The 56,457-nt window shown below is 63.2% G+C and carries 56 protein-coding genes and 1 tRNA gene; 37 read left to right on the top strand and 20 right to left on the bottom strand.

The genetic code is table 11. The annotated features are described in order from the left end of the window. Positions 1-262: GatB/YqeY domain-containing protein (locus tag AC1Q61_RS29685; RefSeq protein ID WP_492654914.1), on the top strand; the 262-nt coding region annotated here is incomplete at its 5' end. Positions 263-357: 95 nt separating this feature from the next. Here the strand turns inward: AC1Q61_RS29685 and AC1Q61_RS29680 are convergent. Further along, positions 358-2,718, bottom strand: a complete 2,361-nt coding sequence (locus AC1Q61_RS29680) for a penicillin-binding protein (protein ID WP_492651244.1) — start codon at positions 2,716-2,718, stop codon at positions 358-360. Between the two features lie 291 nt (positions 2,719-3,009). Between AC1Q61_RS29680 and AC1Q61_RS29675 the strand changes: the two genes are divergently transcribed. Next, positions 3,010-3,333, top strand: coding sequence for a WhiB family transcriptional regulator (locus AC1Q61_RS29675; protein WP_007732375.1), 324 nt, complete (start codon positions 3,010-3,012; stop codon positions 3,331-3,333). Between the two features lie 18 nt (positions 3,334-3,351). On the opposite strand, the gene bagB is transcribed toward AC1Q61_RS29675, so the two are convergent. Continuing rightward, a complete protein-coding gene (gene bagB, locus AC1Q61_RS29670) occupies positions 3,352-4,530 on the bottom strand; it encodes an ATPase BagB (protein ID WP_007732380.1) in 1,179 nt (392 codons plus the stop codon). Continuing rightward, complete coding sequence (bagA, locus tag AC1Q61_RS29665; protein WP_037130910.1) at positions 4,530-5,543, bottom strand: ATPase BagA; 1,014 nt, start codon at positions 5,541-5,543, stop codon at positions 4,530-4,532. Before bagA ends, bagB begins: the two co-directional genes overlap by 1 nt. Positions 5,544-5,596: 53 nt before the next feature. Between bagA and sp36 the strand changes: the two genes are divergently transcribed. From sp36 to AC1Q61_RS29620, 9 genes are all read left to right on the top strand, one after another. Then, the gene (sp36, locus tag AC1Q61_RS29660; protein WP_003943454.1) at positions 5,597-5,761 is read left to right on the top strand and encodes a Sp36 family protein; all 165 of its coding nucleotides are present in this window, start codon (positions 5,597-5,599) and stop codon (positions 5,759-5,761) included. Between the two features lie 5 nt (positions 5,762-5,766). Continuing rightward, positions 5,767-6,237, top strand: coding sequence for a RidA family protein (locus AC1Q61_RS29655; RefSeq protein WP_003943508.1), 471 nt, complete (start codon positions 5,767-5,769; stop codon positions 6,235-6,237). Beyond that, entirely contained in the window at positions 6,237-7,022 is a 786-nt protein-coding gene (locus AC1Q61_RS29650) for an MBL fold metallo-hydrolase (protein WP_042922841.1), read from the top strand. The genes AC1Q61_RS29655 and AC1Q61_RS29650 overlap by 1 nt, the downstream gene beginning before the upstream one ends. A 126-nt stretch (positions 7,023-7,148) precedes the next feature. Continuing rightward, on the top strand, positions 7,149-8,624 hold the full coding sequence (locus AC1Q61_RS29645) for a 2-hydroxymuconic semialdehyde dehydrogenase (RefSeq protein ID WP_492651242.1): 1,476 nt from the start codon (positions 7,149-7,151) through the stop codon (positions 8,622-8,624). Between the two features lie 42 nt (positions 8,625-8,666). Beyond that, complete coding sequence (locus tag AC1Q61_RS29640; protein ID WP_042446669.1) at positions 8,667-9,440, top strand: 2-keto-4-pentenoate hydratase; 774 nt, start codon at positions 8,667-8,669, stop codon at positions 9,438-9,440. After that, positions 9,437-9,889, top strand: coding sequence for a RidA family protein (locus AC1Q61_RS29635; protein ID WP_003943520.1), 453 nt, complete (start codon positions 9,437-9,439; stop codon positions 9,887-9,889). Before AC1Q61_RS29640 ends, AC1Q61_RS29635 begins: the two co-directional genes overlap by 4 nt. Continuing rightward, the gene (locus AC1Q61_RS29630) at positions 9,886-10,407 is read left to right on the top strand and encodes a 3-hydroxyanthranilate 3,4-dioxygenase (RefSeq protein WP_003943511.1); all 522 of its coding nucleotides are present in this window, start codon (positions 9,886-9,888) and stop codon (positions 10,405-10,407) included. The genes AC1Q61_RS29635 and AC1Q61_RS29630 overlap by 4 nt, the downstream gene beginning before the upstream one ends. A gap of 3 nt (positions 10,408-10,410) precedes the next feature. Continuing rightward, positions 10,411-11,406, top strand: coding sequence for an amidohydrolase family protein (locus AC1Q61_RS29625; protein ID WP_042922846.1), 996 nt, complete (start codon positions 10,411-10,413; stop codon positions 11,404-11,406). A 184-nt stretch (positions 11,407-11,590) separates the two neighbouring features. Further along, positions 11,591-12,949: an MFS transporter gene (locus tag AC1Q61_RS29620; RefSeq protein WP_042446679.1), complete on the top strand. Its 1,359-nt coding sequence runs from the start codon at positions 11,591-11,593 to the stop codon at positions 12,947-12,949. A gap of 58 nt (positions 12,950-13,007) precedes the next feature. Here AC1Q61_RS29620 and AC1Q61_RS29615 read toward each other — a convergent pair whose 3' ends face one another. The 6 genes from AC1Q61_RS29615 to AC1Q61_RS29590 form a co-directional block, all read right to left on the bottom strand. Continuing rightward, on the bottom strand, positions 13,008-13,934 hold the full coding sequence (locus AC1Q61_RS29615) for a LysR substrate-binding domain-containing protein (RefSeq protein WP_003943516.1): 927 nt from the start codon (positions 13,932-13,934) through the stop codon (positions 13,008-13,010). A gap of 50 nt (positions 13,935-13,984) precedes the next feature. After that, positions 13,985-15,277, bottom strand: a complete 1,293-nt coding sequence (locus AC1Q61_RS29610) for a carboxylesterase family protein (RefSeq protein WP_042922849.1) — start codon at positions 15,275-15,277, stop codon at positions 13,985-13,987. Positions 15,278-15,362: 85 nt separating this feature from the next. Then, positions 15,363-15,923, bottom strand: coding sequence for a TetR/AcrR family transcriptional regulator (locus AC1Q61_RS29605; protein ID WP_042922850.1), 561 nt, complete (start codon positions 15,921-15,923; stop codon positions 15,363-15,365). 15 nt (positions 15,924-15,938) lie between these two features. Continuing rightward, positions 15,939-16,409 carry a nuclear transport factor 2 family protein gene (locus AC1Q61_RS29600; protein WP_007732407.1) on the bottom strand — a complete coding sequence of 157 codons (471 nt, stop codon included), beginning with the start codon at positions 16,407-16,409 and terminating at the stop codon, positions 15,939-15,941. Between the two features lie 130 nt (positions 16,410-16,539). Further along, positions 16,540-17,214, bottom strand: coding sequence for a Crp/Fnr family transcriptional regulator (locus tag AC1Q61_RS29595; RefSeq protein ID WP_003943506.1), 675 nt, complete (start codon positions 17,212-17,214; stop codon positions 16,540-16,542). Positions 17,215-17,469: 255 nt separating this feature from the next. Then, positions 17,470-17,742: a hypothetical protein gene (locus AC1Q61_RS29590; RefSeq protein ID WP_019746620.1), complete on the bottom strand. Its 273-nt coding sequence runs from the start codon at positions 17,740-17,742 to the stop codon at positions 17,470-17,472. 80 nt (positions 17,743-17,822) lie between these two features. Here AC1Q61_RS29590 and nth point away from each other — a divergent pair, with 80 nt between their 5' ends. The 4 genes from nth to AC1Q61_RS29570 are packed head-to-tail and all read left to right on the top strand — an operon-like array spanning position 17,823 to position 21,171. Further along, positions 17,823-18,608, top strand: coding sequence for an endonuclease III (gene nth, locus AC1Q61_RS29585; protein WP_492651241.1), 786 nt, complete (start codon positions 17,823-17,825; stop codon positions 18,606-18,608). A gap of 6 nt (positions 18,609-18,614) precedes the next feature. Further along, positions 18,615-19,268 carry a TlpA family protein disulfide reductase gene (locus AC1Q61_RS29580; protein ID WP_492651240.1) on the top strand — a complete coding sequence of 218 codons (654 nt, stop codon included), beginning with the start codon at positions 18,615-18,617 and terminating at the stop codon, positions 19,266-19,268. Further along, a complete protein-coding gene (locus tag AC1Q61_RS29575) occupies positions 19,265-19,984 on the top strand; it encodes an NUDIX hydrolase (protein WP_019746622.1) in 720 nt (239 codons plus the stop codon). The genes AC1Q61_RS29580 and AC1Q61_RS29575 overlap by 4 nt, the downstream gene beginning before the upstream one ends. Further along, positions 19,981-21,171 carry a MarP family serine protease gene (locus tag AC1Q61_RS29570; RefSeq protein WP_487759333.1) on the top strand — a complete coding sequence of 397 codons (1,191 nt, stop codon included), beginning with the start codon at positions 19,981-19,983 and terminating at the stop codon, positions 21,169-21,171. Before AC1Q61_RS29575 ends, AC1Q61_RS29570 begins: the two co-directional genes overlap by 4 nt. A 3-nt stretch (positions 21,172-21,174) precedes the next feature. On the opposite strand, the gene AC1Q61_RS29565 is transcribed toward AC1Q61_RS29570, so the two are convergent. Genes AC1Q61_RS29565 through nhaA form a run of 3 tightly spaced genes read right to left on the bottom strand, consistent with a single transcriptional unit; the run spans position 21,175 to position 23,966 of the window. Next, complete coding sequence (locus tag AC1Q61_RS29565; protein ID WP_019746624.1) at positions 21,175-22,110, bottom strand: alpha/beta fold hydrolase; 936 nt, start codon at positions 22,108-22,110, stop codon at positions 21,175-21,177. Positions 22,111-22,125: 15 nt separating this feature from the next. After that, positions 22,126-22,635, bottom strand: a complete 510-nt coding sequence (locus AC1Q61_RS29560) for a phage holin family protein (protein WP_019746625.1) — start codon at positions 22,633-22,635, stop codon at positions 22,126-22,128. Continuing rightward, a complete protein-coding gene (nhaA, locus tag AC1Q61_RS29555; RefSeq protein ID WP_007732414.1) occupies positions 22,632-23,966 on the bottom strand; it encodes a Na+/H+ antiporter NhaA in 1,335 nt (444 codons plus the stop codon). Before nhaA ends, AC1Q61_RS29560 begins: the two co-directional genes overlap by 4 nt. Positions 23,967-24,139: 173 nt before the next feature. Here nhaA and AC1Q61_RS29550 point away from each other — a divergent pair, with 173 nt between their 5' ends. Continuing rightward, a complete protein-coding gene (locus AC1Q61_RS29550; protein WP_020968263.1) occupies positions 24,140-25,531 on the top strand; it encodes an MFS transporter in 1,392 nt (463 codons plus the stop codon). A gap of 55 nt (positions 25,532-25,586) precedes the next feature. Here the strand turns inward: AC1Q61_RS29550 and AC1Q61_RS29545 are convergent, their stop codons facing one another. The 5 genes from AC1Q61_RS29545 to AC1Q61_RS29525 all read right to left on the bottom strand — a co-directional run bounded on the left by AC1Q61_RS29545 (position 25,587) and on the right by AC1Q61_RS29525 (position 31,366). Further along, complete coding sequence (locus AC1Q61_RS29545) at positions 25,587-27,272, bottom strand: purine-cytosine permease family protein (protein ID WP_492651239.1); 1,686 nt, start codon at positions 27,270-27,272, stop codon at positions 25,587-25,589. A gap of 135 nt (positions 27,273-27,407) precedes the next feature. Further along, positions 27,408-28,469, bottom strand: coding sequence for an AAA family ATPase (locus tag AC1Q61_RS29540; RefSeq protein WP_050655296.1), 1,062 nt, complete (start codon positions 28,467-28,469; stop codon positions 27,408-27,410). Between the two features lie 10 nt (positions 28,470-28,479). Next, positions 28,480-29,517, bottom strand: coding sequence for an aliphatic amidase (locus AC1Q61_RS29535; protein WP_003946093.1), 1,038 nt, complete (start codon positions 29,515-29,517; stop codon positions 28,480-28,482). Between the two features lie 26 nt (positions 29,518-29,543). Continuing rightward, positions 29,544-30,164, bottom strand: coding sequence for an AmiS/UreI family transporter (locus tag AC1Q61_RS29530; RefSeq protein ID WP_003946099.1), 621 nt, complete (start codon positions 30,162-30,164; stop codon positions 29,544-29,546). Between the two features lie 122 nt (positions 30,165-30,286). Next, entirely contained in the window at positions 30,287-31,366 is a 1,080-nt protein-coding gene (locus AC1Q61_RS29525) for a substrate-binding domain-containing protein (RefSeq protein ID WP_492651238.1), read from the bottom strand. Positions 31,367-31,473: 107 nt separating this feature from the next. Here AC1Q61_RS29525 and AC1Q61_RS29520 point away from each other — a divergent pair, with 107 nt between their 5' ends. Then, on the top strand, positions 31,474-31,899 hold the full coding sequence (locus tag AC1Q61_RS29520) for a MarR family transcriptional regulator (protein ID WP_050655294.1): 426 nt from the start codon (positions 31,474-31,476) through the stop codon (positions 31,897-31,899). Positions 31,900-31,936: 37 nt separating this feature from the next. On the opposite strand, the gene acs is transcribed toward AC1Q61_RS29520, so the two are convergent. Beyond that, the gene (gene acs, locus AC1Q61_RS29515) at positions 31,937-33,868 is read right to left on the bottom strand and encodes an acetate--CoA ligase (RefSeq protein ID WP_050655293.1); all 1,932 of its coding nucleotides are present in this window, start codon (positions 33,866-33,868) and stop codon (positions 31,937-31,939) included. A gap of 364 nt (positions 33,869-34,232) precedes the next feature. On the opposite strand from acs, the gene AC1Q61_RS29510 reads away from it, so the two are divergent. From AC1Q61_RS29510 to AC1Q61_RS29490, 5 genes are all read left to right on the top strand, one after another. Beyond that, the gene (locus AC1Q61_RS29510) at positions 34,233-35,849 is read left to right on the top strand and encodes a peptide ABC transporter substrate-binding protein (protein ID WP_037132624.1); all 1,617 of its coding nucleotides are present in this window, start codon (positions 34,233-34,235) and stop codon (positions 35,847-35,849) included. Positions 35,850-35,974: 125 nt separating this feature from the next. Beyond that, on the top strand, positions 35,975-36,901 hold the full coding sequence (locus AC1Q61_RS29505; RefSeq protein WP_003946101.1) for an ABC transporter permease: 927 nt from the start codon (positions 35,975-35,977) through the stop codon (positions 36,899-36,901). Next, positions 36,894-37,850 carry an ABC transporter permease gene (locus tag AC1Q61_RS29500; RefSeq protein ID WP_019746638.1) on the top strand — a complete coding sequence of 319 codons (957 nt, stop codon included), beginning with the start codon at positions 36,894-36,896 and terminating at the stop codon, positions 37,848-37,850. The genes AC1Q61_RS29505 and AC1Q61_RS29500 overlap by 8 nt, the downstream gene beginning before the upstream one ends. Before the next feature lie 5 nt (positions 37,851-37,855). Next, complete coding sequence (locus AC1Q61_RS29495; RefSeq protein ID WP_087503825.1) at positions 37,856-39,580, top strand: dipeptide ABC transporter ATP-binding protein; 1,725 nt, start codon at positions 37,856-37,858, stop codon at positions 39,578-39,580. Positions 39,581-39,636: 56 nt separating this feature from the next. After that, positions 39,637-40,386, top strand: a complete 750-nt coding sequence (locus AC1Q61_RS29490; RefSeq protein ID WP_003946100.1) for a Fic family protein — start codon at positions 39,637-39,639, stop codon at positions 40,384-40,386. A gap of 391 nt (positions 40,387-40,777) precedes the next feature. Here AC1Q61_RS29490 and AC1Q61_RS29485 read toward each other — a convergent pair whose 3' ends face one another. Next, a complete protein-coding gene (locus AC1Q61_RS29485) occupies positions 40,778-41,596 on the bottom strand; it encodes an HAD-IB family hydrolase (RefSeq protein WP_003946123.1) in 819 nt (272 codons plus the stop codon). Between the two features lie 312 nt (positions 41,597-41,908). Here AC1Q61_RS29485 and ssd point away from each other — a divergent pair, with 312 nt between their 5' ends. The 7 genes from ssd (at position 41,909) to AC1Q61_RS29450 (ending at position 46,522) form a co-directional block, all read left to right on the top strand. Beyond that, positions 41,909-43,003, top strand: coding sequence for a septum site-determining protein Ssd (gene ssd / locus AC1Q61_RS29480; protein WP_204855016.1), 1,095 nt, complete (start codon positions 41,909-41,911; stop codon positions 43,001-43,003). After that, positions 43,000-44,181: a TadA family conjugal transfer-associated ATPase gene (locus AC1Q61_RS29475; protein ID WP_003946116.1), complete on the top strand. Its 1,182-nt coding sequence runs from the start codon at positions 43,000-43,002 to the stop codon at positions 44,179-44,181. Before ssd ends, AC1Q61_RS29475 begins: the two co-directional genes overlap by 4 nt. Further along, positions 44,178-44,966, top strand: a complete 789-nt coding sequence (locus AC1Q61_RS29470) for a type II secretion system F family protein (RefSeq protein WP_042446714.1) — start codon at positions 44,178-44,180, stop codon at positions 44,964-44,966. The genes AC1Q61_RS29475 and AC1Q61_RS29470 overlap by 4 nt, the downstream gene beginning before the upstream one ends. Next, positions 44,963-45,547, top strand: coding sequence for a type II secretion system F family protein (locus AC1Q61_RS29465; RefSeq protein ID WP_042922859.1), 585 nt, complete (start codon positions 44,963-44,965; stop codon positions 45,545-45,547). Before AC1Q61_RS29470 ends, AC1Q61_RS29465 begins: the two co-directional genes overlap by 4 nt. A 65-nt stretch (positions 45,548-45,612) precedes the next feature. Continuing rightward, entirely contained in the window at positions 45,613-45,816 is a 204-nt protein-coding gene (locus AC1Q61_RS29460; protein ID WP_042446719.1) for a DUF4244 domain-containing protein, read from the top strand. Continuing rightward, positions 45,816-46,175, top strand: a complete 360-nt coding sequence (locus AC1Q61_RS29455; RefSeq protein WP_042922861.1) for a TadE family type IV pilus minor pilin — start codon at positions 45,816-45,818, stop codon at positions 46,173-46,175. Before AC1Q61_RS29460 ends, AC1Q61_RS29455 begins: the two co-directional genes overlap by 1 nt. Then, a complete protein-coding gene (locus AC1Q61_RS29450) occupies positions 46,172-46,522 on the top strand; it encodes an Rv3654c family TadE-like protein (RefSeq protein WP_042922863.1) in 351 nt (116 codons plus the stop codon). Before AC1Q61_RS29455 ends, AC1Q61_RS29450 begins: the two co-directional genes overlap by 4 nt. On the opposite strand, the gene AC1Q61_RS29445 is transcribed toward AC1Q61_RS29450, so the two are convergent. Next, a complete protein-coding gene (locus tag AC1Q61_RS29445; RefSeq protein WP_215515617.1) occupies positions 46,515-48,803 on the bottom strand; it encodes a DEAD/DEAH box helicase in 2,289 nt (762 codons plus the stop codon). The two genes, AC1Q61_RS29450 and AC1Q61_RS29445, sit on opposite strands and share 8 nt — an antisense overlap. A 456-nt stretch (positions 48,804-49,259) precedes the next feature. On the opposite strand from AC1Q61_RS29445, the gene cspE reads away from it, so the two are divergent. From cspE to AC1Q61_RS29405, 8 genes are all read left to right on the top strand, one after another. Further along, complete coding sequence (gene cspE, locus AC1Q61_RS29440) at positions 49,260-49,463, top strand: transcription antiterminator/RNA stability regulator CspE (protein ID WP_003946117.1); 204 nt, start codon at positions 49,260-49,262, stop codon at positions 49,461-49,463. Between the two features lie 183 nt (positions 49,464-49,646). Then, positions 49,647-50,231 (top strand): hypothetical protein, encoded by a 585-nt coding sequence (locus AC1Q61_RS29435; RefSeq protein WP_003946106.1) that lies wholly within the window; start codon positions 49,647-49,649, stop codon positions 50,229-50,231. A 192-nt stretch (positions 50,232-50,423) separates the two neighbouring features. Continuing rightward, on the top strand, positions 50,424-53,360 hold the full coding sequence (topA, locus tag AC1Q61_RS29430; RefSeq protein ID WP_003946104.1) for a type I DNA topoisomerase: 2,937 nt from the start codon (positions 50,424-50,426) through the stop codon (positions 53,358-53,360). A gap of 33 nt (positions 53,361-53,393) precedes the next feature. Then, a complete protein-coding gene (locus AC1Q61_RS29425) occupies positions 53,394-54,623 on the top strand; it encodes a DNA polymerase III subunit delta' (protein WP_019746652.1) in 1,230 nt (409 codons plus the stop codon). Between the two features lie 30 nt (positions 54,624-54,653). Next, a tRNA-Thr gene (locus AC1Q61_RS29420) sits at positions 54,654-54,726 on the top strand. Positions 54,727-54,847: 121 nt separating this feature from the next. Further along, positions 54,848-55,417, top strand: a complete 570-nt coding sequence (locus AC1Q61_RS29415) for an RDD family protein (RefSeq protein WP_042446733.1) — start codon at positions 54,848-54,850, stop codon at positions 55,415-55,417. 30 nt (positions 55,418-55,447) lie between these two features. Continuing rightward, positions 55,448-55,870 carry a DUF2752 domain-containing protein gene (locus AC1Q61_RS29410; RefSeq protein ID WP_003946115.1) on the top strand — a complete coding sequence of 141 codons (423 nt, stop codon included), beginning with the start codon at positions 55,448-55,450 and terminating at the stop codon, positions 55,868-55,870. A 152-nt stretch (positions 55,871-56,022) separates the two neighbouring features. Further along, positions 56,023-56,220: a hypothetical protein gene (locus AC1Q61_RS29405; RefSeq protein ID WP_003946112.1), complete on the top strand. Its 198-nt coding sequence runs from the start codon at positions 56,023-56,025 to the stop codon at positions 56,218-56,220. Positions 56,221-56,457 lie beyond the last annotated feature (237 nt).

Below are 56,457 nucleotides of genomic sequence, written 5' to 3'. Positions count from 1 at the left end.
GATCTACACCGAGAACGGCCGCGGTGAACTTGCCGCGAAAGAGCGCGCCGAAGCTCAGATCATCGACGAGTACCTGCCGACGCCGTTGACCGACGCCGAACTCGTCGACGTCGTCGACACCGCCCTCGCTCAGGTGTCCGAGGAGCTCGGTGAGCGTCCGGGTATGCGTCAGATGGGCCAGGTCATCAAGGCCGCCAGCGCGCTGGCCAAGGGCAAGGCCGATGGCGCCCGTATCTCTGCAGCAGTGAAGTCCCGCCTGTAGTAGCGCGCCACCGGAAACCGAAAACGGCCGCGAACTCCGAGTCACTCGGAGATCGCGGGCGTTCTTGTTTTCAGAGCCGTCAGTTTTCAGGGCCGTCAGTTCGGTGGGGTCCCCGCAGGCGGTGCGGGTTCGCCTCCGGGCGGAGTCGCATCCGGGGGAGTCGCGCCCGGTGCCGGAGCTGCGGGGGATGCGGGTGCTGCCGGAGCCCTCACGGAGCCGTCACTGATGTAGATCGTGACGGTCGAACCCGGGATCGCGGACCCGGACGGCGAAACTCCGGTGACCGTTCCCGCCCGTGCTCCGGATGCCGTGGTCACGGAATTGACCGTGAAGCCGGACGCCTGCAACCTCGACGTCGCCGCCGACTGGCTCAGGCCGACAACCTCGGGAACCTGGCCGTTCTGCGATCCCCGTGCGTACTTCTCGTCGATCGGAGGCAGTGAGGTGGGCCCGAAGTTGTTGGCGACCGGGTTCATTGCCGCGAACCAGGATCTCGCCGGTTCGGTACCGCCGTACAGGTTGCCGCTGTAGCAGGGGCGTAGCGGGCTCGAGCAGATCTCGCCGGGCGTCGGGGAGTCGCCGAAGATGTAGACGGCCGCAGCGAGGTTGTTGGTGAAGCCGAGGAACGCCGAGGACTTGTGGGTCTCGGTGGTACCCGTCTTGCCCGACATCGGCAGGCTCCATCCGGCGCTGCTCGCGGCACCGGCAGACGTACCGGCGCCGACGTCGTCACGGCTCATGGCGTTGGCGAGTGTGTCTGCCAAGCCGGGCTCGACGACCTGCTCACAGCCCTGCTCGGTGACGGCCACCGGCTTGCCGTAGCGGTCGAAGACCGAATCGATGGGACTCGGCGGGCACCACTTGCCGTGCGAGGCGAGAGTGGCCGCGACGTTGGAGAGTTCGAGCGGGTTGATCCAGGTGGGGCCGAGGGTGAACGAACCGAGGTTTTGTTCCTTCTGGAAGTCGGCCATGCTGCGCTCGTCGAAGCCCGAGGTGTTGGGATCGGCGTACGAGCGCATGCCGAGACGGACAGCCATGTCGACGGTCGGCGTGACGCCGGTCGCCTCGATGAGCTTGACGAAAGCGGTGTTTGGGGACTGTGCCAGGGCGTCGGTCACGGACAGCGTCGGCGGATAGTTGCCGGCGTTCTCCACGCAGTACGTCGAGACCGGGCAGCCTGCCGCACCACCGCTACCCATGCCCTTGGCTTCGAAGCGCTTGGGCACGTCGAGGGTCGCGTTGATGCCGAGGCCCTTCTCCATCGCCGCAGCGGTCGTGAAGATCTTGAAGACGGAACCCGCACCGTCACCGGCAAGGGAGTACGGCTGCGCCTGGACGGTTTCGTCGGCGTCGGCATTGAGTCCGTACGTGCGACTGCTGGCCATCGCGATGACCTTGTGTGAATCCTGGCCCGGCCTGATCACGTTCATCACGTTCGCGGTGCCGTCGAGGTTGGCGCTCGCGTTCGCGTTCAGTCCGGCCTTGGTGGACGCCTGGACCTGCGGATCGAGAGTGGTCTTGATGAGGTAACCACCCTCGTTGATCTGGTCGCGGGTGATTCCGGCATCCGAGAGGTACTTCAGTGCGTAATCACAGAAGAATCCGCGATCGCCTGCAGCGATGCAGCCGCGCGGCAAGTTGTTGGGGGTTTCGAGGACGCCGAGGGGCTCTTCCTTGGCTGCACGGAACTCGTCGGCACGATCCGGAATGTTCGTGATCATGGTGTCGAGCACGGTGTTACGACGCTCGGTCACGCCCTCGACGTTCGTGTACGGGTTCAGCGCGGAGCTGGACTGAACCATGCCGGCCAGCATCGCGGACTGCGGAACGGTCAGATCTGCGGCGTCGACGCCGAAGTAGGTCTGAGCCGCGTCCTGAATGCCGAAGGATCCGTTGCCGAACGGTACGAGGTTGAGGTACCGGGTGAGGATCTCGTCTTTCGTGAGTTCCTTGTCCAGCGTCAGCGCCATCCGGATCTCGCGGATCTTTCGGGCCGGGGTGGTCTCGATGGCAGCGCGGCGCTCGGCATCCGTCTTGGCCACGACCAACAGTTGGTAGTTCTTCACATACTGCTGATCGAGTGTCGACGCGCCCTGCTGCACTTCACCGGTCGTCGTGTTGGTGAGGAAGGCGCGCAGCGTTCCCTGCCAGTCGACGCCCTTGTGGTCGGGGAACCGGCGGTCCTCGATGGAGACGATCGCCAACTTCATGTTGTTGGAGATCTTCTCGCTCGGGACTTCGAAGCGTCGTTGGTCGTACAGCCAGGCAATGGGATTGCCTGCCGCATCGACCATGGTGGACACCGCGGGGACCGTGCCTTCGACCAGTTCGGCCGAGACGTTGTCGACGGTATCGGCAGCGCGATTGGACGCGAATCCGAATCCGCCGGCCACCGGGAACATCACCCCTGCGACCAGGACACCCGCCAATGCGGAGCTTCCGGCGAGCTTCGCCACTGTTTTTGCAATCGACACGATCTACAGAGTACGTGTGCCCACCCATTGGAACCGGTTTCAGTGTTTTGCGGGTGTTCAAAACCTCCTGAACACGCGCTTTGTACTGCCGTACCAAAAAATGCTCCCGACCGTCTTGCGTTAGGGGCGTTCTTTACCTAAATTGTGATCAGTGTGATCGACGTAACACTCGATCACGAATGTGTCTCAGCTTTCACGTGCTACCGCGAGACGGCTGAGATGGTGCGCTGCTCGCCTCATGGCGACGGTCAGACTTTGTAGAGGGGACCCAGAATGTACACAGCCACCCCGAGTAGCCGTTTGGACATCGAGCAGGCCGAGGCACGAATTGCCTGGGTAACTCAGGCGCGATGCCGCGAGGTCGATCCCGACCAACTTTTTGTTCGTGGCGCCGCACAGCGCAAGGCAGCCACCATCTGCCGTCACTGCCCGGTCCTCATGCAGTGCGGAGCAGATGCTCTCGACAACCGTGTCGAGTTCGGTGTGTGGGGCGGAATGACCGAACGTCAGCGCCGTGCACTGCTCAAGCAGCACCCCGACGTCGACTCCTGGTCCGAGTTCTTCGAAGACCAGCGCCAGCATCACTCAGCAGTCTGATCCAGGTCGATCGGGGGATCAGCCCTTACGAGTGAGCTGATCTCCCACCGCGCGCAGCGCCTCGAGGTCCGAGACCTCGAACGGTAGCGACGGAACACCGATCAGCGGCACCCTCGGGTGAGCTGCGGTGAATCGACTCAGCAAGGCGATTTCTCGCTTCGCGATCACTGCCCGATGGGCATGGATGCGGAGAACGGCTGCGGTGAGGGCCTCGGCCTCGGTCGCATTTTCCTTCGCTTCCAGTTTGTCGGCGGCGGTCACCGCATGATCGGCAGGCAGAGCCGTCAACGTCGGGTGAGTGCGGTTGAGAACCAGACCGGCCAACGGCATCGAGTCACCCGCAAGGCGATCGACGAAGAACGCCGCCTCACGGAGAGCGTCGGGTTCGGCCGCTGCGATCACCAGGAAATGAGTCCCCGGCTGACGCAGCAACTCGTAGGTCTTCGTGGCGCGTTCACGGAAACCGCCGAACATCGAGTCGAGCGACTGCACGAATGCCGATGCATCCGAAAGCATTTGGCTTCCCACGATGGTCGAGACACCCTTCAGGGCCAATCCCATCGCGCCGGCCACGAGCCTGGTCAGGCCACGGCCGGGTGCCGAGAGCAGCCGGATCATCCGTCCGTCGAGGAATGTTCCGAGCCTCTGTGGAGCGTCGAGGAAGTCGAGCGCATTGCGCGACGGCGGGGTATCGACGATCACCAGATCCCACGCGTCGTTCGACGCCAGCTGCCCCAACTTCTCCATCGCCATGTACTCCTGCGTTCCGGAGAACGATGTGGCAACGGTTTGGTAAAAGGGATTCGCCAGGATCTGCTCGGCCTTCTCAGGGCTCGAATGCTCGATGACCATCTCGTCGAAAGTCCGACGCATGTTCAGCATCATCGCGTGGAGTTCGCCCGTGGCCTCGGGACCCAGCTTCACCGGCTGCGGAGTGTTGTCGAGTTCGGCCACACCCAAGGCCTGTGCGAGGCGACGGGCCGGATCGATGGTGAGGACGACTACGCGTCGGCCCTCTTCGGCTGCCCGCAACGCCAGCGACGCAGCCGTCGTGGTCTTGCCGACGCCACCTGCGCCGCAACACACCACGATCCGGGCCGTCGGGTCCTTGATGATCGCCGAAATATCGAGGGCAGGAGCTGCGCGTCGGCCGGTCCTGGAACTGCCGACCGTCACGTTCTCGGTGGTCTCGGTCATCACACGCCCTGTTCCGTGAGGTATTCGGCCAGCTCGTAGAGCCCACCGAGATCGACGCCGTCGGCGAGTGCGGGAAGTTGCACCCGCGCGCCGTCGATCTCGCGGAGCTTCTCCGCACTGGATTCTTGAGCTTCGAGCACCGACGCGTGCTCGATCGTCTCGGTGAGCAGGCCGGCGAAGTCGTCGTCGGACAGATCGATGCCGACATCGGAGAGCGTCGACCGGATCGAAGCTGCATCGATGTTGCCGGCTGCAGCACCGGAGAGTTGGTCTTCGGGCAAGAACCTCGGGCTGGCGCGGTTGACGATGATGGCACCGAGGTTGAGGTCGTCACGCGCCAGTTCTGCGGCGGCGTCGGCGGTTTCCTGAACGGGCAGCGCTTCGAGAAGCGCAACAAGATGTACGACGGTCTCCGGCGAGTGCAGCAGCCGAACGACGCCTTCACTCTGCGAATGCACCGGGCCGCCCTTGGCGAGGTCGGCCATCGCCTTGGTGACGTCGAGGAAGCTGCCGATCCGCCCGGTCGGGGGAGCATCGACGACAACGGCGTCGTACACGCGTTTGCCGGTTCGATCGGTGCGGATGACGCACTCCTTGATCTTGCCGGTGAGCAGAACGTCGCGAAGGCCTGGAGCGATTGTGGTGGCGAATTCGATGGCGCCGAACTTACGCATCGCCCGGCCGGCGAAGCCGAGGTTGTAGAACATTTCGAGGTATTCGAGGAACGCGGTCTCGATGTCGACGGCCAGAGCCATCACTTCACCGCCACCTTCGGCGGCCGCGACCTTGGTCTCCTGCGGTGGAAGCGGTGGTACGTCGAAGAGCTGCGCGATTCCCTGGCGGCCCTCGACCTCCACGAGGAGAACGCGCTTGCCGCCTTCGGCCAACGCGAGCGCCAACGCGGCGGCAACCGTGGACTTACCGGTTCCGCCTTTACCTGACACAAAGTGCAGGCGGGCCTTCGTCGCAGACTCGGGCCAGGTCCTGCTCAGCTCATCTTGGGATGCAACCACACCGCGAGCCTATAAGTCTGGGGCCGAAGATGTACGCGGGATAGGCTCACCGCATGAGCGAAATAACTTCCTGGGAATACACCGTGACTCCGTTGCTGGTCCACAATCCGAAGGCAATTCTCGACAACTGGGGTGTCGACGGCTGGGAACTCGTCGCCGTCCTGCCGAGCGCGTCGGGCGAGCAGCACGTCGCGTACATGAAGCGTCCGAAGGGCTGAATCACATGGCAGAGGCAACACAGACCTGGTCGGAGCGTCTCGCCGAACTGGGCATTGCACTTCCCGCCGTCGCGGCACCCGTCGCTGCTTACGTTCCCGCGGTTCGCAGCGGCAACCACGTGTACACGTCGGGTCAGCTCCCGTTCGTCGACGGAAAACTGGCGCTGACCGGCAAGCTCGGCGCGGGCGTGTCGGATGAGGACGCCAAGGCCGCGGCTCGCACCTGCGCGCTCAACGCTCTTGCTGCCATCGACGCCCTGGTCGGCATCGACAACGTCGTTCGCGTCGTCAAGGTTGTCGGCTTCGTGGCATCCGCCGAAGGATTCACCGGCCAGCCCGGCGTGATCAACGGCGCATCCGAGTTCCTCGGCGAGGTGCTCGGCGACGCCGGTATCCACGCCCGTTCGGCAGTCGGCGTGGCAGAACTTCCCCTCGGCTCACCCGTCGAGGTGGAACTGATCGTCGAAGTTCGCTGATGTCGACGGTCCATCCCGCCTACGCGCAGCTACGCCGCGTCACCGACATCGCTTCGGTCTTGCTCGAGAACAACCCGGGCATGATGACGCTGGACGGTACGAACACTTGGATTCTGCATGCTCCGGGCAGCGTCGAGTGTGTTGTCGTCGATCCAGGCGACAACGACGAGGAACACCTGCAACGTGTCGCTGGTATCGGTCCGGTAGCGCTGACCTTGATCACGCACCGGCACTACGACCACACCGGCGGGGTGGACCGTTTCCACGAATTGACTTCGGCTCCAGTGCGTTCCGTCGACCCAACTTTTCTTCGCGGGGGCGCTTCGGCGCTTGTCGACGGTGAAGTGATCGAGGTAGCGGGCCTGAAGTTGCGGATCCTCGCGACGCCGGGCCATACCGCGGATTCGGTGTCGATAGTCATCGAGAACGATGCGAGCGTGCTGACGGGCGACACCATTCTCGGCCGCGGCACGGCAGTTCTCGACGACTCCGACGGCGATCTGGGGGACTACCTCACCTCGCTGCGATCGCTGGCCGCACTCGGCGAAGGACTGACGGTTCTTCCCGGGCACGGTCCGGACCTACCCGATCTGCAGGTGATTTCGCAGCAGTACCTCGCCCACCGCGAGGAGCGTCTGGATCAGGTGCGGGCCGCTCTGTCGACGTTGGGGGAGTCGGCCTCGGTGCGCGACGTAGTCGAGCACGTCTACTCCGACGTGGACCCGAAGCTGTGGCCGGTGGCGGAGAAATCCGTCAACGTGCAGTTGGCGTATCTGCGCCGCTGAGGCGCTCGGCGCCGACACGAAGAGCTGAGTTGTGTAGCCGAACTGCCGCCATCTATGCCGATCGAGGTATAGCTGGCGGCAGTTTTTGCATTTGTTTGATATGGGTCACGGCCCAATAGTTAGTCCATGACCTCACAATGCGACGGATGGATCCGCAATTACGTGGACGGCTCCTATGTCGAACCCGACGAGTCGTCGAGCTTCGATCAGGTCGACCCAGCAACGGGCCGTGTTCTCGCCCGGGTCCACGAGGCCGACAAGGCCCTGGTCGATCGGGCCGTGACCTCTGCCAGACGTGCTCTGGACAACGGTTGGGCCGATACGCCGGTTCGAGAGCGGACGGCTCTGCTGCGACGCGCTGCCGACCGGATCGAGGAGCGATTCGAAGAGTTCGTCGCCGCAGAGATGGCGGACACCGGCAAGCCGATCACGCAGGCACGCGAACTCGACGTCGCGCGCGCCCTGACGAACTTCCGCACCTTCGCCGACATCGTCGCCGCGGCGGGACAGGAATCGTTTGTCACGGATCTCGCGGGCGGCAAGCAGGCGCTGAACTACGCGATCCGCAAGCCGCTCGGCGTCGTCGCCGTGATCGTTCCGTGGAACCTGCCGCTGCTTCTCCTGACCTGGAAGGTTGCGCCCGCGCTCGCGTGCGGAAACTCCGTGGTGGTCAAACCTTCCGAGGAGACCCCGGCGACTGCGTCGTTGCTGGCCGAGGTGCTCGAAGAGGTCGGCCTGCCTGCCGGCGTCTACAACGTCGTCCATGGATTCGGTGCGAACTCGGCCGGCGAGTTCCTCACCACGCACCCCGGTATCGACGGGGTCACCTTCACCGGATCTTCGGCAACGGGTTCGCATGTCATGAAAACCGTTGCGCCGCGAGTCCGTCCGGTCTCGTTCGAGCTCGGCGGCAAGAACGCCGCGATCGTCTTCGACGACGTCGACATCGACGAAGCTCTGACGGGCCTGACCAAATCGGTGTTCACCAATACCGGCCAGGTCTGCCTGTGCACCGAGCGGGTGTACGTGCACCGCAGTATTTTCGACGACATCGCCGGTGGACTCGTCGAGCGGGCAGCAGGATTGCGTCTGGGCGACCCGACGCTCGATGCAACGACGACCGGACCGCTCATTTCGCAGGCGCATCGGAAGAAGGTTCTCGACTACTTCGAGATCGCCGAGCAGGAAGGCGCGAAAGTGCTGACCGGCGGCGGTATTCCGGACCTCGGACAGGAACTGTCGGGCGGATCCTGGATCGAACCCACCCTGTGGACAGGCTTGACCAACAAGGATCGCGTCGTGTGCGAGGAGATCTTCGGACCCGTCGCAGCACTCATTCCGTTCGAGACCGAAGCCGAGGCGATCGCCCTGGCAAACGACACCGAGTACGGCCTCGCTGCCTCTGTGTGGACCAACGACCTGCGCCGCGGACACCGCGTCGCGCAGAAGATGAACGTCGGAATCTCCTGGGTCAACACGTGGTTCACCCGCGAACTGCGATCTCCCTTCGGCGGTATGGGCCTGTCCGGCATCGGACGTGAGGGCGGCGAGTCCTCGCGGCACTTCTACACCGAACCGACGAATGTATGTGTGCAACTGTGAACATCGAAACCGCAAAAGTTTTCCAGAAATGAGCGAGGCGTGATGACAGCCCCCGAAGACACCGTATCCGCGCTCGCGCGTCGCCTCGACGACGCTGCGCAGACGCGCACCGACACCCCGAGCCTCGCCGACGAACACACCATCGACATCGACCAGGCCTACCGGATCCAGAACGAACTCCTCGAACGGCGCACCAGTCGTGGTGAATCGATTGTGGGCATCAAGCTCGGCTTCACGAGCAAAGCGAAGATGGCGCAGATGGGTGTCTCCGAAGTGATCGTCGGTCAGTTGACCGACGCGATGTGCGTGAGCAACGGCGGCGAAGTCGACCTGAGGACGTTCATTCATCCCAAGATCGAACCCGAAGTGGCATACCGCCTGTCGAAGGACGTCGATCTCGACGATCCGAACGTCGACATCGAAACCTGCGTCGACGCGCTGGCTCCCGCTATGGAGATCATCGACTCGCGGTACCGCGACTTCCGCTTCACCTACACCGACGTCGTCGCTGACAACACCAGCGCTGCCGGGTACGTGATCGGGAGGTGGCTGCCGCTACAGAACGTCGAAGACCGTTCCGTACGTATGGAAGTCGGCGGCGAGACGGTAGTCGGTTCCACGTCGGCCATTCTCGGCGATCCGGCGCGCGCTTTGCATGCACTGCTCGACATCGCCCGCCGACGCCGAATTCCGTTGCGCGCCGGTCAGGTAATTCTGGCCGGTGCCGCCACAGCAGCTGTGCGACTCGACGAGGGCGTCGCACAGTGCACGATCGACGGACTCGGAACCGTCACGGTGAAAGGTGTGAAGCGATGAGTGGGGCGCAGGTCATCGAGAAGCTGGCGAAGCCGCGCGGAAAGTTCCCCCACGTCAAGGTGGTCGGCGATTTCGTCTATGTCTCCGGGACCAGTTCGCGTCGACCCGACAACACGTTTGTCGGCGTCGAGGTCGATGAGATGGGGACGACGGCGCTCGACATTCGGGCGCAGACGCGTGCCGTCATCGAGAACATCGCGGCGATTCTCGCCGAAGTGGGTGGAGAACTGAGTGATCTGGTTCAGGTCACCTCCTACCTGGTGTCGATGAACGACTTCGGCGGATACAACGAGGTGTACGCCGAACTGTTCGACGAAAACGGTCCGACGAGAACGACTGTGGCTGTTCACCAGCTGCCCCACCCTCACCTGCTCATCGAAATTTCCGGCGTGGCGTACGTGCCCGCCTCCCGACGCTCGGCGTCCGAAGATACGGAGAATGCATCATGACCACGATTCCTCCCGTCATCGACTTCAAGAAGTGGATCGACGACAACCGCCACCTCCTGCAGCCGCCCGTCAACAATCAGACGATGGCGCTCGGAGACGATTTCATCGTGCAGGTCGTCGGCGGCCCCAACCAGCGGACCGACTACCACCTCGATCCGTACGAGGAGTGGTTCTACCAGCTCGAAGGCGACATCCACGTCAATGTCATGACCGAAGACGGTCCTCAGCGCGTCGACATTCGCGAGGGTGAAACTTGGTTGCTGCCAGGAGACATTCCGCATTCGCCGCAGCGTCCCACCGCGGGCTCGATCGGCCTGGTCATCGAACGCGTCCGCAAGGAAGGCACGCTCGAGAAGTTTCAGTGGTACTGCCTCGAATGTGATCACAAGATTCACGAGGTCGAACTTCAGGTGCGCGACATCGTGGCCGACCTTCCGCCGGTGTTCGTCAAGTTCTACGAGAGCGAAGAAGCCCGCACGTGTGACAAGTGCGGCACGCTCCATCCCGGCAAGGGCTGAGCTATGAGCAACCTGATCGACATCCACACCCACTACGTGCCCAACGGGTGGCCGGATCTGACCGAAGACGCGGGGCCGCAAGCGCCGTGGCTGAAGGTCGAGTCGGAAACCGAAGCAATGATCATGATGGGCACCAAGGAGTTCCGTCGCATCCAATCCGATGCCTGGGACGCCGAGGTGCGGCTTCGGGACATGGATGCCGACGGCGTGCAGACGCAGGTCGTCTCACCTACTCCGGCGTTCTTCAACTACGGCCGGAGCGGTGAGCAGGCAAGTCGCATTGCACGGATCTTCAACGACCTCGCACTCGAGATCGTGGAGCCGGCGAAGGATCGGTTGATTCCGTTCTGCCAGGTGCCTCTGCAAGACACCGACGCAGCGTGCCGTGAGTTGGAGCGGTGCATCGCGAACGGGCACCGCGGTGTCGAGATCGGCAATCATGTCGGCGATCTGGACCTCGACAGCGAGGGCGTGGTGACGTTCCTGCAGCACTGCGCGTCGCTGGACGTGCCGGTATTCGTGCACCCGTGGGACATGGCCAACTCTCCGCGCCTCGATCGCTGGATGGCGCAGTGGCTCACTGCGATGCCGGCCGAAACGCACCTGTCGATACTCGCACTGATTCTCGGTGGGGTGTTCGACAAGATCGACGATCGTCTCAAGATCGGATTTGCGCACGGTGGTGGATCTTTCGCGTTCTGGTTGGGACGGATGGAAAACGCCTGGCACGGCCGCAACGACATCATCGGTACGTCGCAGTTCCCGCCTTCGCACTACCTGGGAAGGTTCTACGTGGATTCCGTCGTCTTCGACGAGCGTGCGCTGCGACTGTTGGTGGACACGGTGGGGGTGGACCGTGTGATGGTGGGTAGTGATTACCCGTACCCCTTGGGGGAGCGTCCGGTCGGTGAGGTGGTTCGCAAGAGTGAGTTCTTGGACGATACTGCGCGCCAACTGATTTCGCGGGGGAATGCCGAACGCTTCCTGGGTCTCGTCTGAGGCCCCGGCTATACCTTTTCCGGTATGGCGGACGGTGAATTCGGCATTTGTGAGTCATGTCTCGAGCGAGCACAATTCCAAACACAACGATCGACGACGCTCGTGATACCGACAATCCCGAAGACGGGGTCGGTGACTACAGACTTCATCGTCCGCCTGCCCCATCCAATCGATAGGTTCCGCGATGTCAGACAAGATATCCAACAGCACTACGAGCGACGGAAAGCCGTTGCCGGAGAAAGCGGCCCGTAGCCGAGTTGCCATGGCAACCCTGGCCGGCACAACTCTCGAATGGTACGACTTCTTCCTCTACGGCACAGCCGCCGCGTTGATCTTCAACAAACAATTCTTCCCGAGCCTGAGCCCCACGGCCGGCACGCTGGCTGCCTTCAGCACCTTCGCCGTCGGGTTCATTGCACGGCCGGTGGGTGGACTCGTGTTCGGGCACTTCGGTGACCGGATCGGGCGCAAGGCCACGCTCGTGGTCTCATTGGTGATGATGGGCATCGGGTCCACACTCATCGGCCTCATCCCGAACTACGACTCCATCGGTTTCTGGGCGCCCGTCCTCCTGGTGGCGATGCGCGTCGTTCAGGGCATCGGTCTGGGCGGTGAAGGCGCCGGCGCGACACTCATGTCGATGGAGCACGCGCCGGCGGGGCAGAAGAATCTCTATGCAGGTTTCCCTCAGATGGGCACACCCGCCGGACTGGTTCTCGCCAACGGCATCTTCCTGACGACCAACGCCGTGATGTCGGACTCGGCATTCGCTTCGTGGGGTTGGCGAATCCCGTTCCTGCTCAGCTTCGTTCTGGTGGCGATCGGTCTGGTGATTCGCCTGCGCGTCACCGAGTCGCCGTCATTCGCCGGGATCATGGAGAAGGGCGAAATAGTCCGCTTCCCGCTGCGTGAGTCGCTCAAGGTCGGCTTCCCCCGTTTGTCTCTCACGCTTGCCGCGTGCTTGGCGAACTCCGCCGTGGCGTACGCCTTCATGGTGTTCACCCTGTCGTACGGAACTCAACATCTGGGCTACGACAAGCAATTCCTGGTGCTCAGCGTGACCGCGGCAGCAGTCCTGTGGTTCCTTTCCATCCCGTTCTGGACAAAGATCGCCGACAAGTACGGGCGTCGGCACATGTTCATCGGCGGATCTGCCGCAATCCTGTTGTGGTGCATCGTGTTCTTCCCGCTCCTCAACACCGAGAACAAAATGGTCGCCGTCATCGCGTTCCTGGGCATGGGCCTGATCGTTCCGGTCACACATTGTGTCCAGGGCAGCATCATCGCCGATACCTTCCCGGCCAAGGTCCGCTATTCCGGCTCGTCTCTGATCCTCCAGAGCGGTGCAATTCTCGGCGGTGGACTGGCACCGATGATCGCCACGGCTCTGCTCGACGCCACCGGATCTTCGGTCGGTGTGACCTGGTATCTCGCCGGGGTGTGCACGATCAGCCTGGTCGGCGCCATCGCACTGTTCAAGATTGTCCCCGATTCGTCGCGGGGCTTGGAGCACGAGGAGATTCGCGTCTCCGAAAACGCCTGAGTCCTGGTCGATCCGACATCGGCCCGTTCCCTCTGGAGGGAACGGGCCGATCGGCGTTTCACGGTCGCATGAGCTCAGTTGCAAAGGACTCCAGCGTCGCGATCAGGGCCTGCGCGGACGGACTCGACGTGCGAGTCGCCGACGAGGTGATGCCGACGCTGTGCCCGATCGGATCGAGTGTGATGGACAGGGTGGTCAAGCGCGCATCGTCGCGGGGGATGAGGCTCGGTAGTACCGCGATCATGTCGGTCTCGACCAGTAGCTGACGCACGGTGAGGAAAGAGGTTGCCTCGACCCGATTTTCGGGCAACGGCAAGCCGTTCCGGGCGAAGAACTCCTCGAGTTCGCGTCGGAGCACTGTCTCGACCCCAGGAAGGATCCAGGGGAAGCCGCGTAGTTCTTCGAGTTGGACGTCCTCGCGGTGAGCGAGCGGGTGATCTACGCGGGTGACGAGTTCGACGGATTCGGCGTAGAGGTTCCGTCTTGTCGCGGTGTCATCGGTAGGTGAGGTGAGCCGGCCGACGATCAGGTCGATTCGGCCCGCTTCCAGATCGGTGAGCAACTGCTCTGGCGTACCTTCGCGCACGACGACGGTGAGCAACGGGTGGTGAACCTTCAGGCGCGCGATAGCGCCGGGAAGCAGCACGTTGGATCCGGCGAGATGTGTTCCCACGATGACGGTTCCGCGATTGGCGTCGGCAAGTTCGACGACGTGTCGCCCGGCTTCGGTCAGCTGCGCGATCACGGCCCGTGCATGAGTTGTGAAGGCCTCGCCGAAAATGGTCGGGGTGATGCCGCGTGGCCCGCGGTCGAAGAGCGAGACGCCGAGAATGGACTCGATGTCGTGCAGACTCCGAGTCGCGACAGGTTGCGTGATGTGAAGTGCGGCAGCGGCGCCGACCACACTGCCCTGACGGCTCAATGCGTCGACGAGCAGGAGATGGCGGAGTTTGAGTCGCCCGTCGAGGAGCTTGGGCATGTCCATGGAGCAATCCTAGACGGGATTTCTCCGGGTGGGTAGGCGCCCGAAGTTGCTCAGGAGAAGGTGATTCCGATCGATTGGGACGAGGCGTACTTCTCCCAGGTTTCGCTGCTGTCCGGACTTCCCGTGTGCGCAAACGACGTCCAGTGCCGGCGTATCCGACGGCCCAGTGCGTCGATGCTCTGCCAGTCGCTGCTGCCCAGCATCGGTGAGCCCTGCCAGGACTGCTCGGTTCCCAACACGAAGGGTAGTTCTATGCAGTGAGTTGCTCCGAAGACGTCGTCCGTCGGTGCCCAGTCGAAGCGGTACGTGTACACCGACGCGCCGGCCGCTGTGAAGGTCTCGGCCAGCTCCATTGCCGGTTCGGCAAACATGTTCTGTGTCAGTGCCTTTTCGGCGACGTGTTCGGGATCGGGTACTCCCGCTACGTCGCGCACGAAAGCAGATCCCTCGTCTCGGGTGTATCCCACGATGACGTCAGGCGCTGTTTCGAAAGTTCGGATCACCGGTTCCAGTTCGGAGATCGGCGCGAAGGGCGGTTGCACGACATTGGGGGACCGCCGGCTGAACTCGACAGCCGTGCCGCGGAATGCGTCGAGAATGTGGGAGAGCGGCGCGGTCCGAGGATCTCCGTCGAGCAGTCGGGCAAACGTCTCCCCGTTCTCGATCGCGGCAGCCTGCGTGAAGTTGAGGTCCGGCCGTGGAGTGCTCTGCAGAATTGCTCGATGGAACAGAGTTCGAGAGTTGTTACTGCTCAACAGATTCACAATCGAATGAGCGCCGGCCGACTGCCCGAACACGGTGACCGAGTCGGGGTCGCCGCCGAATGCCTCGATGTTCTCGCGCACCCACTCGAGCGCTGCGATCTGATCGTGGACCCCGAGATTGCCTTCGCTGACGCCGTCGAGGAGGAGGTATCCGAGCACGCCGACGCGATAGTTGACCGACACCACGACGACGTCGCCCTCGGCTGACAAAGCGCCGCCGTCGTACCAGGGGAGTGAGCCGCCGCCACTGGAGTACCCGCCACCGTGAAGCCACACCATCACCGGGCGATGACCGGTCAGCGACGGGGTTGTGACGGTGACGGTGAAGCTGTCCTCGCTGTGCTCCGGTTCGGGGAGCGGTGGCCCCATGATGCGTTCGAGTCGTGAAGGTGGTTGGGGGAAGACCGTTCCAAGCGCTGTGGCGTCGAAGACGTCGGAGAACGGTTCCACCGGTCGCGGCTTCTCGAAGCGCGGTGCGCTGGCGTAGGGGATCGCACCGAAGTAGTAGGAACCGTCACGCTTTCGGCCGCGGACCTTCCCCGAAGGGGTGGATGCGATCACCGTCTCGAACGAGGGCATGGGTTCCTTTCTTCTTGTGCATGCTTTTTCGAGCATGCCAGGTGGATGCCGCGGCACAAATGCCTTTGTGGTCGTGCGGTATGCGTTACGGCGTGAGTGCCTGTACCAGTCGATCTTCGAGTCGCGTCGTCACTCGGCTGTATACGGCACCGTCGTCCAGGGCCCGGGACATCACGATCGCCCCTTGGATCCCGGCTACGGCTTCTTCGGCGAGTCCGATGGAATCTTCGGCACCGACGAGTGCCGCCTGGAGAGCCGCTGTCCATTCGTCGAAGTATGTTCGCACCCTGGCGCCGAAGCGATTTCGCTCTTCACCGAGTGCAAATGCGCCGAACAGGCAAATGCGTTGCCCTGACCGAAAGTAGTCGCCCGCGGTAGCGAACATGCTCTGGATGCGCTGCCTCGGTGGAACCGATTCTGCTCGAAGAGGTTCGAAGACTTCGGCGCGAAACCATCCGTCGACCTCGTCGAGCACCGCCTCGGCCATCTCTTCCTTCCCGCGCGGAAAGAAGTTGTAGAGACTGCCTTTGCCCAAACCGGTGTGTTCGGTGATCACGGCCAGGCTTGCTCCGTCGAACCCGTAGGTTCGAAACACGTTTGCGAGAGCGGGAATCGTGTCCGAGCGTTCAGCTACCTGTCTGGCCATGGATTCATCCTTTCATCACAGACCCAACTCGCTCAGGCCCGGATGATCGTGCGGGCGTGGTCCGGTCGGATCCCAGAAGAACTTTCGCTCGGACTCCTCGATGGGAACGTCGTTGATGCTGGCATGACGGTGGTGCATGAGTCCGTCGGCGTCGAATTCCCAGTTCTCGTTGCCGTAGGAGCGGAACCACTGCCCGTCGTGATCGTGCCACTCGTACGCGAATCGCACGGCGATGCGGTCGTCGCTGTGTGCCCACAACTCTTTGATCAACCGGTAGTCCAGTTCGCGGGTCCACTTCTCGGTCAGAAGTTCGACGATCTCGGATCGGCCGGTGACGAACGTCGACCGATTACGCCACCAACTGTCCGGCGTGTAGGCCAGCGACACCTTGTGCGGATCGCGTGAGTTCCATCCGTCCTCGGCGAGGCGGACCTTCTGGACGGCAGTTTCGTGAGTGAAGGGCGGAATCGGTGCTCGGACGGTCATTGCGGGGCCTCTCGATCAGATGTGTACCTATCGGTACAGACTTTACCGATAGGTACAACAAGAGTCCAGTGAACGACTTCGGCCGCCCCCACCGAAGCGGGAGCGGCCGAAAGAGTCGAACCGGAAGAAACTAGCGCGCGCGACGAGCGAGACGCTCGGAATCCGAGATCAGGACGCTCTTGCCTTCGAGGCGAAGCCATCCGCGGTGTGCGAAATCAGCGAGCGCCTTGTTGACGGTCTCGCGGGAAGCGCCGACGAGCTGGGCGATCTCTTCCTGCGTGAGGTCGTGAGTGACGCGCAGGGCGCCACCTTCCTGAGTGCCGAAGCGCTGCGCGAGCTGCAGGAGCGCCTTGGCGACACGGCCGGGAACGTCCGTGAAGATCAGGTCGGCCAGGGTGTTGTTGGTACGACGCAGACGGCGGGCGAGAACGCGCAGAAGCTGCTCGGCGATCTCGGGGCGCTGCTGGATCCATGCCTTGAGAGCGTCGCGGTCCATGCTCACGGCGCGAACCTCGGTGACGGTCGTAGCCGTCGAGGTGCGGGGGCCGGGGTCGAAGATGGACAGTTCGCCGAACATGTCGGACGGGCCCATGATCGTCAGCAGGTTCTCGCGACCGTCGGGTGAGCGTCGACCGATCTTCACCTTGCCGGACACGATGATGTACAGGCGGTCACCGGGTTCACCTTCGTTGAAGATGACATGTCCACGGGGGAAGTCGACGGGCTGCAGCTGCTTTGTCAGCGCCGCTACCGCTGAGGGCTCGACTCCTTGGAAGATGCCGGCTCTTGCCAGGACGTCGTCCACGTGCGCTCCTTGTTGGGATTTGTTCGTTTGTGGTGTCATTTTTGCGCTATCTATCTTTGTACCCGCGCTGCGCACAAACCGTCGTACACAGGCTCAGCCCTCATGAGTGAGACACTGTGTCCAATGCAATCTGTGTTCAATGCAACAGGTACGGCATCGAAGTCTACGTCCCGTTAGCTCGCGACGAGTGATTGATGCCACGTAAGAGCCGAAAATTCTTCCGGAATCCGCTGCGGTGACTACTTTGTATGGCCGTCAACTTGCCCGTTGTGTCCGGATTTCGCCCAGGCTGGCGCTCTCGGGAGCCTCCGACTGACGGCCCTTACGCTTCCGGTGGAAGCGGGCGAACGCATGGGGAAACCCATCGCTTGCCAGGCGGGCGACGTCGTCGTGACTTGCCTGGTCGAGGAAGTCTTCTACTTCATGCTCTTGGACCGAGAGCCGACGCAATCGCCCTTCGACTCGTTCCATCGCCAGGGCAAAGAGCATAAGCAGTAGCGGAAAGAGAATTACTGCGAGTCCTTGCATAGGGGGAAGTAAACACGTCGAAGGTCTCAGAATCGACACGACGGAGTCTCCACTCATGTCGTATCCGTACAGTTGTCTGAGTGCAGACCACCCCGACAGGCAGTTCAGAGCAGCGGAAGAAACCGCGTTCGGGGGGTGCGCGGAAGGAAGAATCACACCTCGGATTGGTACGCCGGGCGCGTCGGATGAATCGTGAGCTCGCTGTGGCTTTCCCACACGTGTACTGCGAACTCGACTTCACGACTCCGTTGGAACTGGCAGTGGCGACAATCCTGTCGGCGCAATGCACCGACGTCCGCGTCAACATGGTCACGCCGGCACTCTTCGCCCGTTATCCCGACGCAAAGGCATACGCGGAATCCGATCGGACCGAACTCGAGGAGTACATCCGCTCCACCGGCTTCTACCGGAACAAGACGACGTCGCTGATCGGACTCGGTCAGGCGCTACTCGAACGCCACGACGGGCAGGTCCCGAACAAGCTCGAAGATCTGGTGAAACTCCCAGGCATCGGACGCAAGACCGCGAACGTCGTGCTGGGCAATGCCTTCGACATTCCGGGAATCACCGTCGACACCCACTTCGGTCGGCTCGTGCGTCGGTGGAAGTGGACCGAGGAAGAAGATGCCGTCAAAGTGGAACACGCCGTCGGGGCACTGATCGAACGTAAGGAATGGACTCTGCTCTCGCATCGCGTGATCTTTCACGGCCGACGGGTCTGCCACGCGCGCAAGCCCGCGTGCGGTGTGTGTGTTCTGGCCAAGGACTGCCCGTCGTACGGTCTCGGCCCGACCGACAAAACCGAGGCCGCGGCCCTGGTGAAAGGCCCCGAGACCGATCATCTTCTCGCCCTGGCAGGGTTGTGATCGCCGATGACAAGTGCCGGAAGATGGTCTCTCGCTGCGCTCGTGGTCGTCGCGGCTCTCGTCGTGGCGATCTGGCCGCGCGGGGGAGACGACACGACGCCCACGTCGACGGGCCCGTCCTCGTCCGCGTATCAGCCGCCGACGTTCACTCCGTCGTCGGAATCGCTCGATCAACTCCGTAGCCAGGCGGCTCTGGCTTCCTGCCCGACTCCGACGGGCGAAGCTCCGGCCGGCTCGGCGCTGGCCGGAATCACCCTCGACTGCGTGTCAGACGGTCGGCCCGTCGACCTTGCCGCAGCGGTCGGCGGAAAACCGACTCTGCTCAACTTGTGGGCGTACTGGTGCGCGCCATGCGCCGAAGAGCTTCCGTACCTTCAGGAATTCGCGGAGCGCGCCGAGGGCAGCATCAATGTTCTGACGGTGCATTCGGATCCGAATCAGGAGAACGCTTTGACGCGACTCATCGACTACTCGGTGCGTTTGCCTGGCGTCCAGGACGGTGACGGCAAGGTACGGATCGCAGTGGGCGCACCGCCGGTGCTGCCGGTGTCGGTGCTCGTGCGCGCGGATGGAACAGTCGCCAAGGTCTTGCCTCAACCTTTCCGCAGTGCGGACGAAATCGCCGCCGCTGCGGCGCAATATCTGGGAGTCGTCGTATGAGCACACCGGTTCCCGAGTGGTTGCGAGCTGTCGCCAGCACCGAGCCCACCGATCCACACCGGATCAACCCCGTCCTCGAGCGTCGCGCGCCGCGCGGGACCGTGACGCGTCCGGCCGCGGTGCTCGTGCTCTTCGGCGGACCGCGTGAGGCAGACCCTCTCGCCGTCGGCGGCTTGCCGGAGGGCGCAGACGTGTTGCTGACCCAACGGGCGTCGACGATGCGTCAGCACAGCGGACAGGTCGCATTCCCGGGCGGCGCCGCCGATCCGGGCGACGACGGCCCCATCGGCACCGCGCTGCGTGAAGCGCAGGAGGAGACCGGGCTCGATCCGAGCGGAGTTCAGCCGCTCACCGTGCTGCCGGAGATCTTCATCCCGCCGTCGGGTTTCGACGTGACGCCGGTGCTCGGCTACTGGGAGCAGCCGACGACGGTGGGGATTCAGGACGAGGGCGAGGTCGGACGGGTGGCCAGGGTGCCGCTGCGCACGTTGCTCGACCCCGACAACCGGTTTCAGGTTCGCCATCCCCTCGGATACCAGGGCCCGGCGTTCCGCGCCGACGGCATGCTGGTCTGGGGGTTCACAGCAGGAATCCTCGCGGCGCTGTTCACGGTGTCGGGCTGGGAGATTCCGTGGAACTACGAGGACGTGAGAGACCTGGACACAGCGCTGTCCGAGTTCGGTGAAGGTGTCGAGGATTCGGCGGTGCCGCGATGACAGGTTCTCGTTGGGTGGACATCGCCATCGTTCTGGTCGCCCTCATCGCGGCCACGTCCGGATGGCGTCAGGGTGCGGTGGCGTCGGCGTTGGCGTTTGTCGGCGTGATCCTCGGTGCCGTCGCCGGAATTCTGTTGGCGCCCCACCTGCTCGTGCACGTCACCGAAGGCAAGCTGCGCATCCTCGCGGGCATCTCGCTGATCGTGGTGTTGGTCATCATTGGCGAAGTCGCCGGCATGGTGCTCGGACGCGCGGCGCGCAGCGGAATGCACAGTCCGACGGCGCGATCCGTCGACAGTGTCATCGGTGCGGGTCTACAGGCGGTGGCCGTCGTGGTCGCGGCGTGGTTGCTCGCGATTCCGCTCACTTCTTCGTCGCAGCCGAATATTGCCGCCGCTGTTCGTGGTTCGGATGTTCTCGCCAGCGTGGACGAACTGGCGCCGCAGTGGCTGCGCCGCATCCCGACGGAGTTTTCGGCGTTGCTCGACACCTCCGGCCTGCCGGACGTCATCGGCCCGTTCGGGCGTACGCCCATCACCGAGGTCGAAGCACCCGACGCGAGCGTTCTGGCCAGTCCGTTGGCGGCGGAGTTGCGTCCGAGTGTTCTACGCATCAACGGTGTCGCACCGAGTTGCCAGCGCGCGCTCGAGGGATCCGGATTCATCGTCGCTCCCGAACGCGTCATGACCAACGCACACGTGGTTGCCGGAACCGAGAGCATCACGGTGGACACCATGGAGGGCGCGCTGCCCGCGCAGGTGGTTCTCTTCGACTCCGCCGTCGACATCGCGATTCTGGCGGTTCCCGGACTGGACGCACCGGTGCTGCCGTTTGCTCCGGAGCAGGCTCAGACCGGCGACAATGCGTTGGTGCTCGGTTACCCCGGCGGCGGTCCGTACACGGCCAGCGCAGCCCGCGTTCGTGAGGTCCTGAACCTGAACGGACCGGACATCTACAAGGCCGGAACCACTCAGCGTGAGGTCTACACCGTCCGCGGATCCATCAGGCAGGGCAACTCTGGTGGGCCGATGGTCGACGATCAGGGGCGCGTCCTCGGCGTCGTGTTCGGTGCCGCAGTCGACGACAGCGACACCGGATTCGTCCTCACCGCCCAGGAAGTATCGCGCCAGTTGAACGCGGCTGCCTCGGCGTCGACGCCGGTGCCGACAGGCGCCTGCATTCTGTAGCGGTCACTTCTCCGTAAGGAGGAAGTCCTCGAGTTCGCGGTTGACGCGCTCGGGGGCTTCCTGATGCGCGTAGTGACCAACTCCGGCAATGGTGCGCAGTTTCTCGCCGGGAGCCCAATGCTTGTCGCGCCGCACGGTACGGGTGAGCACGTACGGGTCGAGTTCGCCGTGAATCTGGACGATCGGAATGCGAAGAACCTGATCCATCAAACGCATGAAGCGACGACCCTCGGGCCGGAGCTGGCTGCGGAAGGCCCAGCGCTGGTACTCCAGCGTGGAATGCGCGACGCCCGGGATCCGGATCGCGGCCCGCATCTTGGTCATCACGTCCGCGAACTCGGGTTGCTGCGGCCAGGTGGGGCCGGACCGCGAGCGAACCAGACGCTCCACCTCGGCGCCGTTGTCGGCCGTCAACCGACGTTCCGGGCGTAGCGGTACCTGATAGGCCAGGAACGAGGGCAAAAGCGCGCGGCGCTGATATGGGTCGCGCACGACTGCTTTCTTGAGTGCCATCGGGTGTGGTGACGAGATCAACGCGATCGACCGCACCAGGCGTGGATGCAGGAGCGCGGTCGCCCAGCACACCAACCCGCCGTCGGCATGACCGATCAGCGTGGCCTTGCCGTAACCCATCGCACGAATGAGACCGGCTACGTCACCGGCGAGCGTCCAACCGTCGTAGCCGCGAGGGGGTTTGTCGGAATCGCCGTACCCACGAAGATCCATGGCGACGACGCGGAATCCCTGCTCCGACAGTGCCGTCAACTGATGGCGCCAGGACCACCAGAAATCGGCGAATCCGTGCAACAGGACCACCAACGGAGCATCCGGCTCCGCGTCGCCTACCTCGACGACGTGAAACCGGATGCCGTTGGCGTGAATGTCCCGGTGAATCCAGGGGCCGTCGAACCTGACGGTGGATGGATCTGGGGCTGCCACTTTCGATCAGACTCGCTACCGGCGCGCGTTGAAATCGACAGACGGCTTTGCGTCGTCATGGCTGCCGGGAAGGACGTTCTTGGCCTGCTTGAGCGATTCGATCGTCTTCTCCGGAGCCCTCAGCTTGCGCACACGCAGATAACCGAGCAGCGCCAGAATCGCGGTGGTCACCACCATGATCAGGAAGACGATGAGGAACGCCAGCCAGCGCGGCACCCAGGTATCGAGCATCTCGGCCAGGAAGAAAAAGAAGAAGAACGAGCTGAACAGCAGAACCGTGAAGGCCAGGATGAAGAAGACACTGCCCTGCAGACCCTTCTTGACCTCGCCCGTGACCTCGGCCTTGGCAAGTTCAACCTCGGCGCGCACGAGGGTGGAGACCTGTGCGGTCGCGTCCTTGACGAGGGCCCCGATGGTGGCCTCACCCGGCGTGCGGGCGTCCACATCGGTGAGAGGGATGGACGAGACCGTGTTCGGTACTCCATCTCCGGTGAAGCGCTGGCTCTCTCCGTTGGTCAAGCTCACTTGTCGACCTCTCCAGGTAGTTCTCTCGCGTCCGTGGCAATGGCGGTGGAAGCGTCGTCTCGAGCCGCATGAACTCGTCCACGTCGCCACAGCAGCGCTGATCCGATCAGCGATGCCACCAACGATGTCACGAGAACTGCGGCCTTCGCTATCTCGGCCTCGCTGCCATCGCCGACCCCGTCCAATGCGAGGTCTGCTACAAGCAGGCTAACGGTGAACCCGATGCCACCGAGAACTGAGAGGGCAAACATGTCTCTCAATTCCAGTGTCTTGGGCTTGGTGGCTATGCCCAATTTGATCGCGAGCAGGGAAATTCCGAAGATTCCGACGGTCTTTCCGACCAGAAGGCCGACGACAACCGATTGCCCGACGGGGTCGGTGAAAATGTCGCCGAGTACCGCGGCGTTGATCGGAACACCGGAGGCGAACAGTGCGAAGACGGGGACGCAGAAGCCTGCGGAGTACGGCTGAATGCGGTGCTCGAGGCGGCTGCCCGGCGCGTACTCCTCGTCCGGATCGCGCCTGACACGGGTGAGTAGGCCGAGCGCGACGCCCGCGAGTGTGGCGTGTATCCCCGCTTCGTGCATCGCGTACCAGGTCAGTAGTGCCAGCGGGACGTAGAGGAACGGCGTCGTGATGCGCTTGTGCTGGGCGTAGGCGTAGGCAGCCAGGGCTGCGGCCGCGGTCAGCAGCCACAACATCGCGAGGGAACCGGTGAACAGTACGGCGATGAGGATGATCGCGAGCAAATCGTCGACGACGGCCAGGCTGAGCAGGAAAACTCGGGCGCTCGCCGGGATCTTCGAGCCGGTCAGTGCGAGCACGCCGAGGGCAAAAGCGATGTCTGTCGCGACGGGAATAGCCCAGCCCTTGTCCATGCCGGGCGTGCCGAAACCGATGGACGCCGCGATGATCGCGGGGACCAGGACGCCGCCGCACGCCGCGATGATCGGGAGCATCGCGGCTTTGCGGTCCGCGAGTTCGCCGACCACCAGTTCACGTTTGAGTTCGAGGCCGGCGACGAAGAAGAAGACGGCAAGCAGTCCGTCCTGCGCCCACGTGCCCAAGCTGAGGTCGAGATGGAGTGCGGACGGACCGATCTGGAAGTCACGTAGTGCGATGTAGCTCTCACCGAAAGGAGAGTTCACCCAGATCAGAGCGAGGGCGGCAGCGATCAGGAGGATCGATCCGCCCACCGTTTCGGTGCGGAGGTAGCGGGACAGTTCGGAACGCAGGGTGGAGATCACGCGTGGGGACGACCTTTGTTCGTGCAACCGAATTCGGATGCAACAGACATGAACGTGATCGACGTTGTGACGCATCGAATGCACGTGCCGACCAGACTTCCCGGCTCACCTTTACGGAATTTTATCGCGGATTGCCCGCTGAGCCGAATTCGCGAACCGAATTTGCGTCGGAAAACCCCGCGGGTGTTCAATTCCTACTGATTGGGACACTATCCCACCAATTGGACATCTTTCGTATAACGGCGCAGGAGCATGTTTTGAGCACGTCAGTCAGTGAGAATCCACCCAAGCCGGAGGGCGGCGACGCAGATACCGTCGCCGGAGTGCCGCGCAGCCGAATCGTGGTCGCCAGCATGGTGGGTACGTCCATCGAGTTCTACGACTTCTACATCTATGCAACAGCGGCAGTATCGGTGTTCCCGCACCTGTTCTTCCCGAAGGGCAACGACACCACCGCGCTTCTCGCGTCGTTGGCGACGTTCGGACTCGCGTTCGTCGCCCGTCCCCTCGGCTCGATTCTCTTCGGGCACTTCGGTGACCGCGTCGGACGCAAGGCAACTCTGGTCGGCTCGTTGCTGACGATGGGCATAGCGACCTTCCTCATCGGACTACTGCCGACCTATCACCAGATCGGACTGCTGGCCCCGGCGCTGTTGGCGCTCATGCGTTTCTGCCAGGGCCTCGGGCTCGGCGGCGAATGGTCGGGTGCGGCGCTGCTCGCGACCGAGACAGCCAAGGAAGGCAAGCGGGCCTGGGCGGCGATGTGGCCGCAACTCGGTGCGCCCATCGGCTTCTTCATGGCCAACGGACTGTTCCTGATCATCACGTTGTTCATGAACCACGACAATTCCAGCCCGGACCTCGAGGGTGCCTTCCTGAGTTGGGGATGGCGAATTCCGTTCCTGCTCAGCGCAATCATGGTGATGATCGGCCTGTACGTCCGGCTCAAGCTCGAGGAAACCCCGGTGTTCGCGCGCGCAGTCGAGCGCGGCGAGAAGGTCAAGACTCCGGTGGCCGAGGTATTCAAGACCAGTTGGCGTCAGCTGATCATCGGTACGTTCGTGATGCTCGCGACGTACACGCTGTTCTACATCATGACCACCTGGGTTCTCAGCCACGGAACCGGCAAGACGGCGGCCGACGGTGGAACCGGTGCGGGCTTCAAGTACACCGATTTCCTTGTCCTGCAGTTGATCGCAGTCGTGTTCTTCGCTGCCGCCGTGCCGGTCTCGGGTTGGCTCGCCGACCGTTACGGGCGTCGTATCACCTTGCTGATCATCACCGGTCTGATCATGGTGTTCGGCTTGACCTTCGGTGTCTTCCTCGAACCGGACGGAATGAACGACGGTCGCATGTTGGCGTTCCTCATCGTGGGCATGCTGCTCATGGGCCTGACCTTCGGCCCGATGAGTGCCGTTCTCCCGGAACTCTTCCCGACCAACGTCCGCTACACGGGCTCGGGAATCGCGTACAACACGGCCAGTATTCTGGGCGCAGCGGTGGCGCCGTTCATCGCCGTCTACCTCGCGAAGAACTACGGCGTCGGTTGGGTCGGCATCTATCTTCTCGTAGCGGCGACGCTGACTTTTGTCGCGCTGCTGGTCATGCGTGAGACGAAGGGTGAGTCGCTCGACGATGTAGGGGCATAACCCTGCTGTGCGCCTTTATTAACCCCCGGCGGTTAATAAAGGCGCACAGCAGTTGTCAGGGAAGCTGAGCAGGCAGGACGTGCTCACCGGTCTTGTCGGTGCTCAAGGCCAGGGAGCTGATGTACTGCTTCTCGCCGTTCGGACCGGGCACGTTCGACGCGAGCATGTCGGGACGCTCGAATTCGATTCCGCTGACGCAGCACAGAAGCGTTTCACCGGAGGGGTTCCCGTACTCGTCGAACATCGGCAGATCGATGCCGTCGTCGGTGCGTCGTAGGTAGTACTTTCCCTTGGTGGCGACGGCCAGGACCGGCGGCATCACCAGCGCGATGACGATTGCGACGATCGGGGAGAACGGCTTGATCGCCGAACCGAAAGCACCGAAGAACACCAGGATCGAAATGCCCGCGGCCAGCAGCATCGACACGAAGCCGACGGGGTTGACGTCGTAGAGCATCCCGCGTCGGAACTCGGGGACTTTCGGGGAGAGCTTCAACCAGTACTTGTTGATCGCGATGTCCGAGGCGACGACCACGACCCAGGCGATACCGCAGTTGGCGTAGAACCCGAGGATCGTGTTGAGGAAGTCGAACATGTTGGCTTCCATCAAGATCAGTGCGATCGCCAGGTTGATCAGAACGAAGACCATGCGTCCGGGGTAGGTCTTGGTGACGCGGGTGTACGAGTTGGTCCAGGCCAGTGAGCCGGAGTACGCGTTGGTGACGTTGATCTTGATCTGGCTGATGACAACGAGGATCACGGCCAGCGTCATGGCCAGCCAGTGCGGCATCATGTCCTGGTAGATCTCGAGGAACTGGTGCACGGGTTGGTTGGCGATCGAAGATCCGTCGACGACGTTCGCGATGATGTACACAGCGAGGAACAGTCCGACGATCTGCTTGAACGCGCCGAAGATGACCCAGCCGGGCCCCGCGAGAATTACTGCAGCCCACCAACGACGGGTGTTCTCCGGCGTCTTGGGCGGCATGAAGCGTAGGTAGTCGATCTGCTCGGCGATCTGTGCGATCAGCGACAAGCAGACACCCGCGGCCAGCATCACCGATCCGAAGTTGACGCCCTTGCCGTTTGCGCCGTCCTCACCGCCGAAGGCGAAGAACGCGCTCACCGAATCAGGGTGCTTGAACAGCAGATACAGGAACGGCAGCACCATCATGACGAGCCACAGAGGCGTCGTCCACACTTGGAGCTTTGCCAGAGCCTTCATTCCGTAGATGACCAGTGGAATGACCATCAGGGTCGAGACCGCGTAGCCGATCGAGAGTGGGATCCCGAGCCCCAGTTTCAAACCCTGGGCCATGATGGAACCTTCGAGCGCGAAGAAGATGAAGGTGAACGTCGCGAAGATGACGTTGGTGACCACCGAGCCGTAGTAGCCGAAACCGCTTCCGCGAGTGATCAAATCGAGGTCGATATTGTATCGCGCGGCATAGTAGGCGAGTGGGAAGCCGGTCGCCATGATGACGACGGCAAACACGGCGATGCCCAGCAATGCGTTACCGGTGCCGTACGAGATGCCGATGTTGGCGCCGATCGAGAAGTCTGCGAGATACGCGATTCCGCCGAGCGCGGAGGTCGCGACGACGCCGGTTCCCCATTTGCGGTAGCTGCGTGGCGCAAATCGGAGGGTGTAGTCCTCCAGAGTCTCCTTCAGTGCGGCATTCTCACCGAGATCTGCCCTGTCCGGTGCGCCGGCGGACACCTGCTCGTTCACTGCTGTCATGACGTCACTTCCCCTGGGTGCCTGTGCATGTGCACTTTGTGGTGCAGGCACCCAACCTAGGGAGGTGGCGTTACGCGGACATGTTTGAAATGTGTCGCCCACGTTGCGGATTCGATCCGCAACGTGAGCGAGCACTCATGGGACTTTCTTTACCTGTATCTGATCACCAACTGCCCGCGCCTGCAAGGCGAGTGGCTGCGTCCCGACCGGCCGAAGGTCGAGAACGGCGGCGGCCACCGGGTCGGCCAAGACGTTCCGGATGGTCCGGCGCAGGCCACGTGCTCCGTACACCGGGTCGAACCCGCGCCGTTGCAACAGGGCGACGGCGCTGTCCTCCACCTCGACGTCGATGCCTCTCCTGGCCAACCGAGTCGTGATCAGTTCGATCTCGAGACGGGTCACTTGTTCCGCGGTCTGTTCGTCGAACTCGTCGAGGATCACGGTTTCGTCGATGCGGTTGAAGAATTCGGGGTCGAAGAACTTCTCCAACGCGCGTTGCACCAGATGATGACCATGGCGCGGTCGATCGATTCGGACGCGATCGGCTAGCTGCCGCAGGTGGGATCGCCGATGTTCTGCCACCGCAGCAGAGCCGAGATTCGAGGTCAGGAACACGTAGCTGTTGCGGAACGAGATCTTCTGCTGACCGTTCGCCAACCGGAGTTCGCCGTTGTCGAGGACCTGCAGGAGCGCACGCAGCACGGTGGGGTCGGCCTTCTCCACTTCGTCGAACAGGACGATTCCGGGGGTGTACGGATCGCCCTCGACGGTGTTCTTGTCGAACAGCGTGAAGGACTCCTTGCTACCGGCATATCCAGGTGGAGCCCCGGAGAATGACGCCGCATAATGCTCTTGCGCAAGAGCATTCATGTCGATGCGGCACAGATCATCGGGTCCTGACCGTAGTTCTGCGGCCACGCGCCGCACCAATTCCGTCTTGCCGACGCCGGTCGGGCCAACGAGAAGGATGTTTGCGAGCGGACGCGTCGGATCCGTGGCACCGACATGCGCGATCGAAATCGCACGAACCACTGCGTCGACGGCGGCCTGTTGTCCGACGATCTTGGAACTCAGGGCTTTCGAGAGCTTGCGAGCGTCGAAGGCCCCGACCGGTACGGGTTCGGTTCGTTCCTCGGCCGGCGGTGGTGCTGCTGCTGCACTGTTCCGGTCATGGAGCATGTCGGTGATATAAGGCACAGTGAGATCCTTACGCTTCGATTGTCTTCTCGACCGGCAGGTTTCCGACGCGACAATCCGCTACACCCACTGTGTCTCGGGTGATGGCCTCGACGCGTTCCTGAGCCTTCTGGGCGTCGGTGACCCACAGCTTGTAGAACTCGAACGGGCAGTCCGCGACGCCCTTGTCTCCGTCACCTGCTGCGTGGACACCGGAGTAGCCGCGATGGAGGAGTTTGAAGATGTGGTTCTGGGACTGGTCGTTCTCGCGTGCGTCGCGAATGGCTGAGACGGAAAGCTGCGCGTACTGGATTCCGTATTCTTCTTCGCCGGTTTCACCCAGCGTCCGGCCGTCGAATCCGATGATCGCGGAGTGTCCGAAGTAGGAGTAGACGCCGTCGAATCCGGCCGCATTGGCAACTGCCACATAACAATTGTTGGCCCAGGCCATTGCCTTGGACATCATCACCTGCTGGTCCTTGGCGGGGTACATGTATCCCTGGCAACGGACGATCAGTTCTGCACCCTTCATCGCGCAGTCGCGCCAGATCTCCGGGTAGTTGCCGTCGTCGCAGATGATGAGCGAGATCTTCAGCCCCTTCGGGCCTTCGGTGACATACGTCGTGTCTCCCGGGTACCACCCTTCGATGGGGCACCAGGGCAGGATCTTTCGGTACCTCTGAACGATCTCGCCCTTGTTGTCGATGAGGATCAACGTGTTGTACGGGGGCTTGTTCGGGTGGTCTTCGTGCTGTTCGCCGGTGATGGAGAAGATTCCCCACGTGTCGGCTTCGCGGCACGCTGCGGAGAAGATCGCGGTCTCGTCGCCCGGGATGGTGGCTGCTGTCGCGTACATCTCCTCCTCGTTGTACATGATTCCCTGCGTGGAGTATTCGGGGAAGACCACCAGATCCATTCCGGGGAGGCCGGTCTTCATGCCGATCATCATGTCGGCGATCTTGCGCGCGTTCTCGAGGACGCCGGCGCGATCGTGCAGGCGGGGCATCTTGTAGTTGACCACTGCTACGCCGACCGTGTCGTTGCTCGAGGAGATGTCACCGTGTCGCATTGTCTTTCACTCCTTGGTTGTGTCGATCAGTTGAAGACTGGACGGGATTGGGGTACTGCGGTTTTGGGTGCAGCGAGGATCTTGGCCAGGCCCAGGAGAACCAGAAGCGCTCCGGCCCAACCGGCCGCGACGGCGGGTGTGGTGTGGAAGTTGTCGGTCAGGATCAGAAATGCGGGGACCGTGCACGTGGGCTGGCTCAGAAGGACCGCTGCCCAGCCGGTGAAGCGACTGAGATTCTCGCGGCCGAGCCCGAGTACCAGGAAGAACAGCGTCCACAGCGCTGCCCATGCGAGCCAGATGACCCCGAAGACGGGGTCGTTGCTCACTGTGAAAGAGAGGAAGGAGTACACGAGCGCGGCGCACGCGACGAACAGCGAGAACCACCCGATTCCTTCCGGCTCGAAGCCGGCGAGATTGCTGATGCCCACATAGAGATAGGTGAATCCGAACAGATAGAGCCCTGAGGCCGCCAGGACGGCACTCGAATCTCCCTGAGCCTGAATCAACATGACGGTGGGGACGACGCATTGAAGTGCGCCGACGAAGAGGTTGAGGACCGAGGCGGATCGAACGGGAACTGTGCCGAGCAGCATCAGTCCGTTGACGAAGAGGACGGCTCCCACGTAAAGCAAACCAACACTGCCCATCGGGCACCTCCGGTTACTTCGGGACGGTTACTTCGGGACGGGTTACTTTCAAATGAAATGATTCCAAATGAAACTAAGTGATGCGCGCCACAGAAGTCAAGAGGGAGATCTCAGGGAAAATCTCAGAGCGTTGCGATGATCGAGAAGTCGAGTCCGTCGGCGACGGCGAGCTGAATCTTCTGCCGTGCAACACGATCACGAAACTCGACGGTTCCGCGAGGCCCGTCGTACGCGGCACCCTCGACGACGGCGTCCAGGTCACGCGGATGTGTGCTGTCGGCGCGTCGAACCAGGGCCGAAAGGGTATGTATCCCTTCGTAACACGACTCGGCAGCGTTGTTCAGTGCCGGAGCGTGCGCGCCGTGCAGTGCGATGTAGCGCCCGAGCAGGTCCATGGAGTTACCGTCGACCATCGAGCGGAAGTACGCCGCCGAGGCAAACAGGTTCCGGGTTGCGCGGGGGCCGCTTGCGAGCAGCATGTTTTCTTCCATCAACGGGCTGAACCGGATCATCGACTCGTCGAGGCCTCGGCGGGCGAAGGCTCGGTTGAAGTCGACGGCGTCCTGCCCGACGAGGAGCATGATCACGCCGTCGCAACCGGAGTTCGAGACGGTCTCGACCAACTGCTTCATGTTTCCGCGCCCGAGGTCGACAAACGAACCGCCGACCAGGCTGAGATCGAGTTCGGTGGCGAATTGCCTCACGGCTCCGAGAGAGCTGTGCGGCCAGATGTAGTCGTCCCCGACGACAAACCACTTACGCGCTCCGACGTTGTCGCGCAGCCACTTCAGCGCCGGCGCGATCTGCTGACGTGGTGTCTCACCCGAGCAGTAGATGCCGGGCCTGACCTCGCCGCCCTCGTAGAGCGAGGTGTACGAGTACGGAATACGGCCTGCGACCACCGGTGCGAGTGCGTGGCGGACCGAGGAGATGTGCCAACCGCTGACGGCGTCGATGTCGCCGGCGTCGAGTAGTTGTTGCACGCGGGCTGCGACGGCACTCGGCGTCGCGCCGCCGTCGATCACTTCGATCTGGACTTCGCGTCCCAGCACGCCACCGGAGTTGTTGAGGTCGCGGGCGGCCAACTCGCTGATTGCTTCGCAGGAGGGGCCGAACAGTCCGGCCGGCCCCTGAAGGGGAACCACCATGCCCAGGCGCCACACCGCGCTGCGCGCGCGTTCGAGCGCGCCGGTAGCGCTCATGCGTCGCCGCCGGAATCGGGAGTCAGCGACCTGGCCTGGGTTACTATCATTTCATTTGAAAGTATTGCCCGAGAAGTGTGAACTGCGCAACAGCGGGGGAGCGATCAGTGGGAAAAAGTGACTCCGAAATTCTTGATGCGTCGCTGACGACTGCGCTGGTCCGAGCAGCTCGAATGGCCGCGGCAGCGGCGGAGAAGGCGCTGGCGGCAGAGAATCTCACTCTCGATCACTGGATGACGCTCGAAGCCCTGGCGTCGACCGAGGGGCTGACGATGGCTCAGTTGCGCGATCGAACGGGAACACCGGCTCCGACGCTGACGCGAGTTGCGGACAAGTTGGTCTCGCTCGCGCTCATCTACCGCGAAGTCGGGGAGGACGATCGCCGGAAGGTACGCGTGTTTCTCTCCTCGCGCGGAAAGTCCTTGCACAAGAGGGTTGCCGCAGACATCCGCGTAGCCGAGGAGTCCTGGCTGACGTCGAAAGAGGAAGTGAAGTTGCGAGAGGGGCTTCGCCCCTGTGTGCCTTTCCGGTAGTGGGGACTACCAAAAAGGCGCACAGGGGCCGAAGGCCCTACTTGCCGCGGATGGCGTCGAATACCTTGGGGTCGACCAGGGTCGAGGTGTCTCCGAGGTCGCGGCCTTCGGCGACGTCGCGCAGGAGGCGGCGCATGATCTTGCCGGACCGGGTCTTCGGCAGTTCCGGCACGATCGTGATCTGACGCGGTTTGGCGATGGGGCTGATGTCGGTGGAGACCTGAGCCTTGAGTTCGGCGATGAGGACGTCGCCGGTGTTCTCGACGCCTTCACGCAGGATGACGAACGCGACGATGCCCTGTCCGGTGGTCTCGTCGGCGGCACCGACGACGGCGGCTTCGGCGACTCCGTGATGGTTCACCAGTGCTGATTCCACTTCGGAGGTGGAGATGCGGTGACCGGAGACGTTCATGACGTCGTCGACGCGGCCGAGGACCCAGAGTGCGCCGTCGTCGTCGTACTTGGCGCCGTCACCGGCGAAGTACCAGCCTTCTTCGGCGTAGCGGGACCAGTAGGTGTCGCGGTAGCGGTCCATGTCGCCCCAGATGCCGCGGAGCATCGCCGGCCACGGCTCGTCGAGGACGAGGTAGCCGTTGCCGCCGGGGCCGAGGGGCTTGGCGTCGTCGTCGACGATCTTCGCGGAGATACCGGGCAGTGGGGCCATCGCGGATCCGGGTTTGGTGGCGGTGATACCGGGGAGTGGGGAGATCATGATCGCGCCGGTCTCGGTCTGCCACCAGGTGTCGACGATGGGGGCTTTGTTGCCGCCGATGACCTCTCGGAACCAGCGCCACGCTTCGGGGTTGATGGGCTCGCCCACAGATCCGAGGAGGCGGATCGAGGACAGGTCGTGGGCGTCGGGGATCTCGCGGCCCCACTTCATGAACGTCCGCACGAGGGTGGGGGCGGTGTAGTAGATGGAGACGCCGTACTTCTCGATGATGTCGAAGTGGCGGTGCTCGTTCGGGGAGTTGGGGGTGCCTTCGTAGACGACCTGGGTGACGCCGTTCGAGAGGGGTCCGTAGACGATGTAGGAGTGTCCGGTGACCCAGCCGATGTCGGCGGTGCACCAGTAGACGTCTTGTCCCGCTTTGTGATCGAAGACGTTGTGGTGGGTGTACGAGGCCTGGGTGAGGTAGCCGCCGGAGGTGTGGATGATGCCCTTGGGCTTTCCGGTGGTGCCGGAGGTGTAGAGAATGAACAGGGGATGTTCGGCGTCGAAGGCCTGCGCCTCGTGCTCGGGTGAAGCCTGTGCGACGGTTTCGTGCCACCACAGGTCGCGGCCGTCGGTCCAGTCGACGTCGATGCCGGTCCGGTTGACCACCAACACGTTCTGGACGGATTCGGCGCCGGCGACGGATTCGTCGACCGCTGTTTTGATGGGTGCTGCGGCGCCGCGTCGCCACTGGCCGTCGACGGTGACGACGAGTTTGGCTTGGGCGTCGTCGATGCGCGAGCGTAGGGCGGTGGCGGAGAATCCGGCGAAGACGACGGAGTGGGTCAGGCCGAGGCGGGCGCAGGCGAGCATGGTGACGATCGCTTCGGGGATCATCGGCATGTAGATCGCGACGCGATCACCGGCGACGAGGCCGAGGTCGGTGAAAGTATTTGCGGCGCGGCTGACTTCGGCGAGGAGGTCGTTGTAGGTCAGGTCGCGGGAATCGCCTGGTTCGCCTTCGAAGTGGATGGCGATGCGGTCGCCGTTGCCGGCGAGGACGTGGCGGTCGACGCAGTTGTAGGCGACGTTGAGTTTTCCGCCGACGAACCACTTGGCGACGGGGGCGTCGGTCCAGTCGAGGACGTCGGTCCATTTCTCGTGCCAGTGAAGGCGCTCAGCCTGATTCGCCCAGAAAGCGAGGCGGTCGGTATCTGCGGCAGCCTGCAACTCCGGTCCCGCGTTGGCGGCCGCAGCGAACTCTGCGCTCGGCGGATATGCCTGGGGGACGTCTGTTTCGGCTGCGCTTGTCATGGCTGACGGCCTTCTTTCCACTTTGATCGACACTTTTCTGACTCCGTGTGAGGGTAGTCACAAGCTCGCGTAAACGCACCGTTGCATCACGTTGCAACCCGTTGTCCTGCGACGATCGGTCGAATTGATGCGACGGGTGGTCGCTTCCGCCGACGAGTGAATGGGCGCGGACAGATTTCCCTCGGAATTGCGGACAATGGGTGCGATGCGCGCCCCGCGTCGGATGTGTCTATTGTCAAACCATTATTCGACCACAACTCGAAGTCACGTTCACTTTCAGTTGTAGGCGACACGACGCCGGCAGTTACGGCTGTCGGCAGGCCGCGAGCATGCTCGGGGTCACTTAGATGTGGAAGGAATTCCTTTGCGTATCTCACGCATAGCGACCGGCGCGGTCGCGCTCGGAATGACGGCAGTGCTGATCACGGCATGTTCGTCCGGCGATTCGTCGGGCGGATCGTCCAGCGGTGTCGTCAACGCCTGGGCGGGCGAGCCCCAGAACCCGTTGATTCCCACGAACACGAGTGAGAACCAGGGCGGCCGCGTCCTCGACTCCCTGTTCGCCGGTCTCGTTTCGTACACCGCCGACGGTGGCACGGAGAACGAGGTTGCCGAGTCCATCGAGAGCACCGACGGTCAGAACTTCACCGTCAAGCTCAAGGACGGTTGGACCTTCACGGACGGCACCCCCGTCACCGCGAAGTCGTTCGTCGACGCGTGGAACTTCGGAGCCCTCTCCACCAACGCCCAGATCCAGGCATCGTTCTTCGATCCGATCAAGGGCTACGACGAAGTTGCCGCCGAGGTTCCGACGGCTCAGACGATGTCGGGTCTGAAGGTTGTGGACGACTCCACCTTCACCATCGAACTCAAGCAGCCCGAGTCGGCGTTCCCCGATCGCCTCGGTTTCACGGCGTACTACCCGCTGCCCGAGGTCGCGTTCAAGGACATGACCGCATTCGGCGAGAACCCGGTCGGCAACGGCCCGTACAAGCTCGACGGCGCCGGCGCGTGGCAGCACAACGTCCGCATCGACACGGTCGTGAACCCGGACTACAACGGCAACCGCAAGCCGAAGAACGCCGGCGTCGACTTCATCATGTACAACAGCCTCGACACGGCGTACACGGATCTCCTCGCCAACAACGTCGACGTTCTCGACCAGGTCCCGCCGAGCGCGGTCACGACCTTCGAGTCGGATCTTGCCGGTCGCACGGTCAACCAGCCGTCGGCAACCATCGAGACGTTCACGATCCCGGGGCGCCTGGCGCACTTCAGTGGTGAAGAGGGCATGCTCCGCCGTCAGGCGATCTCGATGGCGATCAACCGCGATCAGATCACGCAGCAGATCTTCAACAAGACCAGGACGCCTGCACTCGACTTCACCAGCCCCGCAATCGAGGGTTGGAACGACTCGCTGACCGGTAACGGCAACCTGAAGTTCGACCCCGAGGCAGCCAAGGCCGCTTGGGCCAAGGCCGACGCCATCGCTCCGTGGTCCGGCAGCTTCGAGATCGGATACAACTCCGACGGCGGACACCAGGAATGGGTCGACGCCACGGCGAACAGCATCCGCAACACGCTCGGCATCGACGCAAAGGGCAAGCAGTACGCCACCTTTGCGCAGATCCGCACCGAAGCCACCGACCGCACCATCCAGAGCGCGTTCCGCTCCGGCTGGCAGGGTGACTACCCGCAGCAGTACGGCTTCCTGGCGCAGAACTACCAGACCGGCGGCAGCTCCAACGACGGTGAGTACTCCAACCCCGAGTTCGACCGCCTCCTGCGCGAATCGGCCGGCCAGACGGACAAGGCGAAGGCTCAGGAACTGCTCGATCAGGCTCAGGAAGTGCTGCTCAAGGACCTGCCTGCAATTCCGACGTGGTACCGCAACGCAGCCAGTGGATGGTCGGAGAACGTTTCCAACGTGACCATCAGCTGGAACGGCATTCCGGTCTACGAAGACATCGAAAAGAACTGACGCGTAGAACGATCCGCATCTGAAACGTGAGTTCGGGGCGGCAGGCGCCCTGCCTGCCGTCCCGAACTCGTGTTCACACCGGACTGTCCGCTGACGTACACGATCATCGACAAGGAGGTGATCCGATGCTCTGGTACATCGGTCGCCGAGTGCTTCAAATGATCCCGGTCTTTCTCGGGGCCACTCTTCTGATCTACGCCATGGTCTTCCTGCTTCCCGGTGATCCGATTGCCGCGTTGGCGGGCGACAAGGCGCTCAGTCCGGCTGTGGCAGCACAGCTTCGGGAGCGCTACCACCTCGATCTCCCCTTCTATCAGCAGTACCTGCTGTACCTGAAGGGCATCTTCACGCTGGACTTCGGCACGTCGTTCTCCGGACGACCTGTCAGTGAAGTTCTGGCACAGGCATTTCCGATCACGATGAAACTTGCCTTCATGGCACTGATCGTCGAGACCGTCTTCGGTGTCGGCTTCGGCCTCATCGCAGGCCTGCGTAAGGGCGGATTCTTCGACAGCACCGTCCTGCTGTTCAGCCTCGTTCTCATCGCCATCCCGATCTTCGTGATCGGCTTCCTGGCTCAGTTCTTCATCGGCGTCAAATGGGGCATCGTCCCGCCGACGGTCGGTGGCAACACCAGCTTCAAGAATCTCCTGCTCCCCGCCCTGGTTCTGGGTTCGGTCTCGTTCGCCTACGTCCTGCGACTGACCCGAACGTCCGTGGCGGAGAACCTGAGTGCCGACTACGTGCGCACTGCCACCGCCAAGGGACTTTCCCGTGGACGAGTGGTTCGCGTGCACGTGTTGCGCAACTCGCTGATCCCCGTGGTCACGTTCCTGGGCGCCGACCTCGCAACGTTGATGGGCGGCGCCATCGTCACCGAGGGCATCTTCAACATCAACGGCGTCGGCGGCACGATCTACCAGGCCGTGACCAGAGGTGAAGCGCCGACGGTGGTTTCGTTCGTCACCATTCTCATCGTGATCTACCTGATCGCAAATCTGCTCGTCGACCTCTTGTACGCCGCGCTCGATCCGAGGATCCGCTATGTCTGAGACCGTGAAGACCGGACGCGCCGTCCGGCAAAGTCATTTCGTGGCACCGCCCGAAGTTGCGGCACCGGGGGAGACGGACGCCGTCAAACTCGATCAGGCGCCGACGAGCATGTGGACCGACGCGTGGCGCGACCTACGCAAGCGCCCCCTGTTCATCATCTCGACGATCATCATCCTCGCGGTCATCGTCATCGCAGCGTTTCCGAGCTTGTTCACGAGCACCGATCCGCGGTTCTGCGACCTGACCTACAGCATGCAGGGGCCGACCTCAGGGCACTGGTTCGGTTTCGACCGCCAGGGCTGTGACGTGTACTCGCGCACCATCTACGGTGCTCGCGCATCCGTACTCGTGGGCGTCGGTGTCACTGCGTCGGTGCTGGTGATCGGCGTGATCTTCGGTGCGCTGTCCGGTTTCTACGGCGGATGGACCGATTCGATCCTCTCCCGTGTCGCCGACATCTTCTTCGGCATCCCGCTGATCCTGGCTGCCATCGTCCTGATGCAGCTGTTCACCGATCGCACCATCTGGACCGTCGTCGGTGTGCTGGCGCTCTTCGGCTGGCCGCAGATGGCAAGAATCGCTCGAGGCGCGGTGATCTCGGCGAAGAACAACGATTACGTCATGGCCTCGGAAGCGTTGGGTGTCTCGAAGCTCAAGACACTGATCCGCCACGTCATCCCGAACTCGTTGGCGCCCATCATCGTGGTCGCCACCATCTCGCTCGGTACGTACATCGTTGCCGAGGCGACGCTGTCCTTCCTCGGTATCGGTCTTCCGTCCACCGAGGTTTCGTGGGGCGGCGACATCAGCAACGCTCAGGTGACGCTGCGTCAGGGTTCGACCATTCTGTTCTACCCGGCAACGGCTTTGGCGATCACCGTTCTCGGATTCATCATGATGGGTGACGCTCTGCGCGACGCCCTCGATCCCAAGTCGCGGAAGCGGTGAGCACGATGACCACCAAGGAAACTCTCACCTCGGAGGAAACTCCGTTGCTCGAGATTCGTGATCTCGAGGTGTCTTTCCAGTCCAATTCCGGTCCGGTTCCGGCAGTTCGAGGCGTCAGCCTGACCGTCTACCCGGGTCAGACGGTCGCGATCGTCGGCGAATCGGGTTCGGGTAAGTCCACCACCGCCCACTCGATCATCAATCTGCTTCCCGGCACCGGCAAGGTGACGGCAGGCGAGATCATCTTCGACGGCAAGGACATCTCGAAGGTCTCGGAGAAGGACTTCGTCCACATCCGGGGAAGCCAGATCGGTTTGGTTCCGCAGGACCCGATGTCGAATCTGAATCCCGTGTGGAAAGTGGGCTTCCAGATCGAGGAAGCACTGGCCGCCAACGGGATCGCCAAGGGCAAGGCAGCCAAGGTTCGGGCCGCCGAACTGCTCGAGGAGGCAGGACTCGCCGAAGCCGAGAGCCGGTTGGGGCAGTACCCGCACGAGTTCTCGGGCGGTATGCGTCAGCGCGCACTCATCGCGATCGGGTTGTCCGCTCGTCCGAAGCTCCTGATCGCGGACGAGCCGACGTCGGCGCTCGACGTCACCGTCCAGCGTCAGATCCTCGACCACCTCGACGGTCTGACTACGGAACTCGGCACCGCCGTTCTGCTCATCACTCACGATCTTGGCCTGGCCGCCGAGCGCGCCGAGCATCTGATCGTGATGAGCAAGGGTCGTATCGTCGAATCCGGTCCGGCACTGGAGATTCTGAAGCGCCCGCAGCATCCGTACACGCAGAAGCTGGTCGCGGCTGCGCCGTCGTTGGCGTCGAAGCGGCTCAGCTCGTCGGTGGCGCGCGCCGAGATTCGCGAACAGGCGGAAGAGGTCGCCGAAGCGGTGAAGGCCGAGGAAAGTGCGGCAGAGTCCTTCGGCAAGGTGACCGACGACGTTCTTGTCGTCGATCATCTGACCAAGGTGTTCAAGCTGCGCAAGGGTTTCCGCAAGACCACCGACTTCACAGCCGTGAACGACGTGTCCTTCAAGGTCCGCCGCGGAACCACGACTGCAATCGTCGGCGAATCGGGTTCCGGTAAGTCGACGGTCGCACAGATGGTCCTCGGTCTGCTCGAGCCCACTGCAGGCAACGTGGTCTTCGACGGTCAGGACGTGTCGAAACTCGGTGCGAAGGAAACATTTGCGTTCCGTCGTCGAGTGCAGCCGATCTTCCAGAACCCTTACGGCACGCTCGACCCGATGTACTCGATCTACCGCACGATCGAAGAGCCGCTGCGTACCCACAAGGTCGGGACCAAAGCCGAACGGGAGGCTCGCGTCCGCGAACTTCTCGACAAGGTCGGTCTGCCCCAGTCGGTCATGCGACGGTTCCCGAACGAGCTCTCCGGCGGACAGCGTCAGCGCGTCGCAATTGCGCGAGCGTTGGCACTGCAACCGGAGGTCGTGATCTGCGACGAGGCGGTCTCCGCTCTCGACGTGCTCGTGCAGGATCAGATCTTGACCCTGCTCAACGACCTGCAGGCAGAGTTCGGGTTGACGTACCTCTTCATCACGCACGACCTGGCCGTGGTTCGTCAGATCGCGGACAACGTGTTGGTGATGTCGCGTGGCTCGATCGTCGAATCGGCACCGATCGACGACGTGTTCGGTAATCCGCAACAGGACTACACCCGCAAGTTGCTCGACGCGATTCCCGGTGGGTCCATCAAGCTGGGAAGCTGACGCAACAGGTAGGTAGGCAAGTCCGCAGAGGGGCTGCAAGGGTACCGTCGTTGATCGTGACGGACCCCTTGCAGCCCCTCGTCGATCTTCCAGGCGTACGCGCCGCCGCCGATCATGCGCGCGACGCTCTGGGTGAGGTTCATCGGCACAAGACCAACCGTCGCGGTTGGCCCACCACTGCCGCCGAAGCCGCGGTTCGTGCCGCGCGCGCTTCCGCATCGCTCGCCGGTGGCACCACCGAATTGCCGACCGAGGGCATGGCCGGTGATCCGATTCTCGCGGGTGCTCTGCGCGTGGCTCAGGCTCTCGACGGCGACAGCCTTCCGCTCATGGAGTCGACGTGGAAGCGCGCCCCACTTCAGGCTCTGGCCCGGCTGCACCTGTTGGCCGCGGCGGATCTCGTCGAGGACGCAGATCAACTGGGGCGGCCACGGTCGGATCGCGGAGTGGGGGAGCGGTTGGACGCTCTCGCCCAACTCGTTACAGGCGGAACCAGTGCACCGGCACCTGTTCTGGCGGCCGTCGTACACGGAGAACTCTTGGCGCTGAGCCCGTTCGGCACCGCTGACGGCATCGTCGCCCGCGCGGCCTCGCGTCTGGTTGCGGTCTCGTCGGGACTGGATCCGCACAATCTCGGGGTCCCCGAGGTCAGTTGGCTTCGGCGGCCACAGGCGTACACGGACGGCGCGGCAGGATTCGCTTCGGGAAATCCGGCGGGCGTCGGCAGCTGGGTGATTCTGTGCTGTGGTGCTCTCGAAGCCGGTGCGCGAGAGGCGACTTCGATTGCCGACGCCGCTACCGGATAGTCCGGCAAATTGCGCCTGTCGGAACATAACGAACGGGCGGCGCTGCCGATAAATCGACTTCGCCGCCCGTCAGCACGGACTACTCGTTACCAAGCGTGCTCGGTGGGTTGTGTGGGTGGCCTCGGCGAGGGATCGCGCTTTCTGAGGTCGTCCCCGCAACCTGTGCGGGGTCCTCGCTCAAATTGAACGAATCTCGCAGGCCCACAACGCTTCTGCCCTTATAGTGGCTTGTGCTCCGCGTGGGTGCCCTAGTGCCCGTGCTAGGAATTTCGGTTGGGGAAACGGTCCTTCTCTTCCGAGCCGTTCCTGGCCTTCCGTTCTTCCGTAACTCCTTTGTACCCTGTGTCCGGGCTCACAGCAAGTACCAATTTTTGTTTGTGGGCCTTGGATTTCAGCGTTTCCGGCGCAGTAGCCCGAAGGTCATGGCGCCGGCCACCAGAGCTGCGATTCCCACCGCAGCGGTAGTGGCCACCGTGGTCGTGGACTGGGCCGACAATCGGGCACGAAGTGAGACCGGATTCGAGAAAGTCAGTATGGGCCAACCGTTTACGGCTGCTTCCTTGCGCAACGCTCGATCGGGGTTGACTGCGGTCGGATGTCCGACAGCCTCGAGCATGGGTAAATCCGTCACCGAGTCGGAGTAGGCGTAACTGGCGGCGAGGTCGTAACCGTACTCCGCGGCGAGTTTTTCCATGGCTTCGACCTTGCCGGGGCCGTAGCAGTAGAAGTCCACCTCGCCGGTGTAGTGGCCGTCTTCCTCCCTCATCGACGTCGCGACGGAATGGGTGGCGCCGAGGGCGCGGGCGATCGGTGCGACGATCTCTTCACCCGAAGCAGACACGACGATGACGTCGTGTCCACGCAGCTTGTGATCTGCGATCAGATCGGCCGCCTCGGCGAAGACGAGTGGATCGACGATGTCGTGCAGAGTCTCCGCGACGACGGCCTTCACCTGTTCCACGTCCCAGCCCGCACACATCGCCGTCAGATGCTCGCGCATGCGCTCCATCTGATCGTGATCGGCGCCGGACAGTAGAAACAGGAATTGCGCATAGCTGCTCTTGAGAACCGAGCGTCGATTGATCAGACCCTGTGCGAAGAATGGCTTGCTGAACGCCAGGGTGCTCGACTTCGCGATGATCGTTTTGTCCAAATCGAAGAAAGCGGCTGTCCGCCCGGTATTCAGTCCGTTCGCAGGCTTGTCGGTCACAGGATTGAGGATAGTCCGACAGGCGGTTCGTGTGCTCTTCGGCAAGCGTCCTCTTTCGGCGAAAAACAGCAGTTCAGTGCAGCTCAGGCTTGCATTTCTCGCCGATGGCGGGTGTAAGATCGTTGCTGTTCGATTCGTTCGAACTAGTTCAGCCCGACCCCCCGGGGCTGAACTCAGACGGCCCCCGCCTCCTCCCCCCATTGGCGGGGGCCGTCCTCTGTCTCAGGCCTGTTTCTCCCCAACCTCCCAGTTGTCCACAGGGTTGTTCGGCCCACTGTTTTCGGTGCCGGTGCTCGTTCAGGCTCTGCAGTCATGAACACGACGATCAGCTCTCGGGAAACCGGGGCTCCCATTCTGGTTCTCGTCGACGACGCGAAAATCCTCGCGAGCGTGCGACGCGTCGCTGCCGCGGTGGACCGCCGGCTGGACGAGGCCGAACATCCCGTGTCCCGGCAACAGTGGAACCGGGCCTCGGCGGTGGTACTGGACGCGTCGGCGGCGCGAGATGCTCTGGCTCGTTCCCCCAAGCGAACGCGAGTGTTCCTCGTATGCGACGGCACACCGACCGTCGACGATTGGAAGAGCGCCACCGCGATCGGAGCCGACAGCGTTCTGTCCTTGCCCGAGGAAGAGAACGCGCTGGTCGCAGTTCTGGCCGATCACGTAGACGTCAGTGGTGACGGCACCGTCGTGAGCGTGGTGGGTGGTTGTGGCGGCGGCGGAGCCTCGGCAACTGCTGCGGCTGTCGCGTTGACGTCGGCGGCACGTCACGTCCCGACGCTGTTGGTGGACGTCGACGCACTCGGTTCCGGCGCCGACGTGCTGTTGGGTATCGAGACTGCTCCCGGATTACGTTGGGGTGCACTGACCGTCGAGGGCGGGCGGTTGTCCCCGGAGGCGCTGCGCGATGCACTGCCGGCGAAGGGAAAGTTTCTGAGGGTTCTGGCGAGCAGTCGCCGGGAGATCGACGGTCCGACAGTGACCGCCGTTCGCGCCGTGCTTGACGCAGGTCGCAGTTCCGGCGGGCTCGTGGTCTGCGACGTGCCACGTCATCCCAGCGAGGTAGGTCAGGCCGTGTTGGAGATGTCGGATTCGGTGCTCGTGGTGGTTCCGGCCACCGTGGCCGCATGCGTCGCGGCCGAGAAGGTCGGAGCCTGGGTGGTGCGACACAACTCCAACGTCGGGCTCGTCGTGCGTGGGCCGGCACCGGGAGGCCTACGCGGCGCCGATGTGGCAGACATGCTCGGCCTGCCCCTGACGGCCGTGATGCGCGGCCACCGATCGCTGGCGCCGATGCTCGAGCGTGGTGGCCTCGAATTGACCCGCGGTTGTCCGTTGAGTGTGGCGGCAACAGCGGTACTCGACGCCGTCGAATCCGGCGCACGCCCGCGCAGGGCTGCGGCATGAGTGCGTTGGTCACGGCCGAACTGCTCGACCGAGTTCGCGAGCGATTGACGGCGTCGTCGGTCGCCGAGCCGACGGCGGCCACCGTTGCCGATGCCGTGCGAGCCGAGTCCTCCGGCGTTCTGGCGGACACCGATCTGTTGGAGGTCGTCAGGGTGCTCCAGACGGAACTGACAGGCGCGGGGCCGCTCGAACCTCTACTGCACGAACCCGGGGTCGCCGACGTACTGGTGACCGCGCCGGATCAGGTCTGGGTGGACCGCGGGGTCGGCCTCGAAAGGTCGGGGGTCCGGTTCACCGACGAGGCAGCCGTGCGTCGACTGGCGCAGCGGTTGGCACTGTCGGCAGGTCGACGCCTCGACGACGCCCAACCGTGGGTCGACGGCCGCCTGCGGGGCGTCGGCGACGGGCACTTCGGGGTGCGACTTCATGCCGTACTCGCACCCGTGGCCCAGGGTGGAACCTGCGTGTCACTGCGAGTGTTGCGGCCCGCGACCCAGGGTCTCGACGCCCTGTCCGCCCACGGCGCCGTGGAACCGGACGCGCGGGAGCTCCTCAATCGCATCATTTCTTGTCGCTTGGCTTTTCTGGTGATCGGCGGGACCGGTGCGGGAAAGACCACGTTGTTGTCCGCCATGCTCGGCGCGGTCGACCCGCGCGAGCGAATCGTCTGTGTCGAGGACGCGGCCGAACTGGCGCCGCCGCATCCGCACGTCGTCCGCCTCGTCGCCAGAGCTCCCAACGTCGAGGGCGTCGGAGAGGTGACGGTGCGCGATCTGGTTCGGCAGGCACTACGAATGCGTCCCGATCGCATCGTCGTCGGTGAGGTCCGCGGCGCAGAGGTGACTGATCTGCTCACGGCGATGAACACCGGCCACGACGGCGGCGCCGGCACCGTTCACGCCAATTCGCCAGAAGAGGTGCCGGCCAGACTCGAGGCGTTGGCGGCGCTCGGCGGTATGGATCGCCACGCGTTGCACAGTCAACTTGCCGCGGCAGTTCAAGTGATCCTGCACGTGCACAGATTGGCTGACGGATCGAGGCGTCTCGAACAGATCGGTGTCATCGACCGCGGTGCGGACGGGTATGTACGAATCATGCAGGCGTGGCCGGACGGCGGTTCGGGTCGTGAGCGGCTCGAGCGGATGTTCCGGCTTCGCAATCGAGAGGTCGGGACGTGACGGTTTCCCTCTTGGCCTTCGCGTTGGCGGTCTCGATTGCGCCGGTGCGGGATTCACGTGCTCGGCTCGCCACGTACACCCCGAGCGTCCGCAAGTCCTCCCGGCAGATTCCGTGGCAGTTCGTCGCCGCATTTCTCGCGATTTCGGCCGCGTGGATCCTCGGAGGTCTTCCGGCAGGGTGTGCGGCTGTCGTCCTCGCCGGGACCCTGATCCTCCGTGGCCGACGCGCGAATGCAGCCGAAACCCGGGATCTCTCACAGAAGATGCTGCTCTCCGGTCTGGAGGTGCTGATCGCCGAGCTGAGCGTCGGCGCGCATCCTGCAGCGGCCAGTTCTGTTGCAGGCGAGGAATGTACCGGAGAAGTGAGTGCCGTATTCCGTTCCGCTGGGGCCAGGGCGCGTCTCGGTGGTTCTGCCGCAGCGGCCTTCGCGGTACCGGATTCGTGCATCGAGCGTGAGTTCTCCCGCATCGGATCCGTCTGGCGGGTCGCCGACCAACACGGGCTGGCGCTGGCGGAACTACTCGGCGCCGTCCGGACGGACATGTTGGGACGTAGACGCTTTCGTCAGCGTACCGAGGCCGGGTTGGCGGGCGCTCGGGCGACCGCTGCGGTGTTGGCCTTTCTCCCGCTGTTGGGGATCGGTCTCGGGCAATTGATGGGGGCTTCGCCGCTGCGCGTGCTGTTCGGAGGTGGGCTCGGCGGCGTGCTCCTGGTGATCGGAACCGCCTGTGTCTCAGCTGGTCTGCTCTGGACCGACCGGATAACTGCGAAGGTCACGTCGTGAGTTGGGCATCCGTGGCGATGATGGCGTTGGCGTTCGCGATCATTCCCGCTCGGCGCGGTGCTTCGGCCAGGGCGGCAGAAATTCTCTTCGCGGACACAACAACAGAAAATTCGGTTCCAGTCCCAGACAAGCCGGATCCACTCGCAGTTGCCGCAAGTCTCGACCTTCTCGGGGCCTGCCTACGAGCGGGGCTTCCCGTCTCCGCCGCGATCACAGCGATGGCGTCGACGGCACCGAAACCGATGGCCGACTCGCTTCGTCGCGTCGCCGACCTTCTGGCGCTCGGTGCCGATCCGGACGTCGCGTGGAGCGAGGCCGCTCTCGATCCCGATACCGAGGCGCTCGCCAGAATGGCTCGGCGTTCCGCCCGTTCGGGTTCGTCGCTGTCCTCGTCCATGGCCGAACTCGCCGAGCGCAGTCGAGGTGACGCCGAGGATCTTGCTGCCGCCGCAGCCGAACGCGCGGGAGTGCTGATCAGCGGTCCACTCGGGCTGTGTTTCCTGCCGGCGTTCATCGCCTTGGGCATCGTCCCGGTGGTGATCGGGCTTGCCACGACTGTGCTCGGTAACGGCCTGCTGTGAGCCGGATCCGAGTGAAAGCTCCTGCGGCAGAAGTGCTGCCACAGGTTTCGATTGAAGGGGGAGAAATGATTTCGAAGACGTTGAGGACGGTGTCGGCCAGATTTGCGCTGTTGGTAACGGAGGACGACGGTATGTCCACCGCGGAGTATGCGATCGGCACGATTGCGGCTGCCGCATTCGGTGCCGTCCTGTACACGGTTGTCACTGGCGACTCCATTGTCTCGGCGCTGACAGGCATCATCGACAAGGCTCTCAAGACAGCTGTGTGATGTTGTCCACGAGAGGTATTCGGCAAGCCGACGACGGCGCCGTGACGGTGGAGGCCGCGATTGCTCTGGCTTCGATCGTCACGGTGGTCGTGCTGTGTATCGGCGGAGTCCTGGCGGTGTCGATGCAGGTTCGGTGTGTCGACGCCGCTCGTGAGGCCGCGCGGTTGGTGGCACGTGGTGATCGTGAGTCTGCGGTCACCACGGCCCGCCGGATCGCACCCGAAGATGCGTCGATCTCGGTGGAGATCGTGGAGGGTTTTGCCGTTGCCGTTGTCAGCGCCGAGAGTGCGTTGCTGCCGTTGGTCGACATTTCTTCCGAGGCGGTGGCAGCTGTGGAGTCGGGAGTGGAGGAGGGGTGAACCTACGTGACGACGAAGGTGTTGCCACGGTTCTGGCGTGCTGCGTTCTGGCAGCGATCGTGATGGTGACCGGTGGGATGCTGCATGTCGGTTCCGCATTGGTGGCTCGGCACACGGCTCAGTCGGCCGCTGATCTTTCGGCTCTCGGCGGTGCGGGCGCCTTGGACGGCGGCGACGAGTCGGCGTGTGAGATGTCCGCGGTGATCGCGGAGCGGATGCGTACGGTGCTCGAGGAGTGCGAGGTGCAGGGTTGGGATGTATTGGTCGAGATACGCGCACCGGTGTTGTTGTCGGGCTTCGGGATCGGGGATGCGCAGGCTTACGCGCGTGCGGGTCCGGTCAGCTGATGGTGTCGATGACGGCGGTCAGAACCTTCACCGCGCCGTCTTTGTCGAGTGGGTCGTTTCCGTTGCCGCACTTGGGTGAATAGACGCAGGACGGGCAACCGTGAGCGCACTCGCAGGAGAGTATGGCGTCGCGCGTCGCGGTGAGCCATCGGGACAGTTCGCTGTGCCCTCGGTCGGCGAACCCGGCGCCGCCGGCATGACCGTCGTAGACGAAGACGGCCGGGAGTCCGGTGTCCGCGTGCATCGCGGTGGACACTCCGCCGATGTCTCCGCGGTCGCAGATCGCCACCAGTGGCAGCAGGCCGATTGCGGCATGTTCGGCGGCATGCAGTGATCCGGGGAACCGTTCGGGCGGGACCCCGATTGATTCGAGGAGTTCCGGCGTGACCGTGTACATCACTGCCCTGGTGGGCAAAGTGTGTGCGGGCATGTCGAGTTCGATCGAGTCGAGGACTTCACCCGAAGTCAACCGTCGTAGGTACCCGACGACTTGATGTGTCACCTCGACCTGGACGAGAGCGACGGCGATGTCGCCGTAGTTCTTGTGCTCGAGTTGTTCGGTGATCGTGATTTCGGTGGTCTCGCGAGCCGAGGTGGTCCAGTCCGGATTCTCGGTGTGCACCAGTGCGAGTCCGACGTCGAGGTCCAGTTCGTCGACGACGTAGGTCTCGCCTTGATGGATGTGCACGGCGCCGGGATGAACTGTGGCCGGAGCGCGGCCCGCGTCGACAGTGCCCAGCATCCGGCCGGATTCACCGTCGACAATGGCCACCTGAGTTCCGATGCCGCCGCGAATGTCCAAAGAGCCGTGGGGGTTCGAATCGGCGGTGACGAACCACCCGTGCTTTCGGCGCCGGATCTTGCCTTCCTCGGACAGTCTCGTCAGAACCTCGAGAGCCCCGAACGCGTCCACCTCGGCATCGGAAAGTGGGAGTTCCATTGCAGCGCAGAGAAGTTGTGGTCCCAGGACGTACGGATTTCCGGGATCTGTCACCGTCGCCTCGACGGGTTTGTCGAGTACCGCTGACGGATGGTGAACGAGGTAGGTGTCGAGTGGATCGTCGCGGGCGATCAACACGACGAGTGAACCCTCACCGCGTCGCCCGGAGCGACCCGCTTGCTGCCAGAACGAGGCGACGGTGCCCGGGAAGCCTGCCACGACAACGGCGTCGAGGCCTGCGATGTCGACGCCGAGCTCCAGCGCGTTGGTGGTGGCTGCGCCCAGCAGCGTGCCGTCGGCGAGCGCAGCTTCCAGTTCGCGACGGTCCTCGGCCAGATATCCGGCGCGATACGACGCGACTCGCTCGGCGAGGTCCGGGTCCACCTCGGCGAGTAGACGTTTGGTGGCCATCGCGGTCAGTTCGGCACCACGGCGGGAGCGGACGAAGGTGAGAGTACGGGCGCCTTCGATCATGAGGTCGGCCATGATCCGGGCTGCTTCCGCGCCCGCGGGACGTCGTACCGGGCTACCGTTTTCTCCGGTCAATGCCTCGAGTAGCGGAGGCTCCCACAGTGCGACGGTGCGTGGGCCGTGAGGCGATCCGTCTTCCGTGACCTCGCTGCAGTGTGCGCCGATGAGCCGCGAGGCCGCTGCGCCGGGATCTGCTGTGGTCGCGCTGGCCAGGATGAAGGTAGGTTCGGCGCCGTAGCGCGCTGCAATCCTGCGAAGTCGCCGGATCACGAGCGCGACGTTGGATCCGAAGACTCCCCTGTAGGAGTGGCATTCGTCGATGATCACGTATTTCAGGTTGCGGAAGAAGTGCGCCCATCGCTGATGGGTGCGGAGCAGCGAAATGTGGATCATGTCGGGGTTGGTGAAGAGCCAGCGTGAGTTCTCGCGTGCCCAGGTGCGGAGTTCCTGCGAGGTGTCGCCGTCGTACGCACTGGCGTTCGTGCTGCGAAGTTCGACGTCGAAGTCGGTGAGGGACAGCACTGCTCGCAGTTGATCCGAGCCCAGCGCTTTGGTGGGGGAGAGGTACAGGGCAGTTGCGAGCGGATCGGTCGCCATGGCCGTCAGCACCGGGAGTTGGTATGCCAGTGACTTACCCGACGCCGTACCGGTGGCCACGACCACGTGTTTTCCCTCGTGAGCGAGGTCGGCGGCCTCACTCTGGTGGATCCACGGGGACCGCACGCTGTGCTCGGCGAGCGCGCGTACGACGCTGGGGTGCACCCACTCCGGCCATTCGGTGAACTCGGCTACGCGAGCAGGCAACTGCGCGGTGAACATCAGTGGTTTTTCGCTTCCACTGACCCCGGCGACGACGCGATCGAGCAGCATCTGCCCGTAGGTGTCGCCAGGCTTCCCTCCCGGGGCGGGGATCGGGGAAGGTGCGTTCACGTGACTCTCCGGGATCGGCGTTGGGGTGTGGCGGCAATCGGAAACTGTCGCTACCTGCAGTTTTGATGATACGCAACGGCCGGCGGTCTTGGTGGAACCGGGTGGTCGGCGCGGAAGCGGGAAGCCACGATCGTGGGCCGTTTTTCTCGTAGCGAACTTTTAACGTTTTTAGTTACCTTTTCGACTGTTGTGCACGCGGAGAACATGGTTGACTGACAATCGGTCGCAGCTTCTGTGTTCGTAGGCTTGAGAAAGTGCACGCTCGCAGGATCGTTGTTGCGGGCGCGGTGCTCTGCCTTTCCTGAGGGGGAAATAAAGACGTACAGCGGTCGGAACCGGCCCGGTGGACTGTAAGGGCTGTTCACCGAATCCGGTGTTAGAAAGAGAAGGAAAAGCATGGCACAGGGCACTGTGAAGTGGTTCAACGCTGAAAAGGGCTTCGGCTTCATCGCTCCCGAAGACGGTTCCGCAGACGTCTTCGTTCACTACTCCGAAATTCAGGGCAACGGCTTCCGTACCCTCGAGGAGAACCAGCGTGTGGAGTTCGAGGTCGGCCAGGGCACCAAGGGTCCCCAGGCTACCGGCGTTCGCGCGGTCTGATTTTTCCGCTCACTCGCTGAGCGATTAGTTCGGACAGTATTTGTCCCCCATCGCATCCGTGCGGTGGGGGACAAATCTTTTCGGGCTGAGCCAGTCTTTCTGTGTCCGAGGTAATGCACGCAGCTGTCCGACCACGGCCGGTCGTCTATGCCGTCAGTACCTTCGTGGCTTACGTTTCACTCTGTGAGCCAACTGTCCTTTTTCTCTGCCGAGTCGATTCCACCTGCCGTGACGGACCTTGCCGGAATGCTGGCCGGACCGGGGCAGGTCGTGACCTCGGAGGATCGCGCGCGGATCTCGATCGTCGTGGATCGGGACTGGAGAGCGCAGGCCGTTGCCGAGTTGATCGCGCAGTGCGGACTCGGGGCCGAGGTGACGCGTAGCGAAGAAGGCAGCCCACTCGTCCGAACTCAGTCGACGCCCGCACTCCTTCCGCTGTCCGTGCAATGGACCAAGGGAGCAGTGAAGGCGGTGCCGGTCGGGTGGGTTCCTAATTCTCGCCAACTCCGAGTGTGGGCCGTCGCCGCCGGCCGACTCGAAGAAGGCGGTGAACGATTCGTGTTCGGCCTCGACCCCCATGCGAAGGAGACACACGCACCGCTGGCTCAGGCCTTGATGAGGGTTGGTATCGCGCCGACTCAACTGGGTAACCGGACACCGGGTCCGGGGCTCCGTGTGTCGGGAAAGAAGAGACTGACAAAGCTCGTCGAATACCTCGGTGAGGCGCCGAAACACGTCGACACCTCGGTCGCCTGGCCGCACGTCTGACAGTGCTGATGCCGCGTGTCCAACGGTGCTGATGCCGCGTGTCCGACGGAGCCCATACTGTACTGATCTGCACGAATGTCTTGCGGGTATGTCACTCTGTAAAGAGAGACACGGGGTATAACTTGCTCCACACGTCTAGTTCTGAAGATCTGCCGACGGCAGTGAACGTCCAAAGGAAGGCTCGGGCAGCAGGTGGCTAAAGCGGACAACGGCAGCGGTCAGGGAGCGTCCGGTAACCCTCGTCGCCTCGTGATCGTCGAGTCACCGACCAAGGCGCGCAAAATCGCTCCCTACCTCGGTAAGGACTACGTCGTAGAGGCATCGGTCGGTCACATTCGCGACCTCCCGCGCGGCGCAGCGGACGTTCCGGCCAAGTACAAGGGCGAGTCGTGGGCCCGTCTCGGCGTCAACGTCGATCACGACTTCGAGCCGCTCTATGTCGTGAGCCCGGAAAAGAAGGGCAAGGTCGCCGAACTCAAGTCTCTGTTGAAGGACGCCGACGAGCTCTTCCTCGCAACTGACCCCGACCGCGAGGGCGAGGCAATCGCCTGGCATCTCCTCGAGACTCTCAAGCCCAAGATTCCGGTTCGTCGAATGGTCTTCCACGAGATCACCGAGCCGGCAATCCGTGCTGCCGCCGAAGACACCCGCGAACTCGACACCGACCTCGTCGATGCTCAGGAAACCCGCCGCATCCTCGACCGTCTCTACGGTTACGAGGTCAGCCCGGTTCTCTGGAAGAAGGTCATGCCGAAGCTCTCGGCCGGCCGCGTCCAGTCGGTGGCCACTCGCGTCATCGTCCAGCGTGAACGCGAGCGGATGGCGTTCAAGTCGGCGTCGTACTGGGATATTTCCGCGACGCTCGACGCCGGTGCAGAGGCCAGCCCGCGTAGTTTCGGTGCGCGCCTGGTCTCCGTCGACGGTTCGCGTGTCGCCTCCGGTCGCGATTTCGGAGCTGACGGAAAGCTCAAGGGCAGCGCGGTCACCGTGCTCGACGAGGCGTACGCGCGTCGTCTCGCGGAAGCGTTGCAGGGCGTCGACCTCACGGTTTCCTCCGCCGAGGACAAGCCGTACACGCGCAAGCCTTACCCGCCGTTCATGACGTCGACGCTCCAGCAGGAAGCCGGACGCAAACTTCGTTTCACGTCCGAGCGTGCAATGCGCATCGCACAGCGTCTGTACGAAAACGGCTACATCACCTACATGCGTACCGACTCGACGACTCTCTCGGAGTCGGCGATCGCTGCCGCTCGTGCGCAGGCCACCGAGTTGTACGGTCCGGAATACGTGCATCCGACGCCGCGTCAGTACACCCGCAAGGTCAAGAACGCGCAGGAAGCCCACGAGGCGATCCGCCCCGCCGGCGACGTGTTCCAGACCCCGGGTCAGCTGCACTCCAAGCTCGATTCCGACGAGTTCAAGCTGTACGAACTGATCTGGCAGCGGACCGTCGCTTCGCAGATGGCCGACGCCCGCGGTACGACGTTGACGCTTCGCATCTCCGGCACGGCAGGCACCGGCGAGGACTGCACGTTCTCCGCTTCGGGTCGCACCATCGTGTTCGCCGGCTTCCTCAAGGCTTACGTCGAGAGCGTCGACGAAGAGGCCGGCGGTCAGTCCGACGACGCCGAATCCAGGCTTCCGGTGCTGGTCAAGGGTCAGGAAGTCACGGCCACCAAGCTCGATCCGGACGGGCACAGCACCAACCCGCCCGCTCGCTACACAGAAGCCAGCCTGATCAAGACGCTCGAAGAACTCGGCATCGGCCGTCCTTCGACCTACTCGTCGATCATCAAGACCATCCTCGATCGCGGATACGTCTACAAACGTGGCAGCGCGCTGGTTCCGTCCTGGGTGGCGTTTGCCGTCATCGGGCTGCTCGAGGTGCACTTCGGCCGGCTGGTCGACTTCGATTTCACGGCAGGAATGGAAGACGATCTCGACGCGATCGCCGGTGGCCGTGAGCAGCGTGGCAACTGGCTGAGCAGCTTCTACTTCGGCGGCGAGACAGGCGCTGAAGGTTCGGTCGCCCGCGAGGGCGGGCTGAAGAAGATGGTCGGTGTCAATCTCGAGGAGATCGACGCTCGCGAGGTCAACTCCATCCGACTGTTCGACGACGCCGAGGGTCGCGAGGTTCACGTGCGCGTCGGCCGGTTCGGCCCGTATCTCGAGCGCATGGTTCAGAACCCGGACGATCCCGAAGGCGATCTGATCTCGCAGCGGGCAAATCTTCCCGATGACCTGCCACCGGACGAGCTCACTCCCGAGTACGCCGAGAAGTTGTTCTCGACGCCTCAAGAGGGCCGCAAGCTGGGCGTCGACCCGCTGACGGGCCACGAGATCGTCGCGAAGGAAGGCCGCTTCGGTCCCTACGTGACCGAGATCCTGCCCGAACCGCCGGCCGAGCCGGAACCGGACATCGTTCCCGTCACCGCTCCCGAGCCGGAAGAAATCAGCTCGGGCAGCACCAAGACTGCGGTGAAGAAGGCCGCGGCCAAGAAGGCGCCTGCGAAGAAGGCTGCCAAGAAGGTCGCAGGCCCCAAGCCGCGGACCGGATCGCTGCTCAAGTCCATGGACTTGGCGACGATCACCTTGGAAGATGCGCTGCGTCTGCTGTCGCTTCCGCGCGTCGTGGGTGTCGACCCCGAATCGAAGGAAGAGATCACCGCGCAGAACGGCCGTTACGGTCCGTACCTGAAGAAGGGCACGGACTCACGCTCGCTCGCCAACGAAGAGCAGATGTTCACCGTCACGCTCGACGAGGCCCTCAAGATCTACGCCGAGCCGAAGCGTCGTGGGCGTCAGGCGTCGGCAACGCCTCCGCTGCGTGAGTTGGGCGTCGATCCGGTCAGCGAGAAGCCGATGGTGATCAAGGACGGCCGTTTCGGTCCGTACGTCACCGACGGCGAGACCAACGCCAGCCTTCGCAAGGACGACGACGTCGAATCCATTTCCGATGCTCGGGCGTCGGAGTTGCTGGCTGATCGTCGTGCGCGCGGCCCGGTCAAGAAGAAGGCAGCAGCCAAGAAGGCTCCGGCAAAGAAGGCCGCTGCCAAGAAAACAGCCGCCAAGAAGGCTCCGGCAAAGAAGGCCGCCGCCAAGAAGGCTCCGGCGAAGAAGGACTCGTAAGGCTTCGTCGGTGCCGACGGTTAGGGTTTTTGCATGAGTACTGAAGTGGCCGAACGAGGTGTGTTCGGTCGGCTGGTGGGTCAGCACGACGTCGAGCAGAGCCTGCGTGATGCTGCACTGTCGGCTCGTGGAGATTCCAGCGGCTCGGAGATGACCCACGCGTGGCTCTTCACCGGGCCACCCGGCTCTGGTCGTTCGGTGGCTGCTCTCTGCTTCGCCGCTGCCCTGCAATGCACCTCCGACGGTGCACCAGGGTGCGGTGAGTGTCATGCATGTACGACGACGATGGGTGGAACCCACGGTGACGTACGACGGATCATCCCCGACGGCCTGAGCATCAGCGTCAAAGGCATGCGCGAGATAGTCAACATCGCTTCGCGTCGGCCGACGACGGGGCGGTGGCAGGTCATCGTGGTCGAGGATGCCGATCGTTTGACCGAAGGCGCAGCCAACGCCCTCCTGAAGGTTGTCGAGGAGCCGCCGGACCGCACGGTCATCCTGCTCTGCGCGCCGACGACCGATCCGGAAGACATGTCTGTCACCCTCCGATCGCGGTGTAGGCACATGCCGTTGGTGACGCCGTCCGTCGAATCGATCGCCCAGGTACTGATCGACCGCGACGGGCTGGATCCGGAACGGGCGAGAATCGCCGCATCGATCAGCGGCGGACATGTCGGCCGGGCTCGGCGTCTCGCCACCGACGAGAGCGCGCGCGACGAGCGTCAGCGTTCGCTTCGACTAGCCGCCGACGCGATCGGGGCTTCGACGGCGTACAAGGCCGCAGAGAACTTGGTGAAGTCGATCGAGGCTGACACCAAGGCGTTCTACGCCGAACTCAAGGAACAGGAGCTCGAGGAGCTCAAGGTTTCCTTGGGTGGTGGTGGAACCGGCAAGGGAACAGCCGGGACTCTGCGCGGATCGGCTGGTCTGATCAAGGACCTCGAAGCGCGCCAGAAATCGCGCGACACCCGGGCCCGCCGCGATCTTCTCGACCGGACGCTGATCGACCTGGCCGGCATGTACCGGGACGCGCTTTCCTATTCGCTGGGGTCGACGTCGACGGCGACCCATCCCGACATGGCTCGGCAGGCCGCCGAGTTGGCTGCACGAACGTCCCCGGAGGGGTTGCTCAAGTGCATCGAAGCGGTGCTCGAATGCCGCGAGGCCGTCGACTTCAACGTCAAGTTGCAGTGGGCGCTCGATGCGATGGTTGCCTCCATCGGAGCCGCTTTCCGACCCCCGTTTTCGCGATCCGGGGGTTGACCAGATAGACTCGCCACCGCCGAAAGGCACGCTGCCTTAGCTCAGTCGGTAGAGCATTTCACTCGTAATGAAAAGGTCGAGAGTTCGATTCTCTCAGGCAGCTCAGCCAAGAGCCCCACACCCGGAAATCCGGATGTGGGGCTCTTGTCGTTAGTTCCCAATTCTTGCGTATGTGCGGTTTATCCTGAGTTCGGCGAACACGTGCCTGAACAGGAGAGACCTCGATGTCGGATCAGAACTGGGGACCAGGCCAACCATCGCAGAATCAGCCGCCGTACGGGCAGATGCCGCCGATGCCGCCGCAGGGTTATCAGCCGCCGACGCCCGCCTATCCGTACGCAAGCTGGATCTCTCGGGTGTTTGCGTCAATCCTCGACGGCTTTGTCATTCCGCTCCCCGGCGTCATCCTCGCGGGCATCGGAGCAGTGATCGCGTTCTCCGGATCCGAAGTGACCACATACGACGACGGCAGCGTGAGCGCTGAAGGCGGTAATCCGGTCGGGGTGATCGTCATGGTCGTCGGCATACTGGCGATCTTCTTGATCGAGGTGTGGAATCTCGTCTTCAGGCAAGGGAACACCGGACAGACGCTCGGCAAGAAGTGGCTGGGAATTTCGGTGATTCGGGAGTCCGACGGTGTGCCTCTCGGCCCGGTGATGGCGCTGCTTCGTTGGATCATGATGGCGATCCTGGGTGGCGCCTGCTTCCTCAACTATCTCTGGCCGCTCTGGGACTCGAAGCACCAGTGCTGGCACGACATGGTGGTCCGGTCGGTAGTCGTTCGCGCGCGCTAGTCGCTGCCGAGGTCTCTTACAGTGGGTGCCATGGAGTTGGAAGCGGTCACAAGTCGACGACGCTCGCTGGCCGCACCTGTCGGTGTTGCTGCAGTGGCCGTGACGGCCGCCGCGGTACTCCACTTCCGTGATCCCCACAGCGCGGGTAGTTACGGCGTTTGTCCGATGTACGCGTTGACGGGATTGTGGTGCCCGGCGTGTGGTGGCCTTCGTGCGGTCAATGACCTGACTAATCTGGATATTGGCGCCGCAGTGTCCAGCAATGCCTTGATCGTGCCGCTTATCGCGGTGTTGGTGATCGCGTGGATCGGTTGGACAGTGCGCCGTTGGAAAGGCACGCGGGATCGCATGATCGTGCTTCGGCCGACTGTGACGATCGTGGTGCTCGGAGTTCTCGTTGCATTTACGGTTGTTCGAAACACCCCGTGGGGGAGCTGGCTCGCGCCGGCGTGACGGTAAGAGGTCGACATGGCACTGCAGGTTTTTTCGCTCATCGTTCTGCTCGGCGCGCTGATCATCCTGATTCCGACGGCACGACGTGTCTTCGGCAAGAAGGACGACGAGTAGGCCTCGACAACTGAGCCCGAGCGGCACATGCTGGCGGTATGGCTGATTCGTTGAAAGCCCGCGTCAAGGAAAAGCTGCTGAGGCAACTCGCCGAGGACGGTCGGCACCCGATTCAGGAAGCTGAGGGTGACGATCCCCGGCTGGTTTCGATCAACGACGATCTCGAAGCGTTGGAACAGGCCGAGGAAGGCGATCCGATCGTCGAAGAACTGGCCGAGAGGTACTGGGTTCCGTGAAGTTTACCGACCGCAGTGCTCTGACCTGGCGATTTGGTGTTGTGTTGATCTTCGCGTAACTTTGTCCAGGTCAGAGCGACACGGACACCGACTCCCACCTGCGAGGGTGAGTGACACGAGGTTGTACGAGTGCCTGGCGAACACAATCCAGTTTTTCTCACGGGGTTCCGGTTTGCGCCGGTGGCCAGGTTGGGATAGGCTGGAAAAGTTGCCCCGGAGCGGCGGCCATAGGGTCGT

The sequence above is a fragment of the Rhodococcus sp. MPR-R1B genome (assembly GCF_058793255.1).
Note: the sequence above shows the minus strand (reverse complement) of the source record. Positions and strands in the feature narration are given on the sequence as shown.

Bases quoted from the DNA above. Each gene is read 5' to 3' on its own strand.
- AC1Q61_RS29675 (WP_007732375.1), top strand. From the start codon at position 3,010: ATGTACACAGCCACCCCGAGTAGCCGTTTGGACATCGAGCAGGCCGAG.
- bagB (WP_007732380.1), bottom strand. From the start codon at position 4,530: ATGACCGAGACCACCGAGAACGTGACGGTCGGCAGTTCCAGGACCGGC.
- sp36 (WP_003943454.1), top strand. From the start codon at position 5,597: ATGAGCGAAATAACTTCCTGGGAATACACCGTGACTCCGTTGCTGGTC.
- AC1Q61_RS29655 (WP_003943508.1), top strand. From the start codon at position 5,767: ATGGCAGAGGCAACACAGACCTGGTCGGAGCGTCTCGCCGAACTGGGC.
- AC1Q61_RS29650 (WP_042922841.1), top strand. From the start codon at position 6,237: ATGTCGACGGTCCATCCCGCCTACGCGCAGCTACGCCGCGTCACCGAC.
- AC1Q61_RS29645 (WP_492651242.1), top strand. From the start codon at position 7,149: ATGACCTCACAATGCGACGGATGGATCCGCAATTACGTGGACGGCTCC.
- AC1Q61_RS29640 (WP_042446669.1), top strand. From the start codon at position 8,667: ATGACAGCCCCCGAAGACACCGTATCCGCGCTCGCGCGTCGCCTCGAC.
- AC1Q61_RS29635 (WP_003943520.1), top strand. From the start codon at position 9,437: ATGAGTGGGGCGCAGGTCATCGAGAAGCTGGCGAAGCCGCGCGGAAAG.
- AC1Q61_RS29630 (WP_003943511.1), top strand. From the start codon at position 9,886: ATGACCACGATTCCTCCCGTCATCGACTTCAAGAAGTGGATCGACGAC.
- AC1Q61_RS29625 (WP_042922846.1), top strand. From the start codon at position 10,411: ATGAGCAACCTGATCGACATCCACACCCACTACGTGCCCAACGGGTGG.
- AC1Q61_RS29620 (WP_042446679.1), top strand. From the start codon at position 11,591: ATGTCAGACAAGATATCCAACAGCACTACGAGCGACGGAAAGCCGTTG.
- AC1Q61_RS29615 (WP_003943516.1), bottom strand. From the start codon at position 13,934: ATGGACATGCCCAAGCTCCTCGACGGGCGACTCAAACTCCGCCATCTC.
- AC1Q61_RS29610 (WP_042922849.1), bottom strand. From the start codon at position 15,277: ATGCCCTCGTTCGAGACGGTGATCGCATCCACCCCTTCGGGGAAGGTC.
- AC1Q61_RS29605 (WP_042922850.1), bottom strand. From the start codon at position 15,923: ATGGCCAGACAGGTAGCTGAACGCTCGGACACGATTCCCGCTCTCGCA.
- AC1Q61_RS29600 (WP_007732407.1), bottom strand. From the start codon at position 16,409: ATGACCGTCCGAGCACCGATTCCGCCCTTCACTCACGAAACTGCCGTC.
- AC1Q61_RS29590 (WP_019746620.1), bottom strand. From the start codon at position 17,742: ATGCAAGGACTCGCAGTAATTCTCTTTCCGCTACTGCTTATGCTCTTT.
- AC1Q61_RS29580 (WP_492651240.1), top strand. From the start codon at position 18,615: ATGACAAGTGCCGGAAGATGGTCTCTCGCTGCGCTCGTGGTCGTCGCG.
- AC1Q61_RS29575 (WP_019746622.1), top strand. From the start codon at position 19,265: ATGAGCACACCGGTTCCCGAGTGGTTGCGAGCTGTCGCCAGCACCGAG.
- AC1Q61_RS29570 (WP_487759333.1), top strand. From the start codon at position 19,981: ATGACAGGTTCTCGTTGGGTGGACATCGCCATCGTTCTGGTCGCCCTC.
- AC1Q61_RS29545 (WP_492651239.1), bottom strand. From the start codon at position 27,272: ATGACAGCAGTGAACGAGCAGGTGTCCGCCGGCGCACCGGACAGGGCA.
- AC1Q61_RS29535 (WP_003946093.1), bottom strand. From the start codon at position 29,517: ATGCGACACGGTGACATCTCCTCGAGCAACGACACGGTCGGCGTAGCA.
- AC1Q61_RS29530 (WP_003946099.1), bottom strand. From the start codon at position 30,164: ATGGGCAGTGTTGGTTTGCTTTACGTGGGAGCCGTCCTCTTCGTCAAC.
- AC1Q61_RS29525 (WP_492651238.1), bottom strand. From the start codon at position 31,366: ATGAGCGCTACCGGCGCGCTCGAACGCGCGCGCAGCGCGGTGTGGCGC.
- acs (WP_050655293.1), bottom strand. From the start codon at position 33,868: ATGACAAGCGCAGCCGAAACAGACGTCCCCCAGGCATATCCGCCGAGC.
- AC1Q61_RS29505 (WP_003946101.1), top strand. From the start codon at position 35,975: ATGCTCTGGTACATCGGTCGCCGAGTGCTTCAAATGATCCCGGTCTTT.
- AC1Q61_RS29500 (WP_019746638.1), top strand. From the start codon at position 36,894: ATGTCTGAGACCGTGAAGACCGGACGCGCCGTCCGGCAAAGTCATTTC.
- AC1Q61_RS29495 (WP_087503825.1), top strand. From the start codon at position 37,856: ATGACCACCAAGGAAACTCTCACCTCGGAGGAAACTCCGTTGCTCGAG.
- ssd (WP_204855016.1), top strand. From the start codon at position 41,909: ATGAACACGACGATCAGCTCTCGGGAAACCGGGGCTCCCATTCTGGTT.
- AC1Q61_RS29475 (WP_003946116.1), top strand. From the start codon at position 43,000: ATGAGTGCGTTGGTCACGGCCGAACTGCTCGACCGAGTTCGCGAGCGA.
- AC1Q61_RS29460 (WP_042446719.1), top strand. From the start codon at position 45,613: ATGATTTCGAAGACGTTGAGGACGGTGTCGGCCAGATTTGCGCTGTTG.
- AC1Q61_RS29455 (WP_042922861.1), top strand. From the start codon at position 45,816: ATGTTGTCCACGAGAGGTATTCGGCAAGCCGACGACGGCGCCGTGACG.
- AC1Q61_RS29445 (WP_215515617.1), bottom strand. From the start codon at position 48,803: ATGCTGCTCGATCGCGTCGTCGCCGGGGTCAGTGGAAGCGAAAAACCA.
- cspE (WP_003946117.1), top strand. From the start codon at position 49,260: ATGGCACAGGGCACTGTGAAGTGGTTCAACGCTGAAAAGGGCTTCGGC.
- AC1Q61_RS29425 (WP_019746652.1), top strand. From the start codon at position 53,394: ATGAGTACTGAAGTGGCCGAACGAGGTGTGTTCGGTCGGCTGGTGGGT.
- AC1Q61_RS29415 (WP_042446733.1), top strand. From the start codon at position 54,848: ATGTCGGATCAGAACTGGGGACCAGGCCAACCATCGCAGAATCAGCCG.
- AC1Q61_RS29410 (WP_003946115.1), top strand. From the start codon at position 55,448: ATGGAGTTGGAAGCGGTCACAAGTCGACGACGCTCGCTGGCCGCACCT.
- AC1Q61_RS29405 (WP_003946112.1), top strand. From the start codon at position 56,023: ATGGCTGATTCGTTGAAAGCCCGCGTCAAGGAAAAGCTGCTGAGGCAA.